Raw genomic sequence first — 57671 nt, 5'->3', positions numbered from 1 at the left:
CGGCTGGTCGCCGGTTGCGTAGGCGTCCGTGCGGTCGACCGTCGTCCACCGGTTGCGGATGATCCCGACGCGAGGACCTTGCCACGGGGAGTCGTAGACGACGCGGAACTCGTCAGCTGTGGCCCAGGCGTCGTGCACGACGACGGTTGCCGCCTCGGTCGGGCCGCCGTCGCGGAGTTTCCGGAGGCATGCGAGCAGAGCCCTCGGGCCCCATTCCTCGGCACGAGACGCCTCGAGCTCTGCGATCAGCTCAGCATGTCGAACGCTCTCCATGTGGCGAACGTATCAAGCGAACCGTCCGACGACGGACCTGGCCTCGATCGATGCGGCGATGCTTCCGAAAGGTGCGCCGACGGAATCAGGCGTCCGCCCAAACTGGACGGTTCAAGAGCCAAGGGTGCCCCTCTGGGAGTCCGACGCGATCGCCGAAGGCGAGGTCTTCGAACCGCGCGGGCAACATGACCGGCACAGCAGCAGTCGGCTGGGCGAGCAGGTCCCACCGGGCCTCGTACCCGCTCCACACGCTGATGTGCACGCGAGACTTGTCGACACCCGCGTTCCGGGTTCCCGGAACCGCGTCGGGGTCCGTTCGCCAATCTTCGTGCGCGATGAAGGCTGCAGCCGCAACTCGACCGTCGAGCCGGGGTGCTTCGACGACATCCGTCATCCGGGAGCGCGATCCTGGTTCAGGACAGGTGTCGCGGACCTGCTCACGATGAGCGCCGAGTACCTGGATCTGCTCGATCGGTACGGCGTCGGGTGGGTGGAGCTCCGGACGGACCGTCCGGGGAGGACCACCTACGAGGACGACGTGCAGATCGTGGCCGTGCCACTCGCCTACCCGGCGGACTGGCCCTTCGCACCCGCCGTCTCGACGGGCGTGGCGGCGCGGCGCTGCTGACGGTCCCTGCTGGCTCCGCTACCCGGGACGTCGGTGGGACTTCGAGATCGCGTAGTGCCGCAGGCGCACGGGCCCGCGTCGCTCGGTCGACACGAGGGTCGCGTCGTAGCGTTCCAGGGTCGCGATCGAGCCGACGTTGTCGTCGCGGCACACCGCGAGGACCGGGTCGATGCCGATCCGCGACGCGTGTGCGAGCACCTGTCCCAGCGCCCACGTCGCCACACCGCGGCCACGGTCCGACGGACGGATCCCGTAGCCGACGTGGCCCATCCGCGGCACGCTCGGATCCCCCGGCGAGCGCAGCGCGATGCCGCCGAGCACCCGACCGTCCTCGACGATCCACCAGTGCGCGCCGGCCCGGGTGTGCAGCCGGTGGACCCAGGTGCGGAAGCCGTCCTGATCGTCGACGTCGTCCTGCGGCGTGATGCCGAAGCCGTCCTCGTGCGGGCCAGGGCCCCACTCACGATGCGCCTCGGCCCACGCCTCGGCGTACGTCGTCTGCGGTCGCACCAACTCGAGCATGTCCAAGTATCACAAGGAGGCGGCGCATCTCGCAGGGCGGATGTGCCGCGTCGACCACCGAACGTGGGACCACCGGACCGGAGGCCCGGGTCGACGCCGCCACGGGCCTCCAGTCCGTCGCGGGGTCGCGCTCACCCCGCCTGCCGACCACGACGGGTCGGCATCGCCGACAGAATGGGTCGGTGCACCGACCGACGCGACCCGCTGTGACCGCCGAGCGCCGCGCGGTCGACCGCGACATCGTGCGGCTGGCGGTGCCGGCGCTCGGCGCGCTCGTGGTCGAGCCGCTGTTCCTGCTGACCGACACCGCGCTCGTCGGCCACCTCGGCGCGACGCCCCTCGCGGCCGTCGGGCTCGCGAGTGCCGTGCTGTCGACCGTGACCGGGCTGCTGGTGTTCCTGGCGTACTCGACGACGCCGGCCGTGGCGCGCGCGCTCGGCGGTGGCGACCGTCGCGGAGCCGTGCACGCGGGCATCGACGGGATGTGGCTCGCGCTCGTGCTGGGGGTGGTGCTGGCGCTGGTCGGGTGGCCGCTCGCCGGTCCGCTCGTCGACCTGTTCGGTGCGTCGCCCGAGGTCTCGGCGGCAGCGACCGCCTACCTGACGGTCTCGCTCATCGGGCTGCCCGGGATCCTGGTCGTCACCGCCTCGACCGGGCTGCTCCGTGGGCTGCAGGACACGAAGACCCCGCTCGTCGTCGCGACCGTCGGGTTCGTCGCGAACGGACTGCTCAACGCCCTCCTGATCTACGGGGCGGGTTGGGGCGTCGAGGGGTCCGCCGCCGGCACGGTCATCGTGCAGTGGGCGATGGCCATCGTCTACGTCCGCATCGCGGTGCGGGCCGCTCGGTCGTCGGGCGCGCCGCTGCGACCCGGCGCCTCGGGCGTCGCTCGGGCGCTGCGCTCGGGCGCCTGGCTGTTCCTGCGGACCGCGTCGCTGCGGATCGCGATGCTCGCGACCGTCGGGGCTGCTGCCGGGTTGGGGACCACCGGGCTGGCGACGACGCAGGTCGGTTTGACGGTGTTCTCGACGCTGGCGTTCGCGCTCGACGCCCTGGCGATCGCCGGGCAGGCGCTCGTCGGGCACGGACTCGGCGGGCGTGACCCGGAGCGGGTGCGCCTGGTGACGAGGCGACTCGTGCTGCTCGGGATCGCCGGTGGTGTGCTGCTCGGCGTGCTGACCCTGGCCGTGAGCGGGCTGCTCGGGCCGGTGTTCTCGGACTCGCAGGCGGTGCGGGACGCCCTGCCCGTCGTGCTGGTGCTCATCGCGGTCGGGATGCCCGTCGCCGGGTACGTCTTCGTACTCGACGGGGTACTGATCGGGGCCGGCGATGCGCGGTACCTGGCGATCGCGGGCGGTGTGAACTTGATCGTGTACCTGCCGCTGCTGTGGTGGGCCGGCGGGACGCTCGCCGGGCTGTGGGCGGCGTTCGCCCTCGGGTACATCGGGGTCCGGGCGGTGACGCTCGGGGTGCGAGCCCACCGGCGCGGCTGGGTGGAACAGGCGCTCGCGCGGTGAGCAGGTCTGCTCCTGATGGGCCCTCTGCGCCGGTGGCTCCGTCGTCGTCTGTGGCGTCCTCGGCCGTGCTCGCCACGGTCGGCATCGGGGTGCAGGGCGTCGCGAAGCTGCTCCTGACCGTCGTCGTCGGTCGGGTGTTCGGCACCGAGACTCTCGGGCAGACCACGGCGCTGTTGTCCCTGTCGGTGTTCGTCGCCCTGCTCTGGCCGAACGCCGCGGGCAACACCGCGTCGCGGTTCCTGGCGATCGCGCTGCGGGGTCGGCGGTCGGACGCCGCGGTGAACCGGCTGCTCGGGGTCTCGATGTTGGTGTCGAGCGTGGTGCTCGCCGCGGTCACCGTGCCGATCGCGCTGGCCTGGGGCAACGGCCCCGGGATGGTGCTCGGTGGTGCCGCGGTCGTCGTCGGCTACGGCCTCTACTGCTACGCCCGCGGTGCGCAGCTCGGCTACGACCGGGCGCCGCGGGTCGCGCTGTGGGACTCCGTGACGAGCGTGCTGGCGCTCGGGTTGCTCGTCGTCGCGTGCGTCACCCGGCTCGAGCCGTTCGTGCTGCTGCCGCTGGCCATCGGGTACACGGTGTTCGCGATCGCGTGCTGGCCGCGGGGCAACGGCTTCGCGCCTGCTTCGCGCGAGCCCGCCGCCGGGGTGCTCGGGTTCGCGGCGTGGAACGTGCTGGCGGTGGTGACCTCGAACGGGCTGCTGCAGTTGACGATGATCTCGGCGCAGGTGACCTCGTCGGCGCACGACGCCGGTGTCTACGCGGCTGCCTTCACCCTGGCGACGCCGGCGTCGATGCTCGGGCAGGCGCTGGGACAGGTGCTCGTGCCGGCGTTCGCGCACCGGACCGACGGTGGCTCGCTGCGGTCACGCGGGGCGCTGGTGCTCGTCGTCGGGTTCGCGGCAGCGTCCGCCGTCGTGTTCGGGCTGGTGGCGCTGCTCGCCGGGTGGTTCCTGCCGATCGTCTACCCCGCCGAGGGCACAGCTGCCGTCGCCGACCTGCGGTACCTGATGGTCGCGGTGTGGGTGTTCACCGTCGGGCTCGTGCCAGCGGCATTGTTGCTCGCCGCTGGACGCTCACGCCAGGTCGCCCTGGCTTCGGTCGCCGGGTTCGTCGTCGGTGCTGGGCTCATGGCGGTGCTCGGACCGGTCGCTGGTGTCGCGGGTGGGACGACGGGGTTCCTGGTCGGGAGTGCGGTGAACCTGATTGCGGTGGTGAGGCTCGGGGTGCGGCGGCGGTGAGCTCGACAGGAGCCGGTCGGCCGCGTCGGATTCCCCAGCGCCACTGGGCTCGTCATTCACAAGGGGTCCAATGTACGAGGCGCTAGCGGTCTATGCAGCGACAGTTCTTAGGCACCTACCTCGGACGTAACCCCACTCGCCTGGACGTTACGACTTACTATCCAAAGCCCTGGCGACCACGCCTAACGTGCTGTCGATCGCCAGGAGGTCACCAATGCTTCAGGTACCCACCCAGCCATAGGAGTGGGTTGTCACGCTCTGACCCCTCTATTTCCGGCCTCATCGATGAGTGAGACTGCCTCGAGATTTCCTCCGGAGGGGCCCGCGGAGTTGGGGTCTTCTAGGGACCACCTCTCGCGTCACTCGCCGCGATCTTGTCCTGCGGGTGCCCCTTCCGCGCTGGAGCGCTCCGACTGGCGCAAGAACAGCCACGAAAGCACTAGGTAGCGTCGCACCTCCCCAGTAGGTTTCTCGGCACACACCGCCGCTCGCAACAGAGCCGATCAACGGAGATCCCATGCCAGTGGACCGTCATATACCTTCGCTCTCTCACCTCCGGGCCTTCGCGCGGGCGAAAGCGACTGGTCGAAGGACCCACGTAGCGGAAGACAAAGCTCAGGTCAGTGCGCCAGCGGACAGTCGCGTGTTTGCGTTCGTCTACCAGCGCTTTCTGACGAGTGCGATCGACTTCGTAAACGCGGGCCGGCGGGGCAGCGCTCTCGCAAGCGCCCATGAGACCGCGCCCGCGCGGATGGCGGACAGCTATCGCGCGGCCGCACCGGGTATGACAAAAATTCTCGATGACCTCGATGTCACCACTGCCCGCAGGCCCCAGCGGAACGTCGTAGTCATAGATCCCGAGACAGGCGACAGCCTAGCCAGCTTGCGGCTCCACCTACTGCTCGAGGCTGCCCGTGGCTCCGCAATCGCGGCTCATCTGCACTTCCCGGAGCAGACCCTGACCCCGACCGAACAACTAATCACTGAGACAGCCGTCGGTTTGGCTGCCCAACAAGTCGACCCAGCACTCGAAGCTGCGTTCGCCGTAGTCCGAAAAGGGAGCGTGTTGATCATCGGCGACGACGCCTTCGCTCCACACAGGATTGACATGCTGAGAGAAACATCCGAGGACTATCAACGAGAATGGGAGAGCCTCGGCTGAAGTTTACCGTGGACTTTGTCCTCGAGTGCCCCGGAAGCGTCTGTATGGGTTCGGACCCTCCCGCTCGGAGCCGCAAGACAGCCGAGCCTCGAACAGAACTAGTCAGGACGTCACCTATTTGGTGCGGCTACTTGATTGCAAACCAGTCTGTGAGCGTTGACGAGTGGGTGTGGTCGTGACGCTCCGCGATCACGCATGCATGGCCGACGCGACAGCATGAGAGTCTCGAGCTGCGAACGTCGAGTCAATTGAGGAGCACAGCGAGGCGCACCTCGGGCAGTTCGACGTTCACGCCAGGTCGCGCCCGGTCCGGTCACCGGGTTCGTAGTCAGAACGGTGGTCATGGCGGTACTCGGACCATCTCAAAGAGTTACGGGTCGGACCACTGTGTTCTAGGTCCGGAGTGCAGTGAACCTGGTGACGATGGAGGGGTCGGTGTACGCCCACTCCGACCCGCCGGCACCATGAGGGCGTGACTTCGCAGACTCGGGCCCGCGAACAACGGTCAATAAAGCTTTTCGCCGCGGGCCATTCGCCCTTTAGCCTCCTCGATGCGGGCTTCGAGCCACCGGAACGCTTCTCTCTCGGCAACTTCAACGCCACCTGGCGACCGCACCCACCGATGGATCATCGCCGAAGCAGCCGCAACTGCCTGAGCTACGACGATCTCACCCACATGAGCATCCGCGCCCTTGAACAAGAGCTTAACAACGGACGCGGCAGGAAAACCCAATTTACGGACATTGCCCTCGACCTTGAGTCGACCGACTTCAGCGTAAGCATCGCTCTCAACAACGCGGTCACGGTCTCGCCGAAGCGCAAAAGCCAGCGCTCGGATTTGATCTATCCACTGATCCGCGAACGCTTGCCTTTCTGCTCGTGTATCCGCCTCCGTAAAGCGAAGGTCTCGCATCTCTTCGAGCCGGTTGGCGCGCTCCGCCAGCTCATTTGAGCGCTGGGCAGCTTCAGTCGCGGCTTGCGCAAACCGGTTGGAGCGTCGGGCCACGATCACCGCTGCGATGGCAACTCCAGCGGAAGCCAAGCCGATAATGGTTGGCACAATCAAGCTCGCCCAGATCTCGAACGCGCTCGGAGCGGAGTCGGGGTCGGAGCACAAGATGCAGATTGTCGTAGTCAACGGCACGACAGAAGCATAGGCCGCGCCGTGGGCGAACAGTCCGTCAATCGAAGACGCCGGAACAGCCAGATCCGTCACCAACCCACAAACCGAGGCTGCCCGGCACAGCACAACCTGAGCCGGGAAAAACCGAATCGGCGTCGAGCACCCGCTCCGCGATCGATGTCGAGATGACTGCGCCCTCATCGCGCGCCTGAAAGTTGATACGAGATTCAGCAACGCGCGCCACCGATCCTTCGGCGGCAGACGGTCAGCGCGAGAGGTCCTTCACTTGAGCCTCCTCACGCCGGCCGCGGAAGCGCGACGAGCGGTAACTATCCGCCCGAGCTCCCGTCCCACCGCACTCGTTCCTGCCTCCCCGGTTCCTACCTCGCCGGTTCCTGTCTGCCCCGACCCTGGGTCAGCTCTCGCAGCGTGGCGCACCACCCCAGATCACAGGGTCCCTTCTTGACGCCCGGCAGACCAGCCCAGCTCCTCTGACTATGCAGGAGGCGACAGCCACTCGTCCTACCACAAGGCTTGAGGCCGTCCGGCGGAGGACGGCGCTCATCCACGAACTAAGCGCAACGTTTTCCGCTGGAACGAGACTAGTATCGGCGCATGGCAATAAATGTCGTACGGGGAACGACCACCAAACCCGCCGCGGTCGACGAGCTCACACGCATCCTCGCGAATGAACCGCTTCTTGAGGGCGACCTCATAGTCGGCTATCCGAACCTCGGCGGCGACGCCGACGAGGCAACTCCTGAAGCTCTCTGGCTGTCACAACGCTATGGCGCGGTCCTGTTTGACGTTGTCGAGGGGACGAGCCTTGGCGCTTTTGAACAGCGACAAGACGACATATACCGGCTTTATCATTCACGGCTTATGCAGAATCGCAGCCTCGTGCAGAAGCGTAAGCTCGTGACCGAGCCGCAGATTCTCACCTTTGCTCCAGGCGTCAAGACCGGGTCCACGGGGCTTCCCGACCTCGTCGCCGATTCCGACACACTACTGCATCGGTTGTCGGACCTAGAAGAAGAAAATCTTGACCAAGAGACGTATCGAAAGCTGACATCAGCAGCGCAGAGCGTCTCGTCCATCCGCCGCGGGCGACAGACACGGGTTATCAGTGATGATACTTCTCGTGGTGCGAGGCTACTCGCCCTTGAGAATTCTATCGCTACTCTCGACAGTGGCCAGCAGAGGGCTGTCGTCGAGACCGTTGACGGCGTTCAACGCATCCGAGGGCTCGCGGGGTCAGGCAAGACAATCATTCTTGCCCTAAAGGTCGCCTATCTTCATGGGCGCCATCCCGACTGGCGAATCGCAGTCACTTTTTACACTCGATCGCTAAAGGACCAATTCAAACGACTCATCACAGCTTTCTGTATCGAGCAGAACGCGGCTGAGCCTGACTGGAGTCGAGTTCATGTTGTGAACGCTTGGGGAGGACGCGGAGGTCCAGACAGGTCTGGAATATACAAGCAATTTTGCGATGTTAATGATCTCATCTATTACGATCTCCAGTCGGCAAAGGCAGCTTTCGGCGGAGACGCGTTCGATGGAGCTGTTAAGCACGCACTTAGCCAAGTTAATGACCCTAAAGCAGTCTATGACGTCATCCTGGTCGATGAGGCGCAGGACTTCCCACCTGCGTTCCTACAAATGTGTTACGAGATGCTCAGCGAATCGCGCCGACTGGTCTATGCCTATGACGAGCTTCAAAGCTTGACCGGATCCGGCGTGCCTGAGCCGGAAGTCATCTTCGGCAAGGACAAAGGTGGTCATCCCCGCGTTTCGCTTGCGGCTACCGCGTACGACCTGGGCGCTAGGCGAGATGTAGTTCTCGAAAGGTGCTACCGGAACTCGCGCCCTGTGCTAGTTGCCGCCCACGCCGTAGGCTTCGGAGTTTATCGATCGCCCGAACCTCAGACCGGTACTGGCCTGGTACAGATGTTCGGTAAACCTGACCGGTGGCGGGATATTGGGTACCACGTCACTGACGGTGAACTCAACTCTGGCGCACAGGTCAGTCTCGCGCGTTCGCCCGATTCGAGCCCCAAATTCCTTGAGGACCATTCTTCATTCGCTGATTTGATCGAGTTTCACGGATTCAACACTCCGGAGGACCAGAACAAGTGGGTCGCGGAGCAAATTAAGAAGAACCTTGAGGACGATGAGCTCCGTCACGACGACATCATGGTCATCAGTCCCAATCCTTTTACGGCACGAAACAGGCTGGGGCCCCTCCGCCGCATTCTCCTTGAACTTGGAGTAGAGAACCACATCGCGGGTGTCGATTCGTCCGCCGACGTATTCTTCGCGACTAATAAGGACTCTATTACCTTCACGGGAATCAACCGCGCTAAGGGGAACGAGGCTGGCATGGTGTACATCGTGAACGCTGAGGAAGAGCTGGACAAAAGGTCCAATCAGGCCGTGGTACGTAATCGTCTCTTTACCGCTATCACGCGCAGCAAGGCTTGGGTCAGAGTCTGCGGAGTAGGACCTACGATGGACACCCTATCCGAAGAGCTAGACGCCGTTGCTCAGGCCAACTTTGAACTTCGTTTTACTTACCCCACCGAGTCACAACTTGCCCGTCTACGAATCGTGCACCGCGAAATGAGCCGGGCGGCGGAGGGCACTATCACGGACGCAGAGAAATCTCTCCGCGGAGTCCTCAATGGGCTCAGCAACGGCGAAGTGTTCATGGAGGACCTCGACCCTGGTGTTCTCGAGGAACTTCGCAAGATTATCGGGCCAGGAGCCTGAACAAAATGGCGAGTGCCGCAATAGCGATCGACCTCGTGAAGGAAATTTCCCGGCTCACTGTGCGCTTGGTGGAACTGGGAATGGTCGACGATCAGAACGTCTCTGTTATGACCCAGCACGCCGGGCGCCGGTGGCGCGTCGCCCAATCCGGCGCGGACATGAGCGTAGCGCTGAAAAAGCAGCCATACGCAGAAGTATACGAAGAGCTTGCGACAAGCGGCAATTACACTCTTCACATGTTAGACGGGGCGTTGATTCAGTTCAGTTACGCCGGCGGACGAGCCGGGATCGAACAGCATCGCCTGGCTTATCTCCCGGCGCCGGACCTCGAACCGTACCAGAATGATCCGGAACTTTACTTCGGTGAGAACCACTTTGTCGATATTGTAGGCCATCAAGTAATGCCGGTACCCATTCGCTTTGACTTCGATGCGCGGCCGGGGGTCGCTAGCGACGTCACCCACCCCGTCTCGCACGTCACGCTAGGGCAGTACCAGCATTGCCGGGTGCCGGTCACACGGGCAATTCTGCCCTCGGAGTTCATCACTTTCATTCTCCAGAGCTTCTACTCGACCCCCGACCATCCCCAAGAGAGCTTCTCGTCCAGAATCCTGTCCAGTCCGCGGACGATTACGCACAATGAGTCTGGTCTGACGCATATCGCCCTACCTTGAGTCCTGGCGTCGTAGGCCTAGTCCAGGAGAGCGTGTTCTCGAGGTCTGCGGTGCACGCGACGAGGTGTGGCCCTCGCAATCCTTCTTGGCACTCAGATACGGTGCTAAAGATTCTGAGAAGCGTCTACGCGGGCGGCGGCCCCGTCGTGTCACCCACGCGCAGCTCCGAGCGGAACGACGCCGGCTGCGGCTCCGCCCCCTCGAGCATTGCCAGGGCAGCACGGGCGGCAGCCTGGCCCTTCTGCACGAACGGCTGCACGAGTGTGGTCAGGTGTCGGATCGGGGTCCGGTGCAACAGGCTGTCGTCCACCGTGATGCCGTCGAACCCGACAACACTGACGTCCTCGGGCACTCGGAGTCCGGCATCGAGGGCGGCCGAGATCACCCCGACGGCGATCAGGTCGCTCTGCGCAATCACCGCGGTCGGTCGGGGGCCGTCCGCGGCGAACAGCTCGACGCCAGCCAGGCGTCCTTCTTCCACCGAGCTCCCGGCCGTCTCGATCGCGACCGCCGACGGGTAGACCTCGCGCACACCGCGGAGCCGTTCGAGCGTCGTGAACGCGATGCCCGAAGCGAAGCGGTCGTCGTCGATGCGCCCCCGGCGACGAGCAGCGTCGAGCGGCAGCGTCACGACGGTGACCGCGGCGTGCCCGAGGTCCTGCAGGTACTCCGCAGCACGGCGTGAGGCGTCCCGGTTGTCGAGCTGGACGGGGACTGCGCCCTCGATCTCGTCCGCCTCGATCGCGACGACGGGGATCTGCCGACGCCGCAGCACCGCGACGGCCGGGTCGATCCGGACGTTGCACCCGACGAGCACGACGGCGTCCATCGGAGCATCGACCAGTGGTCCGGCGCCCTGTTCGTCGTCGAGCGGACTCCGGACCAGCAAGAGCGAAGCGCCCGCAGCCCCGGCGACCTCGGCGATGCCGTCGAGCGTCAGGACGTTGACGGGGTCACGGAAGGCATCGCTCAGACGCTCGTCCATGACGACACCGATGACGCCGGAACGCCCTCGACGGAGCGAACGCGCACGGGGATCGGGACCGCCGTACCCGAGCTCCGCGGCGGCGGCGAGCACGCGCGCCTTGGCGTCCTCGGACACCGGGCCGCTGCCGCTGAACGCGAGAGAGGCCGTCGACGGCGCGACGCCCGCGGCACGGGCGACCGCGACCAGCGTCGGGCGCGACGGACGGGCGACGCCGCCGCGGGAAGGCGACGCGCCGGGTGTTGTTGCCGGTTCGTCCATCGCCGGTTAGCGTAGCGGGAACAAGTGGTCGAATCGATTCGATCGACGCAACGCACGCACCAGAACACGCAACGAAGCACGATGGGACCACCATGACGACGCCGTCCTCCCGCACCGTTCCGACCACCAGGGCCTGGATCATCGCGGTGTTCGTCGTGTTCACCCTGTCCGGGCTCGACATCGCGACGTGGCTCGGCCGGATCCCGAGCGTCCGCGACTCCCTCGGGGCGAGCACCTTCGAGATGGGTCTGCTCGTGCTCGGCATGGCCGTCGGCTCGATCGCCGGTCTGACCTTCGCCGGCCACATCGTCGCGAAGCTCGGAGCGCGCCGTGGTGTGCAGGTGGCCGCCGCCTGCCTGGCACTCGGCATGGTCTTCGCCGGCATCGCGGTCACGCTCGAGTGGGGCTTCGCCGCCATCTGGATCGCGCTGATCGCCTTCGGGTTCGGCAACGGCCTGTGCGACGTGTCGATGAACGTCTCCGGAGCCGCCGCCGAGAAGGCCGGTGGGCGCACGATCATGCCGCTGTTCCACGCAGCGTTCTCCCTCGGCACGCTCGCCGGTGCGGGCCTCGGAGCCCTGGCCGAGAAGCTCGAGATCCCGGTCTCCCTGCACTTCATCGTCCTGGTCGTCATCACGAGCGCCGCCATGCTCGTCGCCGTCACGAAGTTCCAGGACGAGCACCGGTTCGCGGAGCAGGTCTCCACCGACACCAGCCCGGTCGCGACGCCGCTCACCCGCTGGCAGGTCTGGGCGCAGCCCTCCACGATCCTCATCGGTGTGATCGTGCTCGGCATGGCGTTGGCCGAGGGCTCCGCGAACGACTGGCTGCCGCTCGCGATGATCGACGGCCACGGGCTCGACAACGCCGCCGGTGCCGGAGTGCTCACGGTGTTCCTCGCCGCGATGACCGTCGGCCGCGTGGCCGGCAGCCCCCTGATCGACAAGTTCGGTCGGGTCCCGATCCTGCGGATCAGCGCTGCCGTCGCGGTCGTCGGCCTCGGCATGCTCATCTTCATCGACAACGTGCCGCTCGCGATCGTCGGTGTCGTGCTCTGGGGCCTCGGTGCCAGCCTCGGCTTCCCGATGGGCATGTCGGCCGCGGCCGACGACCCCCGCACAGCAGCCGCCAAGGTCAGCGCCGTCGCCACCATCGGGTACGTGGCGTTCCTGGCCGGGCCGCCGCTGATCGGGTTCCTCGGTGAGCAGGTCGGACTGCTCGGTGCGCTCCTGGTCGTCTTCGTGTTCATCATCGCGGCGGGACTCGCGTCGGGTGCCGCCCGTGAGACCGGCGCCGCCGCCCGGCCGACCCGCGGGCGTGGCGACGGACACGGCGGGGGCGAGCCGCGCCTCCCGGCCGACAGCGCCGACAGCGCCGACAACGTGACGAGCGCCACCGACGCGACCAGCGCGACGAGCGCCGACAGCGCAACGAGCGCGCCGTCCGGGTCGGGACGCGACGCCCGTTAGGCTTCCCGGGTGCGTCTCGTCATCGCCCGCTGCTCCGTCGACTACGCCGGACGGCTCTCAGCCCACCTGCCGCTCGCGACCCGTCTGCTCATGCTCAAGGCGGACGGATCGCTGCTCGTGCACTCCGACGGTGGCAGCTACAAGCCGCTGAACTGGATGAGCCCGCCGTGCTCGATCGAGATGAGCGAGCCCGACGAGGAGCAGGCCGTCGGTGGCATCACCGAGGTCTGGACGGTGACGCAGAAGAAGACCCAGGACCGTCTGATCGTGTCCATCCACGAGGTCATCGCGGACCAGACCCACGACCTCGGCGTCGACCCGGGCCTGGTCAAGGACGGGGTCGAGGCGCACCTGCAGCAGCTCCTCGCGGAGCAGATCGAACTGCTCGGTGACGGCCACACCCTGGTCCGTCGCGAGTACATGACCGCCATCGGACCGGTCGACATCCTGGCGCGCGACGACGCCGGGGCGAGCGTCGCGGTCGAGATGAAGCGCAACGCCAACATCGACGCGGTCGAGCAGCTCACGCGGTACCTCGAGCTGATGAACCGCGACCCGCACCTGCGTCCGGTGCAGGGCGTGCTCGCGGCGCAGACGGTGGCGCCGCAGGCGCGCACCCTCGCCGAGGACCGCGGCATCCGCGTCCTCGTGCTCGACTACGACGCGATGCGCGGTATCGAGGGCGGGCACACCCGCCTGTTCTGAGCGCTCCCCCCTCCCCCCCCCCGGAACCAGGTTCCGGACACGGAACCGCGGAATCGCGTGGTGCTGTGTCCGGAACCTGGTTCCGCCCGACCGGGAGGCCCGGCGCACGTCCGCCCCGCCGCGTCCGTACCAGGGTGGTCCCGTCGACCGCCGCCGGTAGGGTGGACAGGACATGACCAGCCCGTTCTCCGCCATCCTGTTCGACCTCGACGGCACCATCAGCGACTCCGCGCCGGGCATCCTCGAGAGCCTGACGCACACCTTCCGCACCGTCGGCGTCCCGGTGCCCGACCACGACACGCTCATGTCCTTCGTCGGCCCGCCGATCATGGACACGTTCCGGATCGCGATGGGCATGGACGAGGAGCAGGCGGAGCACACACTCGCCGTCTACCGGGAGCACTACTTCTCGCACGGCGCCCTCGACTCGACGATGTTCCCCGGCATCGACGTCGTGCTGCGCACACTGCACGACGCCGGGCTGCCGATCTCGACCGCGACGAGCAAGCCCGAGACGCCGGCGACCTACATCCTCGAGCACTACGGGCTCACCGGGGACATCGACATCATCACGGGCGCGAGCGACGACGAGGTCCGGTCGAGCAAGGCCGACGTGGTCGAGGAAGCGCTGCGCCGCCTGCACGCCCGCGGGTTCGACACCAGCCGTCCCGTCCTGATCGGCGACCGGGTGCACGACGTCGAGGGTGCCACGGTGCACGGCGTCCCGGTGGTCTTCGCCGAGTGGGGGTACGGCTCCCCCGCCGAGGCCGAGGGCACCATCGCGAGCGCTGCCACCCCGCTCGACCTGCTCCCGATCCTGCTGCCGTGACGGGCGCGACCGACGGCGCTGGCCGGACCGGCGCGACGCGGCAGGGGCTGCGTGCCGCCGCGTGGGTGCTGCCCGCCGCCATCGTCCTCATCGCACTGAACTTCCGTGGGCCGATCGTCGCGACGGCGCCGGTCATCGGCGACGTCCGGCTCGACCTCGGCCTGACGTCCACGATCGCCGGGTTGCTGACGACGATCCCCGTGCTCTGCTTCGCCCTGGCCACGCCGTTCGCCAGCTGGGTCATCGCGAAGGCCGACCCCGAGCGCGCGGTGTCCCTGTCGCTCGTCATCGTGCTCGCCGGCACCGTCGTGCGCTCGATGCCGTCGTCCGCCGCGCTGCTCGTCGGCACCGCGGTGATCGGCATCGGCATCACGATCGGCAACGTGGTGATCCCCGTCGTCATCCGGCGCGACACGTCGCCGGAGCGCGTCGGACTCGTCACCGGCGTCTACACGTCGGCGCTCAACGTCGGGTCGATGATCACCTCGCTGGCGACCGCTCCCCTGGCGGCGCTGTGGGGCTGGCCCGTCGCCATCGCCGTGTGGGCCGTCTTCGCGGTCATCGCCGGGTTCGCCTGGACGTACGCGGTGGGTGCGCGGGCCGCGTGGCGCCGCCCGGTGCGCTCCGACGACGACGAGCCCCTGCCGATCACCGGCCCGATCGACCAGGTGCTCGACACCGGGGCGATCCGGACGATCCGCGCCGAGCGGGCTGCGGCAGCCGCTGCTGCGACCGCCGCCGAGCCGGTCCGCCCGGCGCGACGGCTGATCACGTGGGGTCTCACGCTGGCGTTCGGCGGGCAGGCGTTCTCGTACTACGCCCTGACCGCCTGGATCCCGACCCTGCTGCACGACGAGATCGGGTTCTCGAAGGCGTCCTCCGGGGCGAGCTCGTCGGTGTTCCAGATCCTGGCCGTGGTCGGTGCACTCGGCGTGCCGCTGCTCGCGACGAGGTGGCGCCCACGGGTGATCATCGCGCTCGTCGGGTTCCTGTGGCTGGCGATGCCGCTCGGGCTGCTGTTCGCCCCGCAGCTCTGGCTGCTGTGGTCGGTGCTCGGCGGCGCAGCCCAGGGCGGTGGCATCACCGTGATCTTCATCGTGATCGTGCGGATCGTCTCGAGTGACGCCGATGCCCGTCGGATGTCCGCGTTCGTGCAGGGCGGCGGGTACCTGCTCGGCTCGGCCGGGCCGCTCGTCGCCGGGGCGCTGCACGGGGCGACCGGAGACTGGACGGCACCACTGCTCGTCGTGCTCGTGTCGGTCCTGACACTCGGGGTCGTCGGCACGATCGCCGCGCGTCGCGTTTCCTGAGGGGCGCCGCCCCCGCTGCGCGGCGGGGCGCGGCGCTTCCGCGTCCCGCCAGCGCGCCCGTCAGCCGGCGAGCACCTCGCGAAGCGACATCGGTGCCCGGCCCGTGATCCGCTCGACGTCACCGGACACGTGCGCGAGGGCCCCCTCGGCGATCGCCGTGTAGGTGCTCACCCACGCGTCGGCCTGCCACGGCTCGGGGTTCCACTGCGCCCGCGACGCGTACGCCTCGTCGAGAGTCTCCGGGTGGTAGGTCACCGTGCGGCCGCGGACCTCGGACACCACGGCAGCCGCCTCTGCCAGCGTGATCGCTGCCGGCCCGGTCAGTTCGTACGTGCGGTCCAGGTGCGCTCCCGGGTCCCGCAGCACGGTGGTCGCGACCCGTGCGACGTCCGCACGGGCGACCGCCGCCATGGCGCCGTCGCCTGCGGGGCCGCGGATCACGCCGTCCTCACCGACGAGGTCCTCGACGAAGTCCAGGTAGAAGCTGTCCCGCAGGAACGTGTGTGCCGTGTCGGTCGCGCGGATCGCCTGCTCGGTCGCCCAGTGGTCGCGCCCGAGGGTGAAGGTCGCGTCCTCTGCCGCACCGAGGAACGAGGTGTAGACGACGTGCCGGACGCCGGCCGCGGCAGCCGCCGCGACGAACGTGCGGTGCTGGTCGAGCCGGTCCTCGGCCTCGGCAGCGGACACCATCAGGAGGACGTCGACGCCCTCGAGCGCCGCACGACTCGCCTCGGCGTCGGCGAACGTCGCGACGGCGACCTCGGCGCCGGGCAGCTCCGGGGCGCGTGCAGCGTCGCGCACGATCATGCGGAACGGCACGCCGTCCGCGGCGAGCGCGCGTGCGACGGCGCCTCCGATGTTGCCGGTCGCTCCGGTGATGGCGATGGTCATGGTCGCTCCTTCGATCGGTGTCGCGTCGGTCTGCTGGTCACGTCCGCACCGTCCTGGAGGCACGGATCACCGTGGGTGCGACCCTCGCCGCGTTCACGCCGTCGACCTCCACCGCCCACGCGCGCGCGGTGTCGTGGTCGCGTCCGTGGCGCATGTGGCGACCGACCAGGCGGTCGACCCGCACGCCGTCGTCGACGACGCAGAACCAGGTCTCGGTGAACAGGTCGCCGAGCGCTGCCCACGGTTCGGTGTCGTCGAGCAGGTAGTTCCCCTCGGAGACCACGAGCCGCGTGGTCGGCGCGACGGCGATGCTGCCAGCGACGGGCTCGTCGATGCGACGGTCGAAGTCCGGCGCCCAGACCGTGGTGTCGGCAGCGACGAGTCGTCGGACCAGGGCGACGTAGCCGTCGGCGTCGAAGGTGTCGACGGCCCCCTTGCGACCGTGTCGGCCGAGGGCGTCGAGCGCGGCGTTCGACAGGTGGAAGCCGTCCATCGGCACCTGGACCGCCGTGCCGGCCCCGAGTCGCTCGTCGACTGCGGCGACCACGCGTCGGGCCAGGGTCGACTTGCCCGAACCGGGAGCACCCGCGATGCCGAGCACCGTCCGCTGCCCCGCCGCGGCCAGCTCGACCGCACGCTCGACGGCTTCGTCGACGCTGCTGTCCTGGTGGCTCACGGCCCCATCCTGGCAGAGCGCGCCGACACCGGACCGCGGTGGTTCACTGGCCGCATGGTCGATGCGACGAAGGCGTTCAGCGGGTTCTCGGTGCGCGATGTCCCCGAGGCGAAGGCGTTCTACGAGGACGTCCTGGGGGTCGAGGTCACCGAGGACCACGGCATGCTCTTCCTGCAGCTCGGCGACGGCCACGGCGTCCTCGTCTACCCGAAGGGCCCTGCCCACGAACCGGCCGCCTTCACGGTGCTGAACTTCCCGGTGCCGGACGTCGACGCCGCGGTGGACGAGCTCACCGCGAAGGGCGTCGCGTTCCTGCACTACGAGGGGATGACCGACGAGAAGGGCGTGAACCGCGGGGGCGGGCCGCTCATCGCCTGGTTCACGGACCCGTCGGGCAACGTCCTCAGCGTCGTCGCCGAGTGACGGACCACGTCAGCGGGTGAGCGCGCCCGCCCACGCCAGCGCGACGGGTACGAGCAGCCCGTGCCGGTGGTGCGGGAGCTCGGCGATGGGCAGCCACCGCGACTCGTCCGTCGATCCGTCGACCTCGTCGCGCAGTGCACCGCCGACGACCGTCGCGCGGAACACGACCTGCACGGCCTTCATCGGGCGCCCGTTGGCGTGGATCCGACGCTCGGCGGGGACGACGTGGTGCCGGACACCCAGCAGGGCGCCGACCTCGGACTCGTACCCGGTCTCCTCGCGGACCTCGCGCACGACTGCCTGCTCGACGGTCTCGTCGAACTCGACGCCTCCGCCCGGCAGCGTCCACGTGCCGGCCTCGGGGAAACGCAGCTTCGCCAGGAGCACCCGGTCACCATCCGTGATCACGCCGTACGCGGCGAGCCGGGTGTCGTAGTCGGTGTACTCCATGGGCCGACCATGCCAGGTGGGCGCGCCGACGCACGCAAGCCGCGCCGTGCCTCCCGTCCGTGCTCCCGGGCCACGTCGTCAGGCGTCGACGCGCGCTGCCGTCCAACCGACGCGCATCCGGGCGACGGCGCGGTCGAAGCCGCTCAGCGGCTCGGCGCCGTCGCGGATCATCGCCTGCAGCTGCAGCCCCTCGTACAGCGCCAGGAGCTGCTCGGCGGCGTGCCGGGGCGAGGTGCCGCGCGGTTCGCGCGCAGCGACGACGTCGCGGACCAGGGCGAGGGTGAGGTCCTCGAACGCGCGGGTGTACTGGGTGCGGAACCACCCGGCTGCGGGGTGATCGGGGTTCGACGCGGCGCTGAGTACGGCGATCCGGAGCCGGACGAGGGCCGGGTCCGTGATGCCGGCCTCGAGCCGGGCACGCAGGTACGCGACGGCACCCTCCCGTTCGGCGACCGGCCACAGCGCGAGTCGGCTGCCGTTGTTCCACCGGTCGATGACCGCGACGACGAGCAGTTCCCACATCGGGAACGCGCGGCTGACCTCGGCGACCGGGACACCGGTGTGCTCGGCGACCTCGTCCGGACCGACCCGGTGGAAGTCCGTCGTGCGGTACGCCTCGATCGCACCGGACACGATGCGTGCACGGAGCTCGGCGTCGGGCGTGGGCATGCAGACGATTGTCCGGGCAGGTGGAACACCGCGCGACCGCCAGTTCAGGGGGCGCGAGCCCGGATCAGTGCCGGTCGAACGTCAGTACCGGTCGAACGTCAGTGTCTCGTTGTCCGGAGCCCGCACGACGCCGGTCCGGGCGAACTCCGCCCAGATCGCACGGAAGGCCCGGCCGCGCCGCTCGACCTCGGGCCAGTCGTGCTCGGGCACGAAGCGGGTGCCGGCCCAGGCCTCGCGGCCGCCGAGCAGCAGCGGCAGGTCGCTCATGTGCACGGCACCGGTCGGCGCGGTCGTCACGCCGCGGACGAGCCGGTAGGACGTCGCTCGCCCACCGGCTCGACGGTGCCGCGCGGTGAAGCGTCGGACGTCGCGGCTGTAGATGACGTCGGAGAGCGGACGGACCACCCACCAACGGAGTGCCGGGCGCAGGATCCTCGACCGAGCGACCCGCGACAGACCGCGGACCAGCGGCACGTACATGCCGGTCTCGTCCGTCGCGGAACCGATCAGGACGTCGACGTCCGGTGCGACCCGGCTCCAGGCCGCATCGAGGTCGCGTTCGGCGGGCAACGGGGCGAAGCCGTACTGGGTGCCGAACGGCATCCCGCCCGCGAGACCGTACGGTGCGGCCGCCCGGGTGCCGAGGGCCTGTCGTTCGAGCAGGTCGTCGAGCGGGGTGTCGGCGTGCACGGTGCCGACGGCCCGGATCATCGCGCGGTTCATCCGGGATCGGCGGCGGGACAACCCGAGCGGTGCGCTCTGGATGATCGCGCGGCGGAACAGGCCGGCAGCGCCCTCGCTGATCATCAGGTGAGCAGCTGCGTCACCGCCGGCGGACTGCCCGAACACGGTCACCAGGTCGGGGTCGCCACCGAACGCGGCGATGTTCGCCCGCACCCAGCGGAGCGACTCGATCAGGTCGAGCAGGCCGAGGTTCGCCGGGATCGCGTTCCCGTCGCCCAGGAACCCGAGCACCCCGAGCCGGAAGGTCACCGATACCACGATCACGCGCTGCTCGGTCACGAGGTCACGGGCGTCGTAGATCGGCAGGTCGCCGCCGCCGATGACGTACGAGCCGCCGTGGATCCAGACCATCACGGGCAGACGCTCGTCGGGTGCGACGTCGGCCGGCAGGGTGATCGACAGGCGCTGGCAGTGCTCGTCGACGGTGATGTCCTCGACCTCGCCCAGCAGCTGGTCGACGAACTGCGCATGCGGCTGCGGGGCCACCGGTGACGGTGTCGACGCGTGCAGCTCGCTGGCGAAGGGCGGCATCGGCTCCGGGGGCGCGAACCGGTCGGCCCGTGCGTACGGGATCCCGAGCACGCGGATCACGTCGCCGTCGACGGTGCCGATGATGCGTCCGGCCGGGGTGTCGAAGGGGGCTGGGGTCGCGTCGAGCATGGCGTCCACGCTACCGAGGGTCGCTGACCCGATCGCGGGTCGGTTCCGCGACCGGACCCGACGAACCGGGCGCGGCGGACGCGGCCACGACGTGCACGTGCGAGCCCTTGACACGGCTCGGCGCGGACGAAAGGGTGAAGCGGTATCGAATAACAACTCGAGGGGGGTTTTCGTGTCCGACGCAGGAACGATGACGAAGAAGGGTCGAGGGACGACGTCCACTCGGCGAGTCGCACTGATGCTGGGTGCTGCACTGATCGCGGGGATCGGCATGACGGCCACGGCGGAACCGGCGCACGCCGGGCCCATCGGCCTCATGCCCGACTGCAGCAACCGCAAGGCGGTCCAGATCAAGACCACGGGCCTGACCATGAACACCTGGTTCTACAAGAACGACCGGAAGAAGATCTCGTCCGGCAAGTACCGCTGGAGCTACCGCGGCGAGATGTACACGTTGGACGTGGGTCGTCAGCAGTGGATCTCGGCCGGGTCGACGAGCCACACCTGCACCGGCAAGTGACCCGCTGATCCCGCAGGGATCCTGCGCGATGGCCGAGCCCGTGACGTCCACGACGACGTCGCGGGCTCGGTCGTTCCGCCCGGGGGCCGTGTCACCGGCCGCCGCAAAACTACACACCGGGTGGTTTTTGGGGTAGCGTCGTCATCGATCTCGCCGCGGAGCATCGCTCCTCGACGGACTGCGACACCTGGTTGTCGCGACACCCAGACAGGACCGAAGGAGCCTCTGCAATGCCCACCACTTCTGTGCAGCTGTACTCGCTGCGAGACGCCATCGCCGAAGACCTCGACAAGGCCATCGCCCGCGTCGCCGAGATCGGGTACGAGAACGTCGAGCCCTACGCGTTCGTCGAGCGTGCCGCTGACCTCGAGCGCGCCTTCGCCGCGACCGGCCTCAAGGCGCCGTCCGGCCACGTCGCCGTGATCGACGCCGAGGACACCGCCCCGATCTGGGACGCCGCGGAGCGCCTCGGCATCCAGACGGTCATCGACCCGTTCATCCCGACCGACCGCTGGCAGACCGCCGACGACGTCGCGAAGATCGCCGAGCGCGTCAACGTCCTGACCGCCGAGGCAGCCTCGCGCGGCCTGAAGTTCGGGTACCACAACCACCAGTGGGAGTTCACGAACAAGGTCGACGGCCGCACGGTCTACGACCACTTCGTGTCGCAGATCAGCCCGGAGACGGTGCTCGAGCTCGACACCTTCTGGGCCACCGTCGGCGGCGCCGACGCCCCCGCCGTCCTGAAGGCGCTCGGCGACCGCGTCGTCGCCATCCACGTCAAGGACGGCAAGGTCGACGGTGACATCCTCACCGCGCTGCCCTCGTCCGAGAGCGCGCTCGTCGTGCCCGAGGCGCTCCAGCGCGCGTTCGAGAACCAGACCCCCGCCGGTCAGGGCGACGTCAACGTGTCCGGCATCCTCGCCGCGGCGCCGCAGGCCATCCGCGTCGTCGAGTTCGACGCCTACTCGGGCGACGTCTTCGAGGGCATCACCGAGTCGCTCGCGTGGCTGAAGGACAACGACAAGTGAGCCGTGTCGGTCTCGGCATCATCGGTGCCGGCAACATCTCCACGCAGTACCTGGAGAACCTGACCAAGTTCGCCGACGTCGAGGTCCGCTTCGTCGCCGACGTGCTGCTCGACCGCGCGGCCGCACAGGCCGCCGACTACGGCGTGGCCGCTTCGGGTTCGGTCGAGGAGCTCCTCGCCCGCGACGACATCAGCATCGTGATCAACCTGACGATCCCGGCGGCCCACGCCGAGGTCGACCAGCAGATCATCGACGCCGGCAAGCACGTGTGGAGCGAGAAGCCGATCGCGACCGACCACGCGTCGGCGGCAGCGGTTCTCGAGTCCGCGAAGACGAAGGGCCTGCGCGTCGCGACGGCACCGGACACCGTGCTGGGAGCGGGCATCCAGACGGCCCTGCGTGCCATCGCCCGTGGCGACATCGGCGAGCCGCTCTCCGCCACCACGCTGTTCCACGTCCCCGGCCCGGAGGCGTGGCACCCGAACCCGGACTTCCTGTTCGCCCAGGGTGCCGGTCCGCTGTTCGACATGGGTCCGTACTACGTGACCACGCTCGTGCACGCGTTCGGCACCGCATCGCGCGTGCAGGCCGTGTCATCGAAGTCGCTCGACCGTCGCACGATCGCGTCCGGACCCCGTGCCGGCGAGACGTTCCCGGTCGAGGTCCCCACGCACCACGCCGCGCTGATCGAGTTCGCCGGTGGGCAGTCCGCCCAGTCGACGTTCTCGTTCCAGCACGCGCTGCCCCGCATGGGCTTCGTCGAGATCAACGGCACGCTCGGCACGATCTCGCTGCCGGACCCGAACACGTTCGAGGGTTCGTCCCAGCTGTGGCGTTACGGGCAGGACGAGCCCGAGACGCTCGAGGCGGTCGGCTCCACGTGGGGTCGCGGCACCGGTGTCGTCGAGCTCGCCCGCGCCATCGCCGAGGACCGTCCCGAGCGAGCCTCGGGCGCGGTCGCGCTGCACGTCCTCGACGTCCTGCTCGGCATCCGGGACGCCGCCGCGTCGGGGTCGGCCGTCGACATCACGTCGACCGTGGACGCCATCCCGCCACTGCCCGAGGACTTCGACCCCGCGGCCGCGGTCCTGACGGCCTAGGCGCGCACCACGCGCACCACTTGGTGAGCAGAAATGGTCGGGTACCCGTACGGGACCCGACCATTTCTGCTCACGAAACGCGCGCACGAAGCGCGCGCATCGCTCACTCCGGCGGCGCGGGCACGATCTGCTCGAGCAACCGCAGCACCTTCTCACCGTCGACGGCCTCGGGGTCGAGCAGCCACTGCACCTGCAGCCCGTCGGACGCCGCGATGCTGAGCGACGCGAGGTCGACCGGGTCCAGGTCGGCGCGGATCCGCCCCGCGGCTTGGTCCGCCTCGATCAACGCAGCGAGGTCGGCCCGGAGCCGCGTGAACCGTTCCCGCATGAAGTCGCGGGTCGCCGGGTGCCCCTCCTGCACGGCGTCGGCCGCGAGCGTCGTGTACAGCTGCACGAGCCCTGGCACCGCGCGGTTGCGCGAGGCACTGTCGCGCATGTCCCCGATCGCCGACTTCAAGCGGTCGGGCGCACCCTGCTCGCGCACCTCGTGCTCGCGGTAGACGGCGAGCAGCAGTTCGTCGCGGCTCGGGAAGTAGTGGCGCAGCGCGGCGTGGGTGATCCCGAGGGCCTCGGCCACCGATCGCAGCGACGACGCGTCGACACCCTGTTCCGCGACCATCCGGATCATCTCGTCGAGGATCTGGGTCCGGCGCTCGGCACCCTTGCGGTACCCGCCGCGTCGCGGCGGGGCCGCGTCGTCGTCGGCAGGGTGCGTCATGCACCCAACTTACCGCTGGAAGGTTTTAGCACCACCCCAGGACTGGAGGCCCGTGGCCGGGTCGCGTCAGCCCCGGTCGTCGACCGTGTACTCGTCCACCGGCACGGGCAGCCCCTCGGCGAGCGCGTCGCTGATCTTCGTCAGCGACTCCGCGAGGACGGCGTTGTCCGCGTCGGACAGGTTGTCGAGGACCTCGACCACGGCTTCGTGGAAACGGGCGTACGAGGCGTCGATCTTCTCGGCGGCGAGGTCGGTGGGTTCGAGGACCTGCGCTCGCCGATCGGTCGGGTGGGCGGTGCGGACGAGGAGTCCCTTGTCGACCAGCGAGTCGACGAGCTTCGTGACCGAGGCGTTCGACACCGTCAGCATGACGGCGAGGTCCTTCGGCCCCATGGTCCGGCCGTCCCGGTGCGCTTGCAGCATGTACCGGATCGCCAGCGACTCGTTCTTGCTCAGGCCGCTCTCGATGCGCGCCGACTCGACCTGCTGCTCCTCGGCGTGCTGCAGGCGCAGCAGTGCGTCGACGGCGGTCTTCGCGGCCTCGGATCGGGGCTCGCGGGCGTAGAGGTGGACGTGCTCTCGACGGACGACGGTCAACGGCATGCGATCATGCGCTCCTTGCTACGCGGCGGGGACGGTGAAGAAGTCGGCGTACGCCGGCTCGGCGCGCGCGGCGAGCAGCGACGGGTCCTCGATGCGGCGCTCGACGTAGGCGTCGATGACGGCGGGGTCGGTCAGACCGATGCGGGTGTGGCTGCCACCGATCCGTGCCGCCCGAGGCATCCCGGAGTACGTGCTGTGCATGTCTGATCCCGCCCTTCTGCGGCCGTTCGTCCCCTGCGGACGTGAGAACTGTTTCACAACGTGAACGTTCTCCGCAACGAACGATTCGGAAAATGTACGTTTCGCGCGCCGAATCGTTCGCATCGTGCGTGCAGCCGACCGCCGGCAGCGTCAGAGCATCGCTGCGGCCATGACCGCCACCGCGATGCCCATGGCGAGCGTCTCGACGACGGGGAGTGCCCGAGCGCGACGCCGGAGGCCGTCCCGCACCATGTGGGCGGTGAGCAGCAGGTAGCCGGTGGTCAGGCCGCCGAGGACGACCTGCCACGTCACGGCGACCGCGCCACCGTGTCCGTGCATGCCGGCACCCGTCATGCCGGTCATGCCGGGGTCGTGCGCCATGCCGACCCCCAGCGCGCCCATCACCAGCAGCCCGAGCGCGGCGTGCAACCGCCCGAACCGACCGTGCGCCGACGCGACCCGGACCACCGGAGCCGACCCGGGCCTCCCGTCCGCACCGGACGCGCTCTGCACCCGGTGCACCATGGCGACCACCACGGCGAGCAGCGCGAGGACCACGAACCAGAGCACGCCGGGCAGGACTCGGGGCGCGAAGGCCCCGTCCACCATCGCGGCCACCATCACGACCGCTGCCACCACGTCGACCGCACGGCCGGGGCGCCACGCCCCGACCGTGCAGCAGGCTCCGGCGGACGCCGGCACGATCGCGGCGAGCCCGAGCAGGTCGGTCACGTCAGTGTCCGTGCCCGTGGTCGTGCTCGACGGCGTCGTGCGCCGCCTCGACGCCACCGGACGCGTGGTGCGAGCAGTGCGACGCCGCGGTGGCCCCGATGGCCGCCGGTACGTTGAGGGCCGGGTTCCGCGGGAAGAATCCGTACGGCTTGAGCGTCAACTTGGCGTAGTCGACCGGCATGACGGGCCAGTCCTCGGGTCGCGGGAAGTGCGTCGGACCGAAGGTGTGCCAGAGCACGATGTCCTCGCCGTCGAGCGACCGGTCCCCCTGCACGTACCGGGCCACTCCATCACCGCCGGGGTTCTGGTGCACGAAGTCACCGGCCGCGAAGCGCTCCGCCGGGTCGTACTGCGTGACGTACAGGTGCTTGCGTGCGAACTCGGCGCGTGCGGCCACCGACGACGAGTCGTCGGCGAGCAGCACCGGGGCGTCCTGCGGGTACAGCACGTATCCGGTGGGGCGGTCGAGGTGGTTGCGCTCCTCGGTGTTCGAGACGAACCACGTGCGGGCCTTCGAGGCATCGGCGAGACGGCCGGACGTCGACTCCGACGCGATGCGGGTCACCGACTTCGTGAACGCGTTGCCGTGCTCGTTGCCCGTTCCGACCGGCACCCGGACCGCGTCGACCTCGTCCACCGCGTTCGACAGTCCGTCGACCATCATGTCGAGTCGCGCCGAGAACAGGTGCTGGTGGTACGGGGCACCGAGGCCGGGGGCCACCTCGGAGGCGTACGGGTAATCCGCGCCGGACTCCGAACGACCCGGGTACGACGACGTGAAGAGCACGCCGGTGAGCTTCGCCTCGCACTCGATCGTGCCGTCCAGGTACAGGTACCAGTAGAAGCCGTAGTCGTAGTTGCCGACGGTGGTGAAGAACGAGATCACCAGCCGGCGGGATCGACGGACCTCCTGCGAACCGGTGTAGATGTCGCCGTGCTTCCAGAGCGTGCCGAAGTCCTCCTCGTGCATGCAGATGCCGTTGCGGATGGTCTGCGGGTTCCCGAGCTCGTCGGCCAGGACGGCGTCGAAGTACTGGATCTCACCGACGCAGTCGCAGCCGAGTTCGAGCGAGTTCGTGAACCGGCCGAACAGGTACTCGCCGGTGTCGAAGTAGTTCTGCCAGAACCGCACCGGCGACGGGTCGCCGTACGGCACGAGCATCTCGTCGATCGACGCCCGGTACACGATCGGGCGCAGCCGCTCGCCGTCCTGCCACGACAGCTGGCGGAGCACCAGCCCCTCGCGGGCGTCGAAGCCGACCTGGAACCGCCAGTTCGCCCACTCGACGAACTCGCCGTCGACGCGGAACGACGGCCCCTCGGGCTGGGTGATGACGATCGGCTTGAGGTCGAGCGGTTCACCCTGCATCGCGGGGTCGTCGAAGTTGCCCGAGGTCGTCGGTACGGGCATCTCCGCCACGTCCACGATCCGCGTGACGGCCCGGTTCGCGGCGTCGACGTAGGCCGACAGGCCGTCGACGGGGTGCGCCCACACGTGGTCGGCCGGGTGGTCCTGCTTGAACGCGAGCACGCGCAGGATGCGCCGCCCCTGCTCCTCCGGGTAGTCGTAGTAGCCGGCCGAGAGCGGCACGCACTTGACCTCGTCGACGGACAGGCCGCGCTTCGCCAGGGCGGCGACCCAGCGCTCGTCCGCGCCGGCGATCTCGCCGACGGCGTCGAACTCCTCGATCAGGACGGGCAACTGGCCGCGGGATCCGTCGAGCACGTCGGTCCGCAGCACCGTGCCGGAGGTGATCGACACGACGCGGTCCGTGGATCGGCCGGTTGCCATGTCGAGCAGCATCACGCGTGCCGTCCGGTCCGGCAGGGGGCCGTCGCCGGCCTGCCACGCCAGGACCTCCTGCTTGTGCGGCTCCTCGAGGCCGACGTACGCGAAGCGGGTGGTGTCGGTCCAGTCCGGCTGCGCCGTGACGAGGTCGCGGACGGCGGTGAACTCCTCGGGGGTCAGGCTGCCGAGCGGGTGCGTGGTGGTGGCTGCGTCGGTGGTCGCGGTGGTCGGGTCGGTGATCGTCATGTGCGTGGTGCTCCTTGCGCGTTGCGTCGTGCGTGGGGTCTGGTCGGTTCGGCCGGGAGGCGCGTGGTGCGCCCGGCGGGTCAGCTCTCGGTGGCGAGACGGTCGAGCATCTGCTCGTAGCGGCTCCGGCTGCGGCGTCGCAGCACGACCGCCTGCACCACGCCGATGACGGGGACGACCACGACCAGGCCGGTGAGCACGATGCTCACGACGCCGAAGACGCTCGCGCCCGATGCATCGACGTCACCCACCAGGGTCGGGAAGTTCACCCAGATCAGGACGGCGGCGGCGACGAGGCCGAGGAACCCGAGAACCGGTGCGACCACGGTGTTCCACACCCGCCGGTCGCCCGGGTTGCGGCGGAAGTACACGATCACGGCGAGGCTCGTCGCGGCCATCAGGATCGCGACGCCGAGGGTGGCGACGCCGGCGAACCAGCTGAACACCTGCAGCACCGGGTCGAGGCCGAGCACCGCGAACAGGACCATCAGGACGGCGGCGGTGACGGTCTGCACCAGGCTCGAGGTGTGCGGGGACGCGTGCTTCCGGTGCACGTCGCCGAGCCGGCCGGGCAGCAGCGACGCGTTCGCCATCGAGTGCTGGTAGCGGGTGATGACGTTGTGGAACGACAGGACGCAGGCGAACATGCTCGTCAGCAGGAGCACGTTGAGCACGGCCTCCCCGGCGCTGCCGATGTACTGCGCCGCGGTGGTGAGGATGAGCGAGCCCGGGTCCTTCGCGACCTCGGCGAGGATGCCGTCGGGGCCCCAGGCCATCACGAGCCCCCACGACGCGAGCGTGTAGAAGACACCGATGCCGATCACGGCCGTGTACGTCGCACGCGGGATGGTCCGCTCCGGGTCCTTCGCCTCGTCGCGGAAGATCGCGGTGGCCTCGAACCCGATGAACGCCGCGATGGCGAACATCAGCCCGACGCCGGGCGAGCCGGACATGATCTGCGTCGGCTCGAACGGTGCGAGGGACAGGCCGTCGGCCCCGCCGCGGAACACGATCGCCGCGACCAGGACGAGCACGATGCCGACCTCGCCGACGAGCATCACGCCGAGCACCTTGCTCGACAGGTCGATGTGCCGGTAGCCGAGCATCCCGACCAGGGCCACGACGACCAGGGACCAGACGTACCAGGGGATGTCCGGTCCGCCCAGGCCGGTGACGGTCACGCCGAGCAGGTACCCGATGTAGCCGTGCACGCTGACCTGGATGGTCGTGTACGTCAGCAGCGCCAGGGTCGCGGCGCCCGCTCCGGCCGGACGACCGAGCCCGTGCCCCACGAAGGTGAAGAACGCGCCGGGCCGCGGCACGTGCCGGGTCATCGCGGCCAGACCCACCGAGAAGAGCAGCAGCACGACGGCCGACGCGGCGTAGAGCGACGGGAACCCGACGCCGTTGCCGAGCAGCATGCCGAGCGGGGCGGCGCCGCCGACGACGGTGAGCGGGGCGGCGGCCGCGACGACCATGAACACGATCGCGGTGACGCCGAGCGAGCCGCGCATGGTCCGCTGCGGCGCGGGTGCGGCTCCGAGTGACGCGGGGTCCTTCGTGATGCTGGACATCGTGGCCTTCCGGTTCGGGTGGGTGGGACGCAGGTGGTGGTGCTGGGTGAGACCACGGTCCCGTGCCGCCGTTGCGGTGCCGTTCCACCGGCGTGAAGCCCTGTCGCCGCCGAATGGGACGTGCTCACCGGGGACGTCTCATTTGCGCGAGACGCCGCCGAAACACCACGGAGACACGGGCGCAACGGCGCAGCCCTACGGTTGCCGCATGACCGCGCTCGACCGAGCCATCGCCGACCCGCCACGGGTGCCCGGCATCGGCACGCGTTCCCCCGTCGACGGGTTGTCCCGGCGGAGCATCGGCCCGGTCGACGTCCTCGCGCAGTCGGTGTCCGCCGTGGCACCGTCCGCCGCCGCGACCACCATCCCGGTCCTCGTCGCGACGGTCGCGGGGCAGGGTGCCACGTGGTCGCTCCTGGCCGCGATGGCGCTGTCGTTCCTGGTCGGGCGCACGGTGAACCAGTTCGTCCGACGCGTCGCCGGCACCGGCTCGCTCTACACCTACGTCTCGCTCGGGCTCGGCCCGGTCGCCGGGGTCGTCGCGGGCGCCGCCCTGCTGCTCGGCTACGGCTTCATCGCGATGTTCTCGCTCACCGGCAGCGGGTACTACCTCGACTACCTGCTGTCCCGCTTCGTCCCGGCCGCCGGCGACGACGCCCTGGTCACGATCGTCGTCGTGCTGGTGATGGGCGCCGCCGTCTTCGCGGTGATCGCGCTCGGGGTCCGGTTGTCGACCCGGCTGACGCTGCTCGTCGAGTCGCTGTCGGTGGCGGTCATCGTGGTCCTGATCGTCGCGCTCGTCGCGCGCCTGCACCCGGTCGACGCCTCCGCCGTCGCCCTCGGGCCGACGCAGCCCGCGTCGTTCGCGGTCGGTACCGCCCTCGCCGTGACCGCGTTCGTCGGGTTCGAGAGCGCGTCCGTGCTCGGCGTGGAGGCCCGGCGCCCGTTCCAGGCGATCCCCCGCGCGATCTCGTGGACCGTCCTGGTCGCCGGGGCGCTCTACGTGGTCAGCGCTGCGGCCCAGCAGATGGGGTTCGCGGCCATGGGAGCCGACCTCGCGTCGAGCGCCTCGCCCGTCAACGAACTGGCGAACGCCTTCGGCATGCAGTGGATCGGGTGGGCGCTCGACATCGGGATCGCGGCGTCGTTCGCGGCGTGCGCGATCGCCTCGACGACGGCGCTCGTGCGGGTCCTGTTCGCGATGGGCCGCGAGGGTGTGCTCCCCCGCGTGCTCGGCCGGGCGTCCCCGCGCTTCCGGACGCCGTTCGTCGCCGGCGCGGTCGCCTGCGGCGTGCTCACGGTCCTGCCGGTCCTGGGGCTGGCCAGCGGCATCCCGACCTGGACCCTGATGGAGGCCGAGCTCGTCGTCGCCGCCCTCGGGTACATCGCCGCCTACGCCCTGACGTGCTTCGCGGCACCGGTGTTCCTGCGGCGCATCGGCGAGCTGACGGCGGGGGTCGCGGTCGTCGCCGTCACGACCGGGGTCCTGCTCACAGCCGTCCTGCTCACCTACCTCGGGGTCGAGGCGGCGTCGCCCCGCTGGCCGGCCGTCGCCATCGCCGTCGGGTCGGTCGCCGCGGTGGTGGTCGCGTTCCTGGTGGCCACACGTCGACGACCCTGGCGACGGGGTCGGAGCCGCGCCGTGTACGACGTGCCGGTCGAGGCGGACCTGCTGGGGGCCTCCCGTCCGTCCGCCGGAACCGGCCACCAGGCGGGGGTGCGGTGAGCGAACCCGGACTCCGCGCACGGCAGCCGAAGGCGATCCAGAACGCCCTCGCGGTGCTGGAGGCCGCCGCGCACGCGGGACCGGGCGTCACCGCCCAGCAGATCTCGGAGGCCCTCGGGATGCCGCGGGCCACCACCTACCGGCTCATCACGCTGCTCGTCGAGGACGAGTACCTCGTCCGACTGCCCGACCTGCGCGGCTTCGCCCTCGGCCACAAGGTCGCCGACCTGGCCGGGGTGTCGGCGGCTCCGGCACTCGCACCGCTCCCCCGTGCCGTGCGGTCGGTGCTCGCCGACGTCCGATCCGCCGTCCGCGCCGGCGTGCACCTGGCGCGCTACGACGTCGCTGGCGTGCGCGACATCGACGTGGACCCGGACTTCCCCCTGCTCGACGAGGCCGCACTGCGGGCGACACCCGGGTCGAGCGCGATGGGGCGGTTGCACGCCGAGGGCGGCCTCGGACCGGTGCACCAGGTCGGCGCGTTCACGGCGGGGTTCGGGTGCCTGGCGCTCCCCGTCCGCGGGGAGCGCGGAGAACTCGTGGCCGGGCTGACCCTGTCGGCGCCCGCGGCCCGGGTGTCGTCGCCGGGGGACGCACTGGTGCACCTGCGGCGGGCGGTGACGCGGCTCGAACCGCTGCTCGGGTGACCGGCTCGCGGACAGCGGTGCGGGCCCGGCATAGCGTGGGCGCGTGGACCTCGAACTCAAGAACCGTGTCGCACTCGTCGTCGGAGGCAAGGGGTACATCGGTGCCGCCGTCGCCGACCGCCTCCGCACCGAGGGGGCGACCGTCGTCGTCGCGTCCCGCAGCGCGGAGAACTCCGACGGCAGCGTGTCGATCGACACCGCCTCGCAGGACTCGGTGGACGCGGGCATCGCCACCGTCCTCGAGCGGCACGGGCGCATCGACGTCCTGGTCGTGACCGCAGCACCGAGTGCGAGCACCCTCGACCCGGCCCGGAAGTCCGACCCCGCACAGGTCCTCGACGCGATCGACGGCAAGGCCCTCGGGTTCCTCCGGGTCGCGAACGCCGTGCTCCCCGCGCAGCGCGAGGCCGGGTTCGGCCGCGTGGTCGTGGTGAGCGGGCAGAACGCCTACTTCTCCGGCAACATCACCGCGTCGCTCCGGAACACGGCGGTGAGCGTCATCGCGAAGAACCTGGCCGACGACGTGGCGGGCACCGGGATCACGGTGAACGTCGTCAACCCCGGCACGGTGACGGACACCCCGTCCACCGAGGTCCGCCCGGGAGGCCCCGGCGACTCGACCCCGCAGCAGATCGCCGACCTCATCGCCTTCCTGTCGTCGCCGCTGAACGCGGTGTCCGGCGAGTCCGTCTCGATCGCGCACCGCCAGCGGGGCTCCGTCGTGGTCTGATCCCCGAGTACCGGGTGGTCGCATCTCGCTTCACCCGCAGGGACGAAGCGCTTCGCCCCTGCGCCCGATGCCCGCGGGGCGCCGTCCAGCGAGTCTGGTGACATGGAGTCCTCGACGAAACACACCATCGCCACGCTGCTGCTCTGTGCCGCGATCGTCGCCACCACCGTCATCGCCCTCGCCGCCATGACCCCGGGCGCGTGACGTCGGTGCACGCCGCCCGGCGCGGGCGGCATGCGATGATCGAGCCGTGACGGACCGGCGCACGTTCATCCGGCCGCTCGCCACCCGTTCGATCGTCGTCGACGTGGCGTGGGCGGTCCTGGCGGCGTTGGTCTTCCTGCTGCCGATCGAGGTCGAGCTCGAGCACGCGAGCTTCTTCGCGGTGCTCGCCGCCGCCGGCGCGATCGCCCTGCGTCGGGTCTCCCCGTCGGCGGCGATGCTGATGGTGGTCGTCCTCGGGATCATCCAGGTGGGCGGCGGCGAGCGCCCGTCGCTCGTCGACCTCGCCATCTTCGTCGTCATCGGCACCGCGGCCGTGGTCGGCACCCGGACCGAGGTCATCCTCTCCGGGGTGCTCGCGCTCGTCGCGGGCGTCGGCGCGACGTTCTACCTCGCCGTCACCGGCTTCCGGTACCTGGTGCTGCTCAACGGCCCCCGCGACCAGGCGTTCCTCGCGATGGCCGCACCGGTCGCCGCGCTCCTCGGGGTGTGGGCGGGCGGGGTCGCCGTCCGGGCCTTCCGGTCGCGCGACCGCGAATCCGTCCGTCGAGCCGACGCCGAAGCTGCCGCGTCGCGCGCCGAGGCCGTCGCCACCGAGGCCGAGGCCACCGCCACCCGCGCCATCGACGTCGCGGAGTCCGAGCGCATCCGCGCGGACATCGCCCGCGATGTGCACGACGTCGTCGGCCACTCGCTCGCGGTGATCATCGCCCAGGCCGACTCGGTGCCGTTCCTGGCCGACGAGGCCCGCATCCGCGAGGTCAGTGCCACCATCGCCAGCACCGCCCGCAGCTCGCTGGTCGAGGTCCGGCAGGTCCTCGGGCACATCGACGGCTCCGGGGAGACGACCGACCCCGGCTCGCTCGAGGAGATCGTGCAGGGCATCCGCGAGGCCGGTGTCGACGTCGACCGTACGGTGCGTGGCGTCCCGGTCCCGCTCCGGCCGGACACCGGTACGGCGGCCCGACGCGTGCTGCAGGCGATGCTGACCAACGCACTCCGGCACGGCGCACCGGGTCTGCCCGTCGTGGTCCGTGAGACCTGGCGGAGCGCCGACGTCGTGCTCGAGGTCGAGAACGTCGTCGGCGACGGCACGACCGGGGGCTCCGGCCGGGGGATCGACGGCATGCACACCCGCCTCACCGCACTCGGCGGGTCGTTCGACGCCGCCGCGCTGGACGACGTGTTCGCCGCACGCGCCCGCATCCCGTTCGACGTCCAAGGGGGACCCGTCCGATGACCGAACCGATCAGGATCCTGCTCACCGACGACCAGGCGCTGTTCCGCGCCGGTCTGCGCGTGGTGCTCGACGCCCAGGACGACATGCACGTGGTGGGCGAGGCCTCCGACGGCGCCGAGGCCCTCGACCGCATCCGGGAGCTCCGGCCCGACGTGATGCTGCTCGACATGCGGATGGCCGGCATGGACGGTGTCGAGACCGTCCGTCAGCTGTTCTCCGGTGCCGTCGAGGGGCCGCTCCCCCGCGTCGTGGTGCTCACCACGTTCGGCCTCGACCCCGCCGCCGCGACCGCGATCCGGCTCGGCGCGAGCGGCTTCCTGCTCAAGGACGCCACCCCGACGTTCCTGTTCGCCGCGGTCCGGGCGGTGCACGAGGGCAGCTCCGTCATCGCACCGAACGACCTCGCGCAGTTGTTCGGGGCCGACGTCGCCAGGGCACCGGCTCCGCAGCCGTCCGAGTTCCAGGCGCTGACCGAGCGGGAGCGGGTGGTGTTCGGCTGGGCGTCGCGCGGGCTCTCGAACGCCGAGATCGCGACGAAGGAGTACGTCACCGAGTCGACCGTGAAGACCCAGATCTCGAGCATCCTCGGCAAGCTCTCGCTGCGGGACCGCGTGCAGCTCGTGGTCTACGCGCACGACCACGGGCTGGCGGGCACCCGCGACGGGTCCTAGCCCGCTGCGACCTCGTCGAGGATCGCCTCGACCGCAGCCGGGTCGTGCGCGAACCGACCGAGGAACAGCCCGCCGATCCGTCCGGCACCCCGGGTGAGCAGACCGGGCCCGGCGCTGCCCCCGTACAACACGGTGCTCCCGCGCAGCTCGGACCGCGTGGCGAGGTGCTGCTCGATCCCCGCGAGCACCGCCACGATGTGGTCGTCCGGCGCCGGCGCGGGAGCGCCGATGGCCCACACCGGTTCGTAGGCGACGGTCAGCGCCCCGCCCAGTCCGTCAGCGACGGCCGTCGAGACACCGCGGTCGAGCTGCGCGGTCACCTCCGCCACGGCTTCCGCTGCACCCGGACGGGAGGCTCGGGTCGTCTCCCCGACGCAGAGGAGCGGGCGCAGGTGGTTGCGGAACGCCGCGTGCACCTTGGCGGTGACGGTCACGTCGTCCTCGTGGAACAGGGAGCGTCGTTCGGCGTGCCCGATCTCGACCAGGTCGACCCCGATCTCCCGCAGTTCGGCGCCGGAGACCTCGCCGGTGAACGCTCCCTCGTCGGCCCACGACAGATCCTGCGCGGCGAGGAGCACCCCCGACCCGGAGAGCACGTCGCGCACGGGCACGAGCGCCGGGAACGTCGGCGCCACGAACAGCGAGGCCGCTCCCGACCGGGTCGCGGGGTGCCGCCGGGCGATCTCCGCGACGGCCGCGGCCCACTCCAGGGTCCGGGCGTGTGAGAAGTACGTCTTCAGCGACACCCCGATGGTGATCACGGTGCGAGGGTCTCCACGATGAGCGCGAAGGACACCGCACCGGGGTCCGGTGTGCCGACGGCCTGCTCGGCGTGGGTGCGTGCGCGGCCCATCTTCGGCACGAGCGACGCGGTGGCGTCGGCGGCCTCGCGGGCGGCGCCGGCGGCGTCCGTCCAGGCTTCCGTGAGCGACGCTCCCGCGTCGACCCGGGTGCGGAGCACCTCGTCGAACGGTACGAGCGCGTCCACCATGGTCTTGTCGCCGACGGTCGCGCCGAACGCGAGGACGGCCTCGGTGGCGGCGTGCACCGCGCTCTGGACCGTGGCGGCTGACGGGCGCTCGTCGTCCCCGAGGACGCGACCCAGTGCCTCCAGGGCGGCTCCCCAGATCGCACCGGACGTCCCACCGGCCTTGTCGGACCACGCGTCTGCCGCGATCCGTAGGACGGAACCGACACCTGCGCCGGAGGTTACTGCGTCCGCGGCTGCGGCCTCTGCGGCGTGCGCGCCGCGCTGCATGCCGATGCCGTGGTCGCCGTCGCCCGCGACGGCGTCGATGCGTCCGAGCTCGTCGGCGTGCTCGTCGAGGAGCGCACGGACGGCGGCGAAGCCGGCTGCGACCTGCTCGCCGACCGCGCGCGAGTCGTCGCTCGCTGCGCCGATGGCGACTCCTTCGGCATCCGCTTCGACGGTGGAGGGGTCGACGCGTTCCTGCGGGACGGCACCGCCCTTGCGGTAGGCGGGGGTGTCCGCGGGTGCGGCCCAGAGTTCCTCGAGTTCGTCGTCGAGCCAGAACAGCGTCAGGGACACCCCGGCCATGTCGAAACTCGTGACCAGTTCGCCGACCTCGGGCTCCACGATGAGGACCCCCGCGTCGGCCAGCCGCTGCTGCACCGAGCGGTAGACGACGAAGAGCTCCTCGTACTTGACGCTGCCCAGCCCGTTCAGGATCGGGACGACGCGCGGCCCGTTCGCTCCGTCGAGCGCCACGCCGTCGGGCATTTCGTCGAGCAGACGGGCCACCAGCAGCTCGGCCAGGCCGTCCGCGGTGGGTACGTCCGTCTCGTCGATGCCCCGCTCGCCGTGGATGCCCATGCCGATGGCCATCCGGCCCTCGGGCACCGTGAACAGGGGTTCGTCGGCACCGGGCAGGGAGCACCCGGAGAACGCGACGCCGAACGACCGCGTGCGGTCGTTGGCGCGCTCGGCGACGGCCGTGACCTCGTCGAGGCTGCGGCCCTGCTCGGCGGCGGCACCGGCGACCTTGAAGACGCAGAGGTCACCCGCGATGCCGCGACGCTTCGTCGCATCGTCGCCCGGGGCGCTGGTGACGTCGTCCGTCACCCTGACCGTGCGGACCGGGATGCCGTCGGCCTCGAGCGTGCGTGCCGCGGCGTCGAAGTTCAGGACGTCACCGGCGTAGTTGCCGTAGCTCAGCAGCACCCCGCCGCCGTGCTCGGCGGCCCGGGCGACACCGGCCACCTGCTGGGCGCTGGGACTGGCGAAGAGGTTGCCCATCGCGGCACCCGCGGCCAGGCCGGGTCCGACGAGTCCGCCGAACGCGGGGTAGTGGCCCGAGCCGCCGCCGATCACGACCGCGACCGTGCCGTCGGGGCTGGTGGTGGCGCGGGCGACGCCGCCGTGGACCTTCCGCACCCACCGCTCGTTCGCGGCGACGAAGCCGTCGGTCGCCTCGTCGGCGAAGTCCGCCGGGTCGTTGAACAGTCTGGTCACGCGTTCGTCTCCTTCGACGTCGTGGTGCGGACATGCGAGGTGTCGAGGAGGTCATCCGCCTTCGACCCCCGGAAGAACTTCGTGCAGAAGATCATCACCGCTGCGACGAACGCCAGGACCCCGAGCGAGACGATCCCGAACGCACCGCTGTCGGTCGGCACCACCTCGTTGATCGCGGTGCGCATGATCGGGGCGACGAACCCACCCAGGTTGCCGAGCGAGTTGATCAGGCCGATGCCCGCCGCGGCGGCCGCCCCGGTGAGGAACGCCGTCGGGTACGCCCAGGTGATCGGGCCGACGGCCAGGAAGCTCGCGACCGCCAGCGTGATGAACACGATGCCCAGGATCGGTTGCCCGTTCGCACCGGCCCACGCCGACCCGAGGATCGAGAGCCCGGTCGTGACGTAGAACATGGTGCCCCAGCGTCGGCGGCGACCGACGGAGTCCGCCTTCGACCCGACCAGGTAGCAGGCGACGAGTCCGACGAGCCACGGGATCGCGGTCACGAGGCCGACCTGCCACCCGACGTCCTGCCCGAGCAGCGAGGACACCTGCTGCGGCAGGTAGAACGTCGTGCCGTACACGGCGACCTGCAGGCAGAAGTAGATGATCGTGAAGTACCAGACCCGGCCGCTCGCCATGGCCTTCCAGATGCCCGTCGGACCGTCCGCGCTGCGGGCGGTGTCCTCGCGCTCCATGGCCGCGGTGAGCGACGCCTTCTCGCCCGGTTCGAGCCACTTCGCCTGCTGCGGACTGTTCGTCAGGAACACCAGGGCCGCGATGCCGGCGAGCACCGCGAGGATCCCCTCGCCGAAGAACATGACCTGCCAGCCGTGGAACGGGGTCGCCTGGTCGCCGAAGCTCAGCAGCCCGCCGGACAGCGGGGCGCCGATCATCTGCGAGAACGGCTGCGCCAGGTAGAAGATCGCGAACATGCGCACGCGCACCTTGTTCGGGAACCACTCGGACAGGTACATGATCACGCCCGGGAACAGCCCCGCCTCGGTCACACCGAGGATGAACCGCAGGACGATGAACATCGTGTCGTTCGTCGTGAAGGCGAACAGCGCGGCGACGATGCCCCACGTGACCGCGATGCGGGCGAGCCAGAACCGGGCGCCGAAGCGCTTCAGCAGCAGGTTCGACGGGATCTCGAAGATCGCGTAGCCGATGAAGAAGATGCCGGCGCCGAGTGCGAAGGCCGCGTCGGAGATGCCGCGGTCGACGCTCAGGGCCTCTTCGGCGAACCCGACGTTCGTGCGGTCGAGGAACGCGACGAAGTACAGGATGACGAGCATCGGCATGAGGTGCTTCGTCGCCTTGCCGATGGCGGACTTGAGGCCGGGGTCGTTGGTCGACCCGAGCGCGGGGGCAGGGGGTAGTGACACGGGTTCGCTCCTTTGCGAGCACGGTGCGGAGGTGTTGCGGAGGGGGACGAGGTGGACCCGTCGCGCACGGCCGTCAGTGCATGTACAGGCCGCCGTCGACGTTGAGCGTCTGGCCGGTGACGAACCCGGCGTCCTCGCTGATCAGGTACGCGATCGCCGCGGCGATGTCCCGCGGCGTGCCGATGCGCGGCAGCACGCCGTCGGCTGCCATCTCGGTCTTCCGCTCCTCGGTCAGGGTGCCGCCCATGATGTCGGTGTCGATCGGACCGGGAGCGATGGCGTTGACGGTGATGCCGCGCGGGCCGAGTTCGCGCGCCAGACCGCGGGTGAGCCCGATCACACCGGCCTTCGCCACCGTGTACGGGGTCTTGCTGAAGGTGCCGCCGCCGCGCTGCGCCGACACCGACGACAGGTTCACGATGCGCCCGTATCCGTGCTGCACCATCGACTCCGCTGCCCGCAGGCTGGCGAAGTGCACGCCGTCGAGGTTGATCGACAGCACCCGGTGCCACTCCCCCTCGGGCAGGTCGAGGTAGGCGTGCGCGGACGAGACCCCGGCCAGGTTCACGAGCGCGGTGATCGGCCGGAGTTCGGCCTCGATCGTGTCGAAGGCCGCCCGGACCGCGGACTCGTCGGCGACGTTCGCCCCGACGCCGACCGCACGGACGCCGTGCTGCTCGCGGATCTCGGTCGCGACCTGTTCGCTGGCGGTCTGGTCGAGGTCGATGATGCCGATGTCCCAGCCCTGTTCCGCCAGGTGGTGGGCGGTGGCGCGACCGATGCCACGCGGTGATGCCGCTCCGGTGAGGACGGCGGTTTGCTGTTCGTTGCGCATCGTCGTGCCGCTCAGTGGATCGGGGCCGGGCCGAGGTCGTCGAGCAGCTTCTGCATCGCGACGTAGGCCTTGTTGCGGTAGGCGACGAGTTCCGGCGTCCGGTCGGCCGGCACCTCGAGGTACCCGGCGCCGGACTTCGTGCCGAGCTCGCCCGCGTCGACGTGCTGCTGCAGCGACGGCGGGGTGGCGAAGCGCTCGGGCCAACGGGTCTGCAGCGACTCGAAGCAGAACGCGTAGACGTCGAGACCGGCCATGTCGGCGATCGCGAACGGGCCGAAGAACGGCAGGCGGAACCCGAACGTGGTCCGCACGATGGTGTCGATGTCGTCGGGGGTGGCGATGCCCTCGTCGGCGATCTTCGTGGCTTCCTCGAACAACGCGTACTGCAGGCGGTTCAGGACGAAGCCCGTCGAGTCCTTCACCCGCGCCGACTGCTTGCCGGTCGCGGCGACGACGGTCTCGCCGACCTCGATCGCGTGCTCGTTCGTGGTCGGGTGCGGGATGAGCTCGACGCCGGGGATGAACGGTGCCGGGTTCGAGAAGTGCACGCCGAGGAACCGCTCCGGGCCCACGACGGCCTCGGCCAGCGACTCGATCAGGATCGTCGAGGTGTTCGAGCCGATGATCGCGTCGGGGCGGGCGGCCTCGCTGATGCGGCGCAGGGTCGCGTGCTTGATCTCGATCTTCTCGGGCACGGCCTCCTCGATGAAGTCGGCGTCGGCGACGGCGGCCTCGATTGACTCGGCGGCGCTCAGGTGTGCGCGGACCCGTTCGACGGCGTCCTCGGGGAACAGCCCGTCGGCGACGAACTGTGCGGTCTCGCCGAGCAGTCGCTCCAGGTTCTGCTGGGCGATCTCGGCCGAGACGTCGGCGATCCGGACGGTGTGGCCGGCGAGGGCGAGGACCTGGGCGATCCCGCCGCCCATGTAGCCGGACCCGACGACGGCGATGTCGAGGGTGCTCATCGGATTGCTCCTTCGGTGCTGGTTGCTGCAGTCGGGGTCGCCGTCGCGTCGAGCTTCGTCGTCGCGAGGACGGATCGGATGTACTGCTGGTTGGTGGCGCAGACGCCGAGGCTGTCCCCGCCGTACTGCTCGGTCATGACGATCCCGCGGAACCCGTCGGCGACGGCGTCGCGCAGGACCTGGCGGTAGTTGATGAGGCCCGTCTCCATGGTGCTCGGCGCACTCGTCGCCCAGCTCCCGTCGCCGGCCTCGTCACGCGTGTAGTTCTTCACGTGCAGGTAGTTCGTGTGCGGCATGGTCTTCGCGAAGAGCTCCCGCCAGTCCTCGACGGGACGGTGCAGACGGATGAGGTTCGCGACGTCCGCGTTCAGCCCGACGTTGTCGAGCCCGATCTCCTCGACCAGGCGGACCGCGCTGTCGGCGGTGCCGAGGTACGTGTCCTCGTACAGCTCGAGCGCCATCGGCAGCCCGACGCTCGCTGCGTGCTCGCCGAGCTCCCGCAGGCGCTTGACCGCGGCGTTCCAGACCTCCGGGTCGTCGGGGTCCTTCGGGCCCGGCGCCGTCCAGAACCACAGCGCGCGCTTCTGGGCGTCGGAGAACGGCTGGTGCAGCCCGGTCGAGAAGACCTGCATGCCCCACTCGGCCGCCGCGTCGATCGTGCGGTGGGCGTAGGCGAGGTTCTCGTCCTCGTGCCCGGGCTGGATGACGCTCTTGCGCTGCAGGTGCACGGAGGGGATCCCGATGCCGTGCGCCTTCGCGACGGCGAACAGCTCGTCGCGACGGGAACGCTCGAGGTCCGCGGGGCGGATGTGGCTGTCGGCGAGCTCGGCGAGTGAGAACCCGGCGGCCTCGATCTGTGCGAACACGTCGTCCCAGGCCTCGGCCGAGGCATCGTGGAACGCGGCACCGTCGCGCGTGACCTGCGCGAAGCCGTGCAGACAGGCGGCGATCGGCCAGGTGTCCGACGTCCAGGTTGTGGGGTCCCAATCTTGGTCGACCCAGTCCTGCGGTGTGATCACGGAATGCTCCTTCGCATGTCGGGGTTCGCCTGTGAACCTCTTTCCTATAGGAAAGATACTCGCACCTCGACAGAGCGCAACCCCTGCGGGATCAGCTCGTGTGCGAGGCGTCCTCGCGCGACCGGAGCCGGACAGCGTCGATGTGGTGCCGCATCGCCGCCACTGCTTCGGTCGGCCCGACCGCGAGGGCATCGACCACCGCTCGGTGCTCGTGCACGGCGCGGTCGGTGTCGTCCCCGCCACCCTCGACGATCTGCCGCATACGGTGCACCCGCGTCGTGATGATCTCGGACATCTCCTCGAGGAACGGGTTCCGCGTGGCATCGAAGATCAGCTGGTGGAACTGCCAGTCGCTCCGGAAGAACCGGGCCATGAGTTCCTCCGACGCCTCAGCCGCACCGACCGCCGCGACCTCGTCGGCCACCGCAGCCTGCTCGTCGAGCGCCGCACTGAGCCGCTCCCGCAGGGCGTCGACGTCTCCGCGTGCGGCGAGTTCGACGGCGCCGCTCTCCACGATGAGCCGCGCGTCGAACAGTGCCTCGAGCTGGTCGCCGGCCAGGGGTGGGGAGACCCGGTAGCCCTTGTTCGCCTCGCGGGTGACGAGGCCGGTGCGTTCGAGTTGCACGAGGGCTTCGCGCACCGGGGTCGGGGAGACGCCGAGGGTGCGGGCGAGCCCGTCGATCGACAGTCGCATGCCGGGTTCGACGTCGTGGCCCATCAGGACCTCGAGCACCCGGTCGTAGACGCGGTCACGCAGGCCGAGCTGCGCGATGCGTTCGGTCCCGAAGCCGGGCATGGTCGTCGACATGTGTCGATCCTAGAGAATCCACGATGTCGCGACCGGCACCTCGAACGATCATTCAGGCCACGGGACCTGCTGATTGCTCGAGGAACGCCCTTGCCGCCTACTGGCGCTGGAGGCGGATACTCCGATGGCAAGTGGCACGAAGGCCGCCCCGATGCCCAGCGTCAGAACAAGCAAGATCATCAGGTGCAGATCAACCCTCCGCGGTTTTCATTTTCGCCTGCGCCTTATCGCCGTGACGGTACCGATCACGATGATGACAGCCACGACGGCTATCCAAACCCCGAAGGGGATACCCCCGTCGGGACCAGGAGGGTTGATCGCGAGAAGATTCATGTCGTTCATTCCCGGTTCCGCCAGTTCCCCCGGCGGGTCGCGCTCAATCAACTCGAACAATTCTCCCTTTACCGCTTACGCCGAAGAAACAACGTGAGCGCGATGCCAATGATGACGACGGCGAAGACTACGAACAGCCAGGGCGGAAGTGAATTCCCATCCTTTGGAATTGCAGCGAGTACAGTCATCGTCGCAACAGAAAGGATGCCACAGTATTTACCAACTCGGCCGAATCGATTGTGAAACAGTAGCACTACACATAGGCGTTGAGTAGCCGGTCCCTACGTTGCCCCTGCTGCTCGATACTGATCCGCCGACACCCGGGCTTCCTGCCCCGAGGGAGAAGGTGAGACCGGTGTGCCCGCCTGAATCGACAGAGAACGTAACTCCACCGCAAACGTAGTGACAGACCTGCCCCCGACCGCCAAAGTCTGCGACCGGGTTCCCGAGGACATAGATACTCGACGTGCCCTCGCACGCTCCGCCGGTTCCGCGGCTGGCCAAACGTCGGGTCGCTAATGACCGCATCTGTGCCGTTCCAGACGAATTCCCCGCCACTGATCTCTGGGAACCGGTTGAAGTTCGAGCTAGTGACGGCCGGTCTGCTCCACGCCTGGAGATCCGCACCCTCTCATGCGGAAAACGCGTATGCGAACACAAATATGATGACAACGTCGGCAACCAATATTAGTAAGCCTGACCAATAGGCGGAAGCTCCCGGTCCGCGGTGCATCCTACCTCGCCCAAATCCCTCAGCTCGCACGGTGCGTCTTGCACTGAGCAGTAGAAGGAATACGCCAAACAGGCCAACAACTAGCAATGCTGCCCAGATCAACCAAAAGAGGGTCATATCCACAACGATATTCCTTACAGCCGGGTCGGGAGGAAACGGGTCGCGGCCAGACCAAGTCCGCCCCCGACGAGGCCCGAGACGCCGCCTTCCACCGCTCCTTCGAGAGCGCTCGTCCCGTAGTCGTTGCCACCTTCGACAGCTTCGGAGGCAACTCCTCCGACAGCGCCGAAGAAGACACCCGCAGCAACGCCCCCAAGTAGGCAACCAAGCCCGCCAGTTGAGGCGCAGATCACGGCGCCAGCAGCAACACCCAGACCGTTCACCACGCCACTTGCAACTGCGCCGCCCACAGATCTACCCGTGGGATCCGACCGGTTGATCGGGTCCGCTCCTGCAAACGCGTAGCGGTTGGCATCGGAAGGGCTGAGTGGGGCATCGAGGGTGTCGCGTTCGATCCAGGTGCCGGTACCGGCGGACTGCCAGCGGTAGCCGAACTTCGTGAGTTCGGTGTCGGTGTTGCTGGCGCGGATACCAACCTTGTATCCGTACGGGTTCTGCTGCCACTGCGCACTGCTGCCGCCGTCGTCGCTGACCTGCTCCTTGCCGTAGGCGTCGTAGGTCACCTTGTAAGCCACGTCGCCGGTGTCCGCGATCGAGGCGACCGGGTTCCCGATCCCGTCGAGGACGTACATGCTCGTCGTGCCGTCCGTGGTCCGAAGATCCAGCGGCTGGCCCGTGGTCGGGTCGCTGATCACCGCAGCCGTGCCGGTGCCGACGAGCTCGCGGCCGGCGATCACGGGGACACCGTTGGAATCGGATGTGCCATAGGTGTAGCCGTACTCCGCTCCCCCATCGGTCGCCTGGTAGAGCAGCTTGTTCATGTCCGCGCCGGCGTACTCGTACGTGGTCTTCTTGCCGTCCTTCGTCGATGACGTCATCTGCTGCGCACCGTTGTACGTGTACGTCGCACCGGGCGAGGCGGTCATGTTGCCGGTCTTGTCGTACGCGTACCCGGTGGTGGTGATCTGGCCGAGCGCGTTGTAGCTCAGCTGCTGGTCGCTGACCGTCGCTTCGGTGGTGGCGTTGGTTGCGGTGGCGCGGGTGCGGTTGCCGGCCTTGTCGTAGGTGAACGCCCAGTTGGTTGGGGTGTCGCCGCCGGACTGGGTGATCTTCGTCAGTCGACCGGAGGTGTACCCGTACTTCGTAGCCTGCCCGGAACCGTCGCGGGTCCACTGCAGCTTGCTGCGGTCCTTGGACTTGTCGCTGTCGTCGCAGGTGCCGTCGGAGGGCGCCTCGAACTGGTAGCAGTACTTCGTGTTCACCTCGAGCGTGGTGTCCTTGCCGGTCCACGCCTTGATGTGGGTGATCTTGCCGGAGGAGTCGTACTCGACCTGCTGGTGCCCCGTCCACGACGCTGGCTCCACCCCGGGGGTCGCGTTGCTGGGGGCGCCGAGCCAGGTGTTGGTGCGGCGGCCGTGGTCGTCCGTCAGGTAGACCTGCTTCGCCGTACCCGCAGTGGTCGGGTACGTCGTCGCGGTGAGCACGTTCGACGGGTCGTACGCGTGTGTCACCTGCCCCTGCGCGTCGGTCACCGTGACGGTGTTGCCGGCGAGGTCGTAACCGTAGGAGACCGTGCCGCCACCGGCGGTGTTCACCGTGGAGGTGAGGCGGTTCCGCTGGTCGTACGTGTTGGTGATGGTGCCGGTGGCGGAGGTCTCGGTGAGGAGGTTGCCGTTTCCGTCGTACGACCTGGTCACCGTCGCGGTGCCGTCACTGAAGGCGATCGAGGTGGTTCGGTCGTCGTTGTCGTACCCGTAGGTCGTCGTGTTCCCGCGACCGTCGGTCTCGGTCCGGACACGTCCGAACGCGTCGTACGTGTACTCCTTGGCGCCGATGATGTCGGTGTTGCTCGAGGGGTTGTTCGGTGCGGTGACCTTCTTGAGCTGCTTGTTCTCGTACTCGTACTTCGTCGGGTTCCCCCCGTTGCCCGGGGCCGTCGCAGTCTTGACGGTGCCGTCAGAGTTGTAGTCGAGCTCCGCCTTCGCCGCGTCTGCTCCCGAGCCCGTGCTGGTGGAGGTCTGGTTGCCGACACCGCTGTACCCGTACGACGTGCTGTCACCAGCGGAGTCAGTGGTTGAGGACGGCAGGTACTTGTTCGCAGCCCCCGGCGCGTCATAGGTCGCGGACGACGATGCTCCGGAGCTGCTCGTGCTCTTCGTCAAGGACTGGCTCTCGTTCTTGCCGTAGTCGTTCGTCGACTTTGACTGAGCGGAGGTCCCAGTGCCGCCCTCCTTGCCGACGGTGGCGGTGGCGACGCCGTTGTTCGCCGGGTTGTACTCGCGGCCCCGCTCCCGATCGGCCGGATCAACGGCGTTCGTCACCAGGTCGTTGCCGTCGAGCGTGTAGGTGGTGCGCTTGGCATCCGCCACAGCAGCCGACTGATCGGACCGCGGGTCGGCGACCAGTGTCGTGGTGTCGTCCTTGAACGAGAACCGCGTCACAGCGGTGCCCGGGGAACCGGCGGTGGTGTTGCGTTGCTCGACCTTGGTGACGCGGTCGGACGAGTCGTACGTGAACGCCGTCACACCACCCTCGGGCGCCGTGATCGAGGTGAGGTCACCGCTGGTGTACCCGAACGTGGTCTTCTTGCCGAGCGCGTCCGTGTACGTCGTGATGTCGCCGGTGCTGTTCTTCGTCCACGACACCGACCGGGCACTCGACCCGGAGCCCTGCGTGTACGTCTGCGTCCGGTTCGCGTACGACGACGTCGCAGTCTTCTGCGCCGCTGTGCCAGCGGTGGAGACGAGGCTGGTCAGCTTGTAGCGGTCGTCCGTGTCGAACCTGAAGTCGACGATGTTGCCATTGCGGTCCTTCACCTTGGTGGGCTGCCCCGCAAGGTTGAACACCGTGGTCTGGTTCGTCGTCCAGCCCTTCAGCTGGTACTGCGGGCTCTCACCCGCCGGGGTCGTCCGGGTCAGGGTCTGCTGCAGACCGGCCGGGCTGATGAACGCACCCTGCGCCCCGGACGGACGGAACTGCCACGCCGTACCGACAGCGTCCGTATAGATGACACCGTCGGCATTGGCGGTGAGATCCCCTGCCCCGGCGAGGCTGTACTGCCACCGGTTCGCATCCATCGTGTTGACGTCCCCGACGGTGGTGCTGCGCGAGTTGTACGCGGCACCGATCGGCGTCGAGCTCGTCGCCCCAGGCAACGACATCGCCGAGGTGGTGACCAGCAGGTTCCCGGTTCCGACATCGACGGACGCGTTGGTCTGGTCCGTGATCGGGAACGGCAGCGTCGTCGCCGACGTCCGCTGACCGGTTCGATTCGTGTCGGACGGGCCACCGGGAAGCGAGTTGTAGGTGCCCTGCAGGTCGACGACGTAGTTCATCGCGGCCTTGCCCATGTTCTTGATCCGGATGTTCCCGTTCGCGCCCACCGGTGTGACGACGGTGTTCGACACGATCGAGGTCGTGTCGCTGCTGATCGCTGAGGAGTCTGGCTCCGCTGCCCCGTCAGCCCACATCTTCGCGTAGGAGTCCGCACCGCTGTTGTTCACTGCGGTGAACGTCACCGCAGCAGCCGAGAGTCCACCTTCGACCGTCGGAGCACCAGCGCGACCACCAACCTGCACCGCGAACGACGCACCCGCGGCGATGCTGGCCGTTGTCCGGGTGTCAACGAGCCGGCCGGCCTGGGGTGTGAAACCGCCACCCGGGTTGGACTGCAGGAAGTAGCCCTGAACGTCGACGACGAGGTCGATCTTCCCGCCGCCCTCGGCGGTGCTGAGGCTGAACTTCCCAGCGGAGTTCAGTGCGACCTGCGCGTTCATCGCTGTCGTCAGACCCGCGGTGGAGTTGTAGTTCAGGACACCCGTGCTGCGGACCCCATCCGTCGGCGTGGGACGGACGTAACCGGCCTTGGCCTCACGGTTGATCACGACGATGTTCACCGCGACCGCCGCCGCACCCGCCGGGATACCGTTCGATCCGCTCGCCTGGATGGTGCGCTGAGATCCCGCCGGGATCTGCCCAGCTGCGGCACCAGTACCGTCCCGGGAATCCAGCACGCGCGCCGGCGACATCGCCACGAAGCCACCCGCCGAGACGCCGTTCTTCGTCGACGTGTAGTAACCGGTGATGTCGATGATCACGGTCGACTGCGCCGTCTCGGTCATCACCTGGATCGTGCCGTCATCGGCGACCGCGAGCAGGCTCGAGTTCGACGTGTTCCCACCGACGCCGGCGTTGTAGACCATCAGCAGCGTCGACGGATCCGACGACGACGGACGACCGAACAGCTGGCCCTGCCCGGCCGGGGCGACGATCGTGACCATCATCGTCACCGCACCGATCCCGGACGACGGCAGACCATCCACCCCGGCAACCTTGACAGTCCGGTAGGTGCCCTTCGACGTGCCACCACCGAGCACCCGGGCATTCGACGGCATGGGCACGTACTGCCCGCCCGTCCCCGTCACAGCCGCCTGCGCCGGTGTCGGCTGCGACACCACCACCAGCAACGAACCCAACAGCGCGACCAACGTCACCACCGCCAGCAGAACTCCACGGACACGACCAGACAACGACGCAGCGAACACGCGAAAAGAACCCCTCAGCACGTCGCACCAGCGCACAGCCCCCATGGCTGCACTGTGCAACTCCACAGCACGTTACGGAGCATCACTCAGCACCGCACCCCCATATGTGGGGGTCGAAACGACGGGCGGCGCGCCGATACGGGCGAGTGGACGAAAGCAGCGCTCAGTACAACGCCGCGATCCCCCGCACATCCCCCAGCCCGAGCGTCCGCTGCGCCGTGTCGCACACGGTCGACGACGGCTTCATCACGAGCCCGGACTTCTGCGCCGTGTGTCCGAGCCCGTACGAGTGCCCCCACTCGTGCGTCGCGATGCCGCGCAGGTCGAACCGGTTGCCCGAGCAGGTGCTGGTCGATCCCCACCGGTGGCTCGTCGAGTAGCGCTGGTCGGTCTCGAAGGCGACCCCATCCGTGAAGGACCAGATGCACGTGAGCGCGAGGGTCTTCGACGGCAACTTGCCCCACCCGATGACGCTCGTCCGGTTCGAGGTCCCGCAGCCCCCGTCGGCGGTGACCGCAGGCTTCTGCGTCGCGGTGCCGAGGTACTCCTGGGCCGCGGTCGACCGGACCGTCTGACCGCACGCCGTGATCGTGCCGGTCCACGCTTCGGCGCCGCGCTGGATCGCTGCGACGTTCAACACCTTCGCCCCGCTCGGGTTGTACCGCCACCGGACCGGGGACTCCCAGTGCGCGCCGGTCAGCACGTACGCCTTGCTCCCGCAGCTCGCGGACGTCGTGGCGCCGCCGTGCGAGACGGTGTCACGGATCGTCGCCCCGAGCGTTCGCCGTTGCTGGGCTGCGCGTTCCTGCCGGACGGCGGTGGGCGATCCGGCCCACACCTCGTCGACCTGCACGGCGATGCCCGCGGCACCACGGTTCGCGATCACCACGTCACCGGGGTCGGTGTCCCCTTCGGCGACGGGCGCGGCGGTGAGCGTGACGCCCGCGGCGGGCACCGCGAAGGTCCGGCCGTCGTCGAGCGCGATCACACCAGAGCCGCCGTGGCACCCGGAGGCGAGGTCGTGAACCGAGATGCTGTCCCCTCGGCAGTTGGGCGCTCCGGCGATCCCCGGTGCGGCGAAGACCGCCGTCAGGACGAACCCGAGTGCGACCGCGGCTGCGGCCTTCGATGACGTGCGCACTGCGCCCTCCTTGATCACACCGCACCCGAACCACGGTGGCGGACGGCTGCATCAGTGTCCGAGGGAGCGGAAGGTCCGACAAGCCCCCAGAACGGCCGCGGTGCGCAGAGCGGACCGGGTAGCGTGCCGCCATGCAGTGGGGCGACACCGGACTCGATGACGACCAGATCGCGTTCGTGTTCCGGACGCTCCCCGACGCGGTCTTGGTGGCGGACGACTCGTGGGGTCTGCTCGACACGAGGGTCCTGCACGTCGTCGCCGGCGACGACAGCTACACCGTGAAGGCCTCGGGCCAGGACAACACCCACTTCCCCCGGGAACTCGAGGCCCACCGGACCGTGACCGACGCCCTGCGCACTGCCGGGGACGCCGGCGCCCTCGTGTCCGCCGACGAAGGGCACCGTGTCCTCGTCCTCGAACGCGTCCCCGGTCACCTCGCGCTCGGCACCGCGGACGAGCACGCCCCTGACGTCCACCGGCAGGCCGGCGCAGTCCTCCGGCGCCTGCACGACCAGGGCATCCGGCACGACCCGACGTTCCTGCTGCACGAACAGGCGAAGGCCCTCCGCGCGCTCGATGCCCCGCACCGGATCTCGGCAGCCGTCGTCGCCCGGACCCGCGCGGCGCTCGAGATGCTCCCCACCGACCACGCGGACGAACCCCTGGTCCCGACCCACGGCGACTTCCACCCACGCAACTGGATCGTCGACAACGTCGACAACGACGACACCAACGCCGACAACGACGGCCGCATCCGCGCCCGCAGGCTGCGCGTCATCGACTTCGGCCGGTTCGGCTGGCGCCCGGCATCCTTCGACCTCACCCGCCTCGCAGTGCTCCACTGGCAGCACGATCCCGCCCTCGAGGCGGCGTTCTTCGCGGGCTACGGCCACGATCCGCGCGAGCCGGACGCCTGGCGATGGCTCCAACTCCGCGAGGCCGTCGGCACCGCGACCTGGGCTCACGCCGTCGGTGACGAGGGCTTCGAGGCGCAGGGACACGACATGCTCCGCCACGCCCTCGCCGCCTTCTGACCGTTCCGAACCCGGGTCCGAGCACGCCCTCCCCCCGGTCAGCAGCGGCCTCGTGGGCGATCGACCGTCTCAGCGCTGCACTGCGCGACGTCGCCTCCGGAGCACGGCGGAGCCGATCAGCACGAGGAACAGCGCACTGACGATGCCGGCGACGACGGGGCCGCTCCCGGTGAAGGCGAGTCGTCCCCCGATCTGGTCGGCAGCGGTCCCAGGACCGGGATCGGCCGGGCCGGCAGCGGAACCCGGTCCGGCTCCGTCCGCAGGGCTGGTCGGGACCTCCGGCGAGACGGTCTCCTCTGCGGGCACGATGCCGACGTCCACGGTCTGGTCACGCGTGATCACGTCCTTCGCCCCCTCCGGTGTGTGGATCCAATCCAGGACGACCGTGCCGGTCACACCGTCTCCGTCCGCATCGGAGTCCACCGCGTCGTCGTTGCCGACGTGTTCCCGCGTGAACTGCCTGCCGTCGGGCGCACGGAACGTCGCGACGTAGGCGCCTGGGCGGAGCCCGTCGAACGAGTACGTCCCGTCGGCGTCCGTCACGGTGTCGAGGGACACCTCGTCACCGCGGTCGTCAGTGCCAGCCAGGTGGACGCCGACACCCCGCTGACCCTGCTCGTCGTCGTCCTGCAGGCCGTCGCGGTCGGTGTCGGTCCACACGAGGTCACCGATGGCGCCGGACGCGACGCGGATGCTCGCCGGGTTCGACCGCACCGGGAGCGCGAGGTTGGACGCGCGCAGCCCGAATCGGTTCACGTACGTGTCACCGTCCTGCTGGCCGGTGGTCACGAGGGAGAGGTGGTGGTTCACGGTCGCGCCGGGCTGGACCGCACTCGTCCGCTCGATCCGGAACGCGGTCACCGCCGAGAAGGACGATGCGCACCCCGACTTCCCGAAGTCTTCCGCAGCACACCAGACGGTGGAGCCACCAGGTGAGTTGGACGGGTCCTCCGGGTCGAGCGAGACAGAGCCCGGTTCGGCGGTGGTGTACCGCACGGTCTCACCCGCAGATCGGTCGACGGCCACGCCGGCAGCGAGCGCCAACGACCCGTGGAAGTCCGATCGTTGTGGATCACCCACGTACGGCAGGACATCGATGAGATCCAGGCCGTGGACGTTCGACGCATCGGTGTTGGTGTAGCCCAGTTCCCATTCGAGCGGGTCACCGGTGGCCACGACGGGCTCGGTCGCCCGCTTCTCCACACCGATGCCACCGGTGTTCACGATCTGTACCGCACGCTCGGCCTCGCGCCGGAACTGCTCGGACTTGTCCGAGGGGGACGAGATGCTCGTCCGGTTGGTCATCGGGCCCGCTGGGGCGAGTGCGGAAACGTGCGCCTCGTACGTGATCGGATCGATGGTGACGTTGGGCTCGACGTCCGAGAACTCCCACGTGAGACGTTGGTGGTCCTTCCCGGCGTCGTCCGCGACGGTGTCGATCACCGTTGGTCGGACGGACGCGCTGTCGGGGACGTACTGACTGTGCAGCGGCAGCACATCGCGGACCGTCACCGTGGTGGGCCGACCCGTCGTGTTGCCGTTGGTCAGGGTCGGGTAGAGGGCGTACTCGAGTGTGGTGCCCGCCACCGTGAAGCTCGTCCGGTCGGGGGTGGTCCCGGCGTCGTGGCCCGGATCGACGATCTTCTTCGTCGTCCGGGCGAGGTTCTCCGTGATGAGGACGCTGTCCGCCAAGCCGCCGGCTCCGACCTCGGGCACCGAGGTGTCGTGCGTCCAGGTCGTCACGTGGTCACCGAACATGACGTGTCCGAAGTCGTGCGCACGAGTGCCGTCGGTCGCTCCCTCGACCGTGACGCGCGAGTAGAGCACGGCCCAGGTCCCACCGAGGACGTCCCCCGTCGCGCGGACCGCTCCGACGCCGGCGATACCGCCCGGGACGTCGTCCGGATCGGCGTACCACGCCAGGTCGGCGTCGCCGCAGGCCTGCTGCTGCCCACTCGCCGCGGACCCCATGTCGTACGCCGCGTACTCGATCTCCCCGTCGGCGAGGCCCGCGACCCATGCAGCCTGCTGCTCGGTCCCGGCTCGCGTGAGACGTTGCGTCGTGCGGTCGAACGTGTCGCAGAGGATCGTGCCGCGGTACTCCCCGATGCCGTCGTTGTGCACGGTGACCTCACTGCGGAGCACGTCGCCCTTCGTCGCCCACGGATCACCCGCCTTCGCGGAGCCCGCCGCCACCGTCCCACCCACAGCGCGGTAGAGACGCTTGCCGGCGCTCCCCGGGCCGAGCTCGACGATGTTGCGGGACGCCGTGTTGTTCGCCATCGGCTCCGTGGAGCCGGGGTAGTTCTGCGCGCCGCTGGCCGAGGTCGTCTGGAGGGGGGAGTACTCGTTCACGGAGACGACCGACGTGCCCGTCGGCGGGTAGGGCATCCACACGCTGATGTAGCCGGACACGAAGTACGCCTTGTCGCCACCGGCGATCGGGCCGCCGCCGACGGACTGGGTCGGCACGCGGGCGGGATCCGTGACGGTCCCGGAGATGGTCACGTCGATGTCGTCGCCCGGGGCCGCCTGCGAGCACTCGATCGTTCCGGAGTCGACGACGTTCCGCGCTCCCCCACCCCGACCGCCCGGGAGGTTCGACATCCGCCACTCGGTGACCTCGTTGACCCCGCAGGCGGGTGCGGAACCGTTCCACAGTTGGGCACGCGACGGCAGGTCGCCGAGGATCTCCGACGGGTCGTCCGTGAAGGTCATCGGGCCGACACTCTTCTCGAAGCCGAGCAGGCCCTGTCCGGGGACGACGGGCTCCCACGTGACGGCGATCGGGTACACCAGCCGGATCCCCCGCTCGCCCCCCGGACCAGTGAACCCGGGGGTGAGCACCGAGGCGTTGATGTTCTTCGAGAGGTCGTACCGAGCTGCCGCGGAGACGGTCGTGCGTGGTGCGTCCGCCTCGACGACACCGTTGCCCGAGTTGTCAGCGGTCGCAGCTGCGGTGACGTCGATGACGTCGCCGTTCTGCAGGTCGCTCGAGATGTCCAGCACGGCCGGCACGGCGATCGCCTGACCTTCCCTGAGGTCACCGATGCCACAGTGCAGCTCCCGACCGTCGACACGGGACCCTTCGGCCGTGCACGATGCGGGCAGTCCCGCCCATGTCGTGCCGGCCGGTGCGGTCAGGACGAACCGCTGGCCGATGCTCGGCCCGCCGTTCGCGCTCGTCGTCACGGTGTACGTGACCGCATCGAGCGTCCGCACGATCCCGTTCGAGTCGTTCGCGTCACCACCTGGCCCGTCGTTCGCGGTGAAGGGACCGTTGCCGTCCTTCGTGACGGCGACCCGGAGGCCGATGGTCGTCTCGGCGACGGCAGCGGCCGCAGCCGCGGCTGGTCCGGCAGTTCCGAGGACGACGCTCAGAGCAGCGAACAGTGCGGCGATCGGGCGAACAGGCAGGTTCGATGGCAAGGCTCTCCCCGGAGGACGATGACGGTCTCCGCAGACGATACTCCACCGGTGACATTCCCGTACATCAGTTGCCGAGGCCTCGCCGAACGCAGCTCACGGCACCCGCACGAACCGCGGCGCTCCCCGGTCCCGCAGTCGGAACCCGAGGTGCTGGTACAGCCCGATCGCCCCGGTGTTCCCGGCGGCCGCGTGCATCAGCGGGATCTCGCCCCGCTCCCGGATCCCGTGCGCGACGGCGAGCACCAACCGACGCCCGAACCCCTGCCCCCGGTACGCCTCGTCCGTGCACACCGCGCTGATCTCGGTCCACCCCGGCGGGTGCAGGCGCTCGCCCGCCATGGCGACGAGCCGACCGTCGCGTCGGATGCCGAGGTACGTGCCGAGCTCGATCGTGCGCGGCAGGAACGGCCCCGGCTTCGTCCGCTCCACCAGGGCGGTCATCTCCGGCACGTCGTCCGGCGTCAGCACGACGGCCTCGGGGTCCGGCGCACCCTCGATCGCCTCACCGGTGAGCTGTACGCCCCCGGCGCCCTCGACGAGCTCCCACCCCGACGGCAGGACGGCAGCGGCGCCCACGCCGAGCATGCCGCCCGGCCCGAGCAGCGCCTGGACGTCCTCCCAGTCCTGCGGCGTGGGCCGCGCAGGGATGCCCGTCCACACCGACACGTCGGTCTGGTAGCGGACCACGTCACCGCGCCGCTCGGCGAACCGCGCATGGTGGCTGTTCAGCGCGGCCATCGCGGGCGCGTCGAGCACGCGCGTCGGGGTGCCGTCGTCGGCGATGGTCAGGTCGAGGGTCCGGAGCGCTTCGCCGCGGGCATCGCCGCCCCGGAACCCGAGGTCCTCGATCCGCCGACGATCGCCGTCCGCCCACCCGGTGGTGTCCGCGACGACCCCGGAGGCGTACTGGTTCGTGGCGCGTTGCACGACCTGCTCGACGTCCGCTGCCGAGGTCACGAGGACCTCTCCGGGCCGGATAAGCGCAGTCGTCGTCATCCCACCATTCTCTGCCCGCGGCGAGCGCCGCCGGCGCATCGTTGCACCCCGTGACGCCCCCTCCGAGAACCCGCGACCGGCGCCTCACGCCAAGCGCGCCGCCACGAACTCCACCATCCGCCGCACCAGCAGCGCCCGCGACGACGCCCGCCGGTACTCGTGCCCTTCACCCGCGAGCTCGAGGTACTCGACGTCGTGCGACCGCTCCCGCAGCGCCGCGACCACCTGGTGCGCCTCGCCGACGGGGACGTTCGTGTCGAGCTCGCCGTGCACGACGAGCAGCGGCGCCGTGACGTCGTCGATGGCACGCATCGGCGACAGGGCCGCGAGCAGCGCTTCGTCGTCGACGGGGTGTCCGTACTTCGTCGCGGCCGCCGAGGCGATCCACGGTTCGGTGTCCCGGTAGAAGGTCGCGAAGTCGCTCATCCCGCACACCGCGACCCCGGCCGCGAACACGTCGGGCGTGAACGCCAACGACGCGAGGGTCGCGTACCCGCCGTACGAGCGCCCCTCGACGGCGACGCGGGACCGCTCGGCGTACCCGTTGGTCACCAGGAACCGCGCGCAGTCGACGACGTCGGCGAGCGCGTTCCACCGCAACGCCAGGTCGTCGGCGTGCACGAACTCGTGTCCGTAGCCGGACGATCCGCGGATGTTCGGGGCGAACACGGTCACCCCGGCGGCGGCGAGCGCCTGGTGCTGTGGCGAGAACGTGGGTCGCTCCTGCGACTCCGGTCCGCCGTGCAGGTGGACGAGCGCTGCGCGCGGGCCGGGAGGAACGTCCTGCGTCGCGCCATCGGTATCCGCCGACGACGCGGCCGGCTCCACCGCCCGGTACAGCCAGGCGGTCAGCTCCAGTCCGTCACGCGCGGTGAACCGCTCGAGGGTCGGCTCGACCAGCGGCACGTCGGGCAGTGTGGGAACGTCGGTGACCCGGTTCCAGGTGAGTGCGTTCGTGTCGAGCCGCCAGAGTTCCCGCGGTCGGGTGGGTCCTTCGACGGCGAGCAGCACGCTCCGTCCGTCGCGGCTGAGGACCGGGTCGGTGACCACGTACCCGGGTAGGTCGGGTACCGGTGTCCGCGAGGCGTCGTGGGTGTTGATGAGGTCGAGTTCGCTGCGCCCGTCGACGTTCCAGACGAGCAGCAGCGTGCGGCCGGCGTCGTCGGCGTCGAGGTACTCGAGCTCGGCGTCGTCGCGTTCGATGATCCGCCGGGGCGTGCCACGCCAGCCGTGGGGTCCGACGGGCTGGGCGACGAGTCCGCGGCGGGGCAGTCCGGCCTCGGTGGCGACGTAGGCGACGAGCGGGCTGGTCTCGCTCGCGGGCGAGGGCCGCAGGAACGCGATGTCAGCGGACCCGTCGGGGTCGTCGGCGAACAGGGCGTGGCTCTCGTCGGTCAGTCGGTCGACCACGACGACGAACTCCTGGCCGCGCTGCCCGTCGCTCAGCACGACGAGCCGTTCCTCCACCGACAGGTCGAGGATGTGGATGAGTTCGCCGACGGCCAGGTCGTCGCGGTCGCCGGAGACCGGGTCGACCAGGTACGAGCGGGCCGGCTGGTCGGCTTCGGTCGAGGGCAGGGTGATGACGACCCGGTGCCCGCTGCGGCTCCACGGCCCGAGTTCGGCGTGCTGGTACCGCGAGCCGGCGATCTGCGCGGCGTCGGTGCCGTCCGGCCGCACCACCCAGACCTGCTGCTTCACGCCGCCGTCGGTCGCGATGGCCACGGCGAGCCACTCCCCGTCGGACGACCACGACACCCGGATCACCGGGTCGTCGGACAGCGCGATCCGGACGGGTTCGGGCACCTCGCCGTCGACGACGACGTCCTGCACGAACACCTCGGGGGTGCCGTGCCGGTCGGAGACGAACGCCACGCGCCGGGCGTTCCGGGTCATGGTGGGGCCCCACGACCCCCAGGCGGCGGCGAGCCGCTCACCCAGGTCGGCCGCTGCCCTGGTGGTGACCGAGGGACGGACGTCGGCCGACGACGCGACGCTCGCCGCGCCTCCCGGCTGCATCACCGCACCCCCTGCTGCTGCAACCACATCTCGATCAGGCCGAGCTGCCAGAGCGCGTTCGCGCCGATCTCGGTCCGCGTGCTGTTCGGGTCCTGGAGCATCCGCTCGACCGTACCCGGGTCGAAGAGCCCGCGCTCCCGCGCCTCGGGTGCGTGCAGCGCGTCACGGACGCGCTCCAGGTACGGACCCTCGAGCTGGCGGATCGCGGGCACCGGGAACGACCCCTTGCTGCGGTCGATGACGCTGTCGGGGACGATGCCGCGGGACGCCCGCTTCATGACGCCCTTGCCGCCGTCCGACAGCTTGAGCTCGGGTGGGATCGCACCGGCGAGCTCGACGAACTCGTGGTCCAGGAACGGCACGCGGGCCTCGAGCCCCCACGCCATCGTCATGTTGTCGACGCGCTTCACCGGGTCGTCGACGAGCATGATCGTGGTGTCGCTGCGGAGCGCGGCGTCGACGCTCGTCTCCGCTCCGGAACGCGCGAACTCGCGGTCGACGAACGCCGACGGGGTGTCGTCGTCGCTCTTCCAACGCTCCCCGAGCAGCCCCTGCAGTGCCGGCCAGCGGCGGTCCATGAACACGGAACGGTAGGCCTCGGCGGCCTGGTCGCGGGGGACGTCGGCGAGCGGCGGGTACCAGTCGTAGCCGGCGAGCACCTCGTCGGCGCCCTGGCCGGACTGCACGACCTTGACGTGCTGCGAGACCTCCTGCGACAGCAGGTAGAACGCGACGCAGTCGTGGCTGACCATCGGCTCGCTCATCGCGGCGACCGCACCGTCGATGCCGTCGAGCAGGCGCGACGAGGGGATGTGGATGCGGTGGTGGTCGGTGCCGAAGTGCTCCGCGACCTGGTCCGAGTACTCGAACTCGTCGCCGGACTCACCGCCCGCCGCCTCGAAGCCGATGCTGAACGTGGCGAGGTCCTGCTGCCCGGCCTCGGCGAGCAGCCCGACGACCAGGGACGAGTCGATGCCGCCGGACAGCAGGACGCCCACGGGGACGTCGGCCACCATGCGCCGCTCGACCGCGGTGCGGAGCGAGCCGATGAACGCCTGCTCCCAGTCCCGGTCGGTCCAGTCGGCCTTGGCGGGGTCGCGTTCGAACCGCGGCTCCCAGTAGACGGTGTCGCGGGCGGTGCCGTCGCGCTCGATCACCCGGACGGTGGCGGGCGGGAGCTTGCCGACGCCGGACAGGATCGTGCGGGGTGCGGGGACGATCGAGTGGAAGCTCATGTACGAGGCGAAGGCGACGGGGTCGATGGACGTGTCGACACCCGACCCGCTGTCTCCCGCAAGGATCGCGGGCAGGGAGCTCGCGAACCGCAGCCCGCCGGGGACGGGCGCGACGTAGAGCGGCTTGATGCCGAGCCGGTCCCGGGCCAGGACCAGCCGACCGCTGGTGTGCTCCCAGATCGCGATGGCGAACATGCCGATCAGGTGCTCGACGAACGCGGTGCCCCACTCGGCGTAGGCGACGGCGATGACCTCGGTGTCCGATGTCGACGCGAACCGGTGCCCCTTGCCGTGCAGCTCGTCGCGGAGCTGCCGGTAGTTGTAGACCATCCCGTTGTAGGCGATCGTCAGCCCGGCCTCGGCCAGCACCATCGGCTGCGCGCCCGCGGTGGACAGGTCGACGATCGACAGCCGGCGGTGCCCGAGGGCGACCGGCCCGCGAGCCCAGAGCCCGTCACCGTCCGGGCCGCGGTGCGTCATGCAGCCGGTCATCCTGGCAACCGCCCCGACGTCCGGCGCTCGGCCGTCGAACCGGATCTCACCCGCGAGTCCACACATCAGCGCTCCCCTGTCGTCCCGACGATCCACGTGTCCTTCGCGCCGCCGCCCTGCGACGAGTTGACGACCATGCTGCCCTCGGGAGCGACGCGGGTCAGGGCCACGTCGGCCAGGTGCACGTCGTCCGGTCCGGTCCCCGTCGCGTAGACGAAGGCCCGCAGGTCCACGTGCCGCGGGTCGAGACCGGCCGGTCCGATCGTCGGGTGCGAGGACAGCTGCACCACCTCCTGCCCCACCCACCCGGCGGGGTCCGCGGCGATCTCACGCCGTCGCTCGGCCACCTCGGGGGCGCTCGCGCTCGGTCCGATCA

51 protein-coding genes (2 of these 51 cut by a window edge) are annotated in these 57671 nt (G+C 69.6%); 22 read left to right on the top strand and 29 right to left on the bottom strand.

Annotation, left to right across the window (positions count from 1 at the left end):
* A protein-coding gene (locus tag ACGH48_RS00510; protein WP_396289787.1) for a hypothetical protein crosses the window boundary here: on the bottom strand, window positions 1–273 show its 5' portion. 135 nt of this gene lie to the left of the window's left edge; only the first 273 of its 408 coding nucleotides appear in the window; its start codon is at window positions 271–273; its stop codon lies off the left edge, out of view.
* Window positions 274–397: 124 nt separating this feature from the next.
* On the opposite strand from ACGH48_RS00510, the gene ACGH48_RS00505 reads away from it, so the two are divergent.
* Window positions 398–901 carry a hypothetical protein gene (locus ACGH48_RS00505; RefSeq protein ID WP_396289786.1) on the top strand — a complete coding sequence of 168 codons (504 nt, stop codon included), beginning with the start codon at window positions 398–400 and terminating at the stop codon, window positions 899–901.
* 18 nt (window positions 902–919) lie between these two features.
* On the opposite strand, the gene ACGH48_RS00500 is transcribed toward ACGH48_RS00505, so the two are convergent.
* Window positions 920–1423 carry a GNAT family N-acetyltransferase gene (locus ACGH48_RS00500; RefSeq protein WP_396289785.1) on the bottom strand — a complete coding sequence of 168 codons (504 nt, stop codon included), beginning with the start codon at window positions 1421–1423 and terminating at the stop codon, window positions 920–922.
* Window positions 1424–1629: 206 nt separating this feature from the next.
* On the opposite strand from ACGH48_RS00500, the gene ACGH48_RS00495 reads away from it, so the two are divergent.
* The 4 genes from ACGH48_RS00495 to ACGH48_RS00480 all read left to right on the top strand — a co-directional run bounded on the left by ACGH48_RS00495 (window position 1630) and on the right by ACGH48_RS00480 (window position 6292).
* Entirely contained in the window at window positions 1630–2940 is a 1311-nt protein-coding gene (locus ACGH48_RS00495; protein WP_396289784.1) for an MATE family efflux transporter, read from the top strand.
* Between the two features lie 65 nt (window positions 2941–3005).
* Window positions 3006–4178 carry a lipopolysaccharide biosynthesis protein gene (locus ACGH48_RS00490; RefSeq protein ID WP_396289783.1) on the top strand — a complete coding sequence of 391 codons (1173 nt, stop codon included), beginning with the start codon at window positions 3006–3008 and terminating at the stop codon, window positions 4176–4178.
* A 643-nt stretch (window positions 4179–4821) separates the two neighbouring features.
* Window positions 4822–5340, top strand: a complete 519-nt coding sequence (locus tag ACGH48_RS00485) for a hypothetical protein (RefSeq protein WP_396289782.1) — start codon at window positions 4822–4824, stop codon at window positions 5338–5340.
* Window positions 5341–5812: 472 nt separating this feature from the next.
* Window positions 5813–6292: a hypothetical protein gene (locus ACGH48_RS00480; RefSeq protein WP_396289781.1), complete on the top strand. Its 480-nt coding sequence runs from the start codon at window positions 5813–5815 to the stop codon at window positions 6290–6292.
* A 229-nt stretch (window positions 6293–6521) separates the two neighbouring features.
* Here ACGH48_RS00480 and ACGH48_RS00475 read toward each other — a convergent pair whose 3' ends face one another.
* Window positions 6522–6707: a hypothetical protein gene (locus ACGH48_RS00475; RefSeq protein ID WP_396289780.1), complete on the bottom strand. Its 186-nt coding sequence runs from the start codon at window positions 6705–6707 to the stop codon at window positions 6522–6524.
* Between the two features lie 371 nt (window positions 6708–7078).
* On the opposite strand from ACGH48_RS00475, the gene ACGH48_RS00470 reads away from it, so the two are divergent.
* Both ACGH48_RS00470 and ACGH48_RS00465 read left to right on the top strand, forming a co-directional pair.
* The gene (locus ACGH48_RS00470; protein WP_396289779.1) at window positions 7079–9235 is read left to right on the top strand and encodes a DEAD/DEAH box helicase; all 2157 of its coding nucleotides are present in this window, start codon (window positions 7079–7081) and stop codon (window positions 9233–9235) included.
* 5 nt (window positions 9236–9240) lie between these two features.
* Entirely contained in the window at window positions 9241–9909 is a 669-nt protein-coding gene (locus tag ACGH48_RS00465; protein WP_396289778.1) for a DUF2290 domain-containing protein, read from the top strand.
* Window positions 9910–10033: 124 nt separating this feature from the next.
* On the opposite strand, the gene ACGH48_RS00460 is transcribed toward ACGH48_RS00465, so the two are convergent.
* Window positions 10034–11155 (bottom strand): LacI family DNA-binding transcriptional regulator, encoded by a 1122-nt coding sequence (locus ACGH48_RS00460; RefSeq protein WP_396289777.1) that lies wholly within the window; start codon window positions 11153–11155, stop codon window positions 10034–10036.
* Window positions 11156–11247: 92 nt separating this feature from the next.
* On the opposite strand from ACGH48_RS00460, the gene ACGH48_RS00455 reads away from it, so the two are divergent.
* The 4 genes from ACGH48_RS00455 to ACGH48_RS00440 all read left to right on the top strand — a co-directional run bounded on the left by ACGH48_RS00455 (window position 11248) and on the right by ACGH48_RS00440 (window position 15468).
* The gene (locus ACGH48_RS00455; RefSeq protein ID WP_396289776.1) at window positions 11248–12624 is read left to right on the top strand and encodes an MFS transporter; all 1377 of its coding nucleotides are present in this window, start codon (window positions 11248–11250) and stop codon (window positions 12622–12624) included.
* Window positions 12625–12633: 9 nt separating this feature from the next.
* Complete coding sequence (nucS, locus tag ACGH48_RS00450; protein ID WP_123311144.1) at window positions 12634–13329, top strand: endonuclease NucS; 696 nt, start codon at window positions 12634–12636, stop codon at window positions 13327–13329.
* Between the two features lie 172 nt (window positions 13330–13501).
* Window positions 13502–14158 (top strand): HAD hydrolase-like protein, encoded by a 657-nt coding sequence (locus ACGH48_RS00445; protein WP_396289775.1) that lies wholly within the window; start codon window positions 13502–13504, stop codon window positions 14156–14158.
* A complete protein-coding gene (locus ACGH48_RS00440; RefSeq protein ID WP_396289774.1) occupies window positions 14155–15468 on the top strand; it encodes a CynX/NimT family MFS transporter in 1314 nt (437 codons plus the stop codon). The genes ACGH48_RS00445 and ACGH48_RS00440 overlap by 4 nt, the downstream gene beginning before the upstream one ends.
* Before the next feature lie 60 nt (window positions 15469–15528).
* Here the strand turns inward: ACGH48_RS00440 and ACGH48_RS00435 are convergent, their stop codons facing one another.
* Together ACGH48_RS00435 and ACGH48_RS00430 are read right to left on the bottom strand one after the other, a co-directional pair.
* Window positions 15529–16359 (bottom strand): SDR family oxidoreductase, encoded by an 831-nt coding sequence (locus ACGH48_RS00435; RefSeq protein ID WP_396289773.1) that lies wholly within the window; start codon window positions 16357–16359, stop codon window positions 15529–15531.
* A 37-nt stretch (window positions 16360–16396) separates the two neighbouring features.
* Complete coding sequence (locus tag ACGH48_RS00430) at window positions 16397–17035, bottom strand: nucleoside/nucleotide kinase family protein (RefSeq protein ID WP_396289772.1); 639 nt, start codon at window positions 17033–17035, stop codon at window positions 16397–16399.
* Window positions 17036–17089: 54 nt separating this feature from the next.
* On the opposite strand from ACGH48_RS00430, the gene ACGH48_RS00425 reads away from it, so the two are divergent.
* Complete coding sequence (locus tag ACGH48_RS00425; protein ID WP_396289770.1) at window positions 17090–17458, top strand: VOC family protein; 369 nt, start codon at window positions 17090–17092, stop codon at window positions 17456–17458.
* A 9-nt stretch (window positions 17459–17467) separates the two neighbouring features.
* Here the strand turns inward: ACGH48_RS00425 and ACGH48_RS00420 are convergent, their stop codons facing one another.
* The 3 genes from ACGH48_RS00420 to ACGH48_RS00410 all read right to left on the bottom strand — a co-directional run bounded on the left by ACGH48_RS00420 (window position 17468) and on the right by ACGH48_RS00410 (window position 19981).
* The gene (locus ACGH48_RS00420) at window positions 17468–17908 is read right to left on the bottom strand and encodes an NUDIX hydrolase (protein ID WP_123311152.1); all 441 of its coding nucleotides are present in this window, start codon (window positions 17906–17908) and stop codon (window positions 17468–17470) included.
* A 78-nt stretch (window positions 17909–17986) separates the two neighbouring features.
* Window positions 17987–18577: a TetR/AcrR family transcriptional regulator gene (locus ACGH48_RS00415; RefSeq protein WP_340196653.1), complete on the bottom strand. Its 591-nt coding sequence runs from the start codon at window positions 18575–18577 to the stop codon at window positions 17987–17989.
* A gap of 81 nt (window positions 18578–18658) precedes the next feature.
* Window positions 18659–19981, bottom strand: coding sequence for a carboxylesterase family protein (locus ACGH48_RS00410; RefSeq protein ID WP_396289769.1), 1323 nt, complete (start codon window positions 19979–19981; stop codon window positions 18659–18661).
* 172 nt (window positions 19982–20153) lie between these two features.
* Here ACGH48_RS00410 and ACGH48_RS00405 point away from each other — a divergent pair, with 172 nt between their 5' ends.
* The 3 genes from ACGH48_RS00405 (at window position 20154) to ACGH48_RS00395 (ending at window position 22632) form a co-directional block, all read left to right on the top strand.
* Window positions 20154–20501, top strand: a complete 348-nt coding sequence (locus ACGH48_RS00405; RefSeq protein WP_148061705.1) for a hypothetical protein — start codon at window positions 20154–20156, stop codon at window positions 20499–20501.
* A 230-nt stretch (window positions 20502–20731) separates the two neighbouring features.
* Entirely contained in the window at window positions 20732–21532 is an 801-nt protein-coding gene (locus tag ACGH48_RS00400; RefSeq protein ID WP_185021267.1) for a sugar phosphate isomerase/epimerase, read from the top strand.
* A complete protein-coding gene (locus ACGH48_RS00395) occupies window positions 21529–22632 on the top strand; it encodes a Gfo/Idh/MocA family protein (protein WP_396289768.1) in 1104 nt (367 codons plus the stop codon). The genes ACGH48_RS00400 and ACGH48_RS00395 overlap by 4 nt, the downstream gene beginning before the upstream one ends.
* A 103-nt stretch (window positions 22633–22735) precedes the next feature.
* On the opposite strand, the gene ACGH48_RS00390 is transcribed toward ACGH48_RS00395, so the two are convergent.
* From ACGH48_RS00390 to ACGH48_RS00365, 6 genes are all read right to left on the bottom strand, one after another.
* Window positions 22736–23350 carry a TetR/AcrR family transcriptional regulator gene (locus ACGH48_RS00390; RefSeq protein WP_123311162.1) on the bottom strand — a complete coding sequence of 205 codons (615 nt, stop codon included), beginning with the start codon at window positions 23348–23350 and terminating at the stop codon, window positions 22736–22738.
* 66 nt (window positions 23351–23416) lie between these two features.
* Complete coding sequence (locus ACGH48_RS00385; RefSeq protein ID WP_123311164.1) at window positions 23417–23953, bottom strand: MarR family winged helix-turn-helix transcriptional regulator; 537 nt, start codon at window positions 23951–23953, stop codon at window positions 23417–23419.
* 18 nt (window positions 23954–23971) lie between these two features.
* The gene (locus ACGH48_RS00380; protein WP_222659047.1) at window positions 23972–24154 is read right to left on the bottom strand and encodes a hypothetical protein; all 183 of its coding nucleotides are present in this window, start codon (window positions 24152–24154) and stop codon (window positions 23972–23974) included.
* A 150-nt stretch (window positions 24155–24304) separates the two neighbouring features.
* Window positions 24305–24886 (bottom strand): hypothetical protein, encoded by a 582-nt coding sequence (locus ACGH48_RS00375; RefSeq protein WP_396289767.1) that lies wholly within the window; start codon window positions 24884–24886, stop codon window positions 24305–24307.
* A 1-nt stretch (window position 24887) separates the two neighbouring features.
* Entirely contained in the window at window positions 24888–26921 is a 2034-nt protein-coding gene (locus tag ACGH48_RS00370; RefSeq protein ID WP_396289766.1) for a primary-amine oxidase, read from the bottom strand.
* Between the two features lie 80 nt (window positions 26922–27001).
* Entirely contained in the window at window positions 27002–28495 is a 1494-nt protein-coding gene (locus ACGH48_RS00365) for an APC family permease (protein WP_123311171.1), read from the bottom strand.
* A 208-nt stretch (window positions 28496–28703) separates the two neighbouring features.
* Between ACGH48_RS00365 and ACGH48_RS00360 the strand changes: the two genes are divergently transcribed.
* The 5 genes from ACGH48_RS00360 (at window position 28704) to ACGH48_RS00340 (ending at window position 33731) form a co-directional block, all read left to right on the top strand.
* Window positions 28704–30221: an APC family permease gene (locus ACGH48_RS00360; RefSeq protein WP_396289765.1), complete on the top strand. Its 1518-nt coding sequence runs from the start codon at window positions 28704–28706 to the stop codon at window positions 30219–30221.
* A complete protein-coding gene (locus ACGH48_RS00355; RefSeq protein WP_260232959.1) occupies window positions 30218–30868 on the top strand; it encodes a helix-turn-helix domain-containing protein in 651 nt (216 codons plus the stop codon). Before ACGH48_RS00360 ends, ACGH48_RS00355 begins: the two co-directional genes overlap by 4 nt.
* A 43-nt stretch (window positions 30869–30911) precedes the next feature.
* Window positions 30912–31598: an SDR family NAD(P)-dependent oxidoreductase gene (locus tag ACGH48_RS00350; RefSeq protein ID WP_396289764.1), complete on the top strand. Its 687-nt coding sequence runs from the start codon at window positions 30912–30914 to the stop codon at window positions 31596–31598.
* Between the two features lie 250 nt (window positions 31599–31848).
* A complete protein-coding gene (locus tag ACGH48_RS00345) occupies window positions 31849–33060 on the top strand; it encodes a sensor histidine kinase (protein ID WP_396289763.1) in 1212 nt (403 codons plus the stop codon).
* Complete coding sequence (locus ACGH48_RS00340) at window positions 33057–33731, top strand: response regulator transcription factor (RefSeq protein WP_123292887.1); 675 nt, start codon at window positions 33057–33059, stop codon at window positions 33729–33731. The genes ACGH48_RS00345 and ACGH48_RS00340 overlap by 4 nt, the downstream gene beginning before the upstream one ends.
* On the opposite strand, the gene ACGH48_RS00335 is transcribed toward ACGH48_RS00340, so the two are convergent.
* The 7 genes from ACGH48_RS00335 to ACGH48_RS00305 form a co-directional block, all read right to left on the bottom strand.
* The gene (locus ACGH48_RS00335; protein ID WP_396289762.1) at window positions 33728–34492 is read right to left on the bottom strand and encodes a triose-phosphate isomerase family protein; all 765 of its coding nucleotides are present in this window, start codon (window positions 34490–34492) and stop codon (window positions 33728–33730) included. The genes ACGH48_RS00340 and ACGH48_RS00335 overlap by 4 nt on opposite strands.
* Window positions 34489–36204 carry a dihydroxyacetone kinase family protein gene (locus ACGH48_RS00330; protein ID WP_396289761.1) on the bottom strand — a complete coding sequence of 572 codons (1716 nt, stop codon included), beginning with the start codon at window positions 36202–36204 and terminating at the stop codon, window positions 34489–34491. Before ACGH48_RS00330 ends, ACGH48_RS00335 begins: the two co-directional genes overlap by 4 nt.
* Window positions 36201–37592 (bottom strand): MFS transporter, encoded by a 1392-nt coding sequence (locus ACGH48_RS00325; protein WP_222659036.1) that lies wholly within the window; start codon window positions 37590–37592, stop codon window positions 36201–36203. Before ACGH48_RS00325 ends, ACGH48_RS00330 begins: the two co-directional genes overlap by 4 nt.
* A 73-nt stretch (window positions 37593–37665) precedes the next feature.
* Window positions 37666–38427 (bottom strand): SDR family NAD(P)-dependent oxidoreductase, encoded by a 762-nt coding sequence (locus ACGH48_RS00320; RefSeq protein WP_396289760.1) that lies wholly within the window; start codon window positions 38425–38427, stop codon window positions 37666–37668.
* A gap of 11 nt (window positions 38428–38438) precedes the next feature.
* Window positions 38439–39392: a 3-hydroxyacyl-CoA dehydrogenase family protein gene (locus tag ACGH48_RS00315; RefSeq protein WP_396289759.1), complete on the bottom strand. Its 954-nt coding sequence runs from the start codon at window positions 39390–39392 to the stop codon at window positions 38439–38441.
* Window positions 39389–40411, bottom strand: coding sequence for a sugar phosphate isomerase/epimerase family protein (locus ACGH48_RS00310; protein ID WP_396289757.1), 1023 nt, complete (start codon window positions 40409–40411; stop codon window positions 39389–39391). The genes ACGH48_RS00315 and ACGH48_RS00310 overlap by 4 nt, the downstream gene beginning before the upstream one ends.
* 91 nt (window positions 40412–40502) lie before the next feature.
* On the bottom strand, window positions 40503–41219 hold the full coding sequence (locus tag ACGH48_RS00305; protein WP_396289756.1) for a GntR family transcriptional regulator: 717 nt from the start codon (window positions 41217–41219) through the stop codon (window positions 40503–40505).
* A gap of 183 nt (window positions 41220–41402) precedes the next feature.
* On the opposite strand from ACGH48_RS00305, the gene ACGH48_RS00300 reads away from it, so the two are divergent.
* Window positions 41403–41795, top strand: coding sequence for a hypothetical protein (locus tag ACGH48_RS00300; protein WP_396289755.1), 393 nt, complete (start codon window positions 41403–41405; stop codon window positions 41793–41795).
* 624 nt (window positions 41796–42419) lie between these two features.
* Here ACGH48_RS00300 and ACGH48_RS00295 read toward each other — a convergent pair.
* Both ACGH48_RS00295 and ACGH48_RS00290 read right to left on the bottom strand, forming a co-directional pair.
* Entirely contained in the window at window positions 42420–46994 is a 4575-nt protein-coding gene (locus ACGH48_RS00295) for an RHS repeat-associated core domain-containing protein (RefSeq protein WP_396289754.1), read from the bottom strand.
* Between the two features lie 118 nt (window positions 46995–47112).
* The gene (locus tag ACGH48_RS00290; RefSeq protein ID WP_396289753.1) at window positions 47113–48090 is read right to left on the bottom strand and encodes a matrixin family metalloprotease; all 978 of its coding nucleotides are present in this window, start codon (window positions 48088–48090) and stop codon (window positions 47113–47115) included.
* Between the two features lie 131 nt (window positions 48091–48221).
* Between ACGH48_RS00290 and ACGH48_RS00285 the strand changes: the two genes are divergently transcribed.
* Window positions 48222–49124 carry an aminoglycoside phosphotransferase family protein gene (locus tag ACGH48_RS00285; RefSeq protein ID WP_396289752.1) on the top strand — a complete coding sequence of 301 codons (903 nt, stop codon included), beginning with the start codon at window positions 48222–48224 and terminating at the stop codon, window positions 49122–49124.
* Window positions 49125–49193: 69 nt separating this feature from the next.
* Here the strand turns inward: ACGH48_RS00285 and ACGH48_RS00280 are convergent, their stop codons facing one another.
* The 5 genes from ACGH48_RS00280 to ACGH48_RS00260 all read right to left on the bottom strand — a co-directional run.
* Window positions 49194–52553, bottom strand: coding sequence for an SdrD B-like domain-containing protein (locus tag ACGH48_RS00280; protein WP_396289751.1), 3360 nt, complete (start codon window positions 52551–52553; stop codon window positions 49194–49196).
* 93 nt (window positions 52554–52646) lie between these two features.
* Complete coding sequence (locus ACGH48_RS00275) at window positions 52647–53549, bottom strand: GNAT family N-acetyltransferase (protein WP_396289750.1); 903 nt, start codon at window positions 53547–53549, stop codon at window positions 52647–52649.
* 84 nt (window positions 53550–53633) lie between these two features.
* Entirely contained in the window at window positions 53634–55568 is a 1935-nt protein-coding gene (locus ACGH48_RS00270) for a S9 family peptidase (RefSeq protein ID WP_396291145.1), read from the bottom strand.
* Window positions 55568–57361, bottom strand: a complete 1794-nt coding sequence (locus ACGH48_RS00265) for an N-acetylglutaminylglutamine amidotransferase (protein WP_396289749.1) — start codon at window positions 57359–57361, stop codon at window positions 55568–55570. Before ACGH48_RS00265 ends, ACGH48_RS00270 begins: the two co-directional genes overlap by 1 nt.
* On the bottom strand, window positions 57361–57671 hold the 3' end of the coding sequence (locus ACGH48_RS00260) for a glutamate--cysteine ligase (RefSeq protein ID WP_396289748.1). Its footprint extends 2239 nt past the window's final position; 311 of the gene's 2550 nt are visible here — the last part of the coding sequence; its start codon lies beyond the right edge, outside the window; the stop codon is at window positions 57361–57363. The genes ACGH48_RS00265 and ACGH48_RS00260 overlap by 1 nt, the downstream gene beginning before the upstream one ends.

The sequence above is a fragment of the Curtobacterium pomorum genome (genome assembly GCF_044497295.1).
Lineage (GTDB): Bacteria > Actinomycetota > Actinomycetes > Actinomycetales > Microbacteriaceae > Curtobacterium.
This window is presented reverse-complemented; position numbering and strand designations above follow the sequence as displayed.

Coding starts and splice junctions, on each gene's coding strand:
- ACGH48_RS00425 (WP_396289770.1), top strand. CDS start 17,090: ATGGTCGATGCGACGAAGGCGTTCAGCGGGTTCTCGGTGCGCGATGTC.
- ACGH48_RS00500 (WP_396289785.1), bottom strand. CDS start 1,423: ATGCTCGAGTTGGTGCGACCGCAGACGACGTACGCCGAGGCGTGGGCC.
- ACGH48_RS00435 (WP_396289773.1), bottom strand. CDS start 16,359: ATGACCATCGCCATCACCGGAGCGACCGGCAACATCGGAGGCGCCGTC.
- ACGH48_RS00420 (WP_123311152.1), bottom strand. CDS start 17,908: ATGGAGTACACCGACTACGACACCCGGCTCGCCGCGTACGGCGTGATC.
- ACGH48_RS00460 (WP_396289777.1), bottom strand. CDS start 11,155: ATGGACGAACCGGCAACAACACCCGGCGCGTCGCCTTCCCGCGGCGGC.
- ACGH48_RS00410 (WP_396289769.1), bottom strand. CDS start 19,981: ATGCTCGACGCGACCCCAGCCCCCTTCGACACCCCGGCCGGACGCATC.
- ACGH48_RS00470 (WP_396289779.1), top strand. CDS start 7,079: ATGGCAATAAATGTCGTACGGGGAACGACCACCAAACCCGCCGCGGTC.
- ACGH48_RS00295 (WP_396289754.1), bottom strand. CDS start 46,994: ATGGGGGCTGTGCGCTGGTGCGACGTGCTGAGGGGTTCTTTTCGCGTG.
- ACGH48_RS00390 (WP_123311162.1), bottom strand. CDS start 23,350: ATGACGCACCCTGCCGACGACGACGCGGCCCCGCCGCGACGCGGCGGG.
- ACGH48_RS00320 (WP_396289760.1), bottom strand. CDS start 38,427: ATGCGCAACGAACAGCAAACCGCCGTCCTCACCGGAGCGGCATCACCG.
- ACGH48_RS00385 (WP_123311164.1), bottom strand. CDS start 23,953: ATGCCGTTGACCGTCGTCCGTCGAGAGCACGTCCACCTCTACGCCCGC.
- ACGH48_RS00275 (WP_396289750.1), bottom strand. CDS start 53,549: ATGACGACGACTGCGCTTATCCGGCCCGGAGAGGTCCTCGTGACCTCG.
- ACGH48_RS00305 (WP_396289756.1), bottom strand. CDS start 41,219: ATGTCGACGACCATGCCCGGCTTCGGGACCGAACGCATCGCGCAGCTC.
- ACGH48_RS00415 (WP_340196653.1), bottom strand. CDS start 18,577: ATGCCCACGCCCGACGCCGAGCTCCGTGCACGCATCGTGTCCGGTGCG.
- ACGH48_RS00360 (WP_396289765.1), top strand. CDS start 28,704: ATGACCGCGCTCGACCGAGCCATCGCCGACCCGCCACGGGTGCCCGGC.
- ACGH48_RS00315 (WP_396289759.1), bottom strand. CDS start 39,392: ATGAGCACCCTCGACATCGCCGTCGTCGGGTCCGGCTACATGGGCGGC.
- ACGH48_RS00340 (WP_123292887.1), top strand. CDS start 33,057: ATGACCGAACCGATCAGGATCCTGCTCACCGACGACCAGGCGCTGTTC.
- ACGH48_RS00370 (WP_396289766.1), bottom strand. CDS start 26,921: ATGACGATCACCGACCCGACCACCGCGACCACCGACGCAGCCACCACC.
- ACGH48_RS00365 (WP_123311171.1), bottom strand. CDS start 28,495: ATGTCCAGCATCACGAAGGACCCCGCGTCACTCGGAGCCGCACCCGCG.
- ACGH48_RS00445 (WP_396289775.1), top strand. CDS start 13,502: ATGACCAGCCCGTTCTCCGCCATCCTGTTCGACCTCGACGGCACCATC.
- ACGH48_RS00270 (WP_396291145.1), bottom strand. CDS start 55,568: ATGCAGCCGGGAGGCGCGGCGAGCGTCGCGTCGTCGGCCGACGTCCGT.
- ACGH48_RS00380 (WP_222659047.1), bottom strand. CDS start 24,154: ATGCACAGCACGTACTCCGGGATGCCTCGGGCGGCACGGATCGGTGGC.
- ACGH48_RS00285 (WP_396289752.1), top strand. CDS start 48,222: ATGCAGTGGGGCGACACCGGACTCGATGACGACCAGATCGCGTTCGTG.
- ACGH48_RS00465 (WP_396289778.1), top strand. CDS start 9,241: ATGGCGAGTGCCGCAATAGCGATCGACCTCGTGAAGGAAATTTCCCGG.
- ACGH48_RS00455 (WP_396289776.1), top strand. CDS start 11,248: ATGACGACGCCGTCCTCCCGCACCGTTCCGACCACCAGGGCCTGGATC.
- ACGH48_RS00265 (WP_396289749.1), bottom strand. CDS start 57,361: ATGTGTGGACTCGCGGGTGAGATCCGGTTCGACGGCCGAGCGCCGGAC.
- ACGH48_RS00400 (WP_185021267.1), top strand. CDS start 20,732: ATGCCCACCACTTCTGTGCAGCTGTACTCGCTGCGAGACGCCATCGCC.